Here is a 57,671-nt window from a genome sequence, read left to right as displayed (position 1 = left end):
TCAGTCAACGTGTTCATAATCCCGCCGCGACTATCCTTCGGTGAAGGAATAACGTAGCAATTGAACAAAGTCAATTCATCACTCGCATCCGCGCCTGCTGCAATCCGGCCCCCAGGTACAAGCTTCCAATCGTTCAGAATGTATCTGAATTTCTCCGTCCATTCCTGACGCTTCTCCGCTGTCTTTTCAACCGAAGCCATCGCTCCTGCCAAGCGATCCCACATTTCTTCCGGTGTTTTCTCCATATTTAACGTTAGCTTCTCAACTGCAGATTCCACGGTTTCCCCACTGCGCGTTCGAACTTTCACGGTATTTCCTTCACGACTAATAATTTCTCCAACCTCTTTAGCTGGGAATTTGGGATCATCCTTGGTCAAAACGAGGACGGTATCCCCCACTTTCGCATGACTCGTATCTGCGTTCTTAAGTGCGTAGCGATCCAAAAAGATTTTCTCACTTAATCCCGTTAACTTCTTGCTCTCATAAACATTCCCCATGCCATAAGCCTCCCAATAGACTACATATTCAGCTGCATTTAAGATAGTCGCTACAAGAGTTAGTAGCCCTTATTTCTCAATATATGGTAGTGCCAAATTATTATACTACACAACATATGGATGTACCATTGGCAAAAGAACCAAATTCACTCTAGTCACGAATTTACTAGCTTTGACGCGTCTCTCATCCTTTGTTAACCTATAAGTAGGATACCACAACAAGGCATTATTTAGAACATATGTTCCATAATTATTTTATTCCTAAGGAGCGCACCCACATGTATTTTTATAAAAACGAATTCGTACATAAACAAGACATTCAAATCTCACCTGATGATCGCGGCTATTACTTCGGTGACGGTATTTATGAAGTGTTTCGCGTCTACAATGGTCAGCTTTATGAAGGTGCTGCACATATGCAGCGGCTCGAACGAACAGCTAGTGAAGTACGCCTCTCCCTACCTCATTCAAGTGATGAAATTCTAACTATATTGAACAAGCTCATTGGGCACAACAACCTCATCGAGGGCACGGTTTATTTGCAAATTACTCGTGGAGAGGCGCCTCGCGCGCATCCATTCCCGACACAGGCTGAGCCGATTGTACTCGCCTATTGCTCTGAGGTGAAGCGTCCTTTAGCAACCATTAAGAATGGCATCAACGCCGTTACACAGCCTGATATTCGGTGGTTACGGTGCGATCTCAAGACCCTAAATTTGCTGCCAAATGTACTTGCCAAGCAAGCTGCATTAGATCATGGTGTACAAGAAGTCGTGCTTCATCGTGAAGGCACGGTAACCGAATGCAGTGCCTCGAATTTGATGATGGTGAGAGATCAGGTTCTCTACACGCACCCTGCCAATCACTTGATTCTGCATGGGATTACACGTGCTGTCGTACTCCGAATTGCGCATGCCTTACAAATACCAGTCAAAGAAGAATCTTTCACGACGGAACAACTTCTACAGGCTGATGAAGCTTTTATCACAKGTACGACGGTAGAAATTACACCAGTCCTTCAAATAGATGGACAATCTATCGGTTCAGGAGTACCTGGTCCAACAACCCAGAAACTTCAAGCCGAATTTGAAAGAACCTTTCTCAACTAAAGACACTCCCCCCATACAAGGGCAGCCCTAGTCCAAGTCATCTCATCTGGCTTCTAAGGCTGTCTTCTTTTTTTGCGTACAAACCCCATCTCTACATCCGTATGTCATGTTTCCTCCCGACAAATATTCACAAAATAATCACACATTCGGATAAAACAATTGACGGAAACCCCATGAGCCAATTAAACTATGGTTGATTATAAAACTACTTGGACACCTCGCCTCTCATGCTTTGCTGAACGAAAGCGTTAAAGTGGTGCGAGAGCAATGCGTCCAAGCAACATCTGGGAACTTAGAGAGGGGTAATTTTGTTGAAAAAGAAAGCACTCACATCCATCGTATTATCAGCAGCTATTATGTTAGTCGCAGGTTGTGGTCAAAAAGCTGAGCCAACGCCTGCAGCAGGTGGCGCAGCCTCAACTACTCCGGCAGCTACAGCAGCCGCATCCAAAACTTACAAGATTGCGATTTCACAAATTGTTGAACATCCATCGTTAGATGCAACACGCCAGGGATTCCTTGCAGCACTTAAAGATGCAGGCATCGTAGAAGGTACGAACCTGAAGGTTGRCTTCAATAATGCACAAGGCGATCAACCGAATAACTTATCCATCGCTCAAAAAATTGCATCCGCCGACAATGACCTTGTACTTGGAATTGCAACACCATCCGCACAGGCAGTGGTACAGCAAGTGAAGAAAGCACCGATTCTTTTCGCAGCGGTTACAGACCCACTTGCAGCCAAAATCGTAACCAATCTGGATAAGCCAGGCGGCAATGTATCCGGAGCTTCCGATACGAATCCAATGGCCATTGCCCAATTAATGGATTTCGTTGCAGCTAACATGCCGAAGATTAAGACAGTTGGTCTTGTCCTAAATGAAGGAGAACCAAATGCTGTCATTATGGCCAAAAATGCTGAACAATCTTTAACCAAGCATGGCATCAAGCTAATTAAAGCACCTGTTACGAACACATCAGAAGTTAAACAAGCTGCACAATCCCTTGTTGGTCGTGCAGACGCATTCTTGATTACGCTTGATAATACGGTTGTTAGTGGTGTGGATGGTATCATTCAAATCGCGAACGATAAGAAGATCCCATTCTTCTCCAGTGACCGTGATACCGTTGAAAAAGGAGCTTTCGCAACAGTTGGCTTCAAATACTATGATCACGGCTACCAAGTAGGCCAAATGGCTGTCGACATCCTCAAAAATGGTAAAAAACCAGCAGACATGAAAGTAACTGTGCCTGACAAAATGGATCTCATCCTAAACCTAAAAGCAGCTAAAGCACAAGGCATCGAAGTAACCGATGCGATGAAAGCCGCAGTAAAAGATAAAGAGAAAAATATTATTCAGTGAGTAGAAAGACACTAAAGGGGTGAACGTCACTTTCGTTCACCTCTTTTTTTCAAAGTTAGGAGGAATAATGATGATGGATTCAATGACTGGTGCCGTCGAGCTAGGACTTCTCTATGCGTTGATGGCGCTAGGTGTTTATATTACGTTTCGTATTCTTGATTTCCCCGATCTAACGGTGGATGGCAGCTTTACAACAGGCGGTGCCATTGCTGCCATTCTGATTGCCAATGGATACTCACCGCTTCTTGCTTGTTTGGCCGCTTTTGCAGGTGGACTTGTGGCTGGCGCTTGCACAGGACTGCTTCATACGAAGGGTAAAATTAACGGGCTTCTGTCCGGAATTCTCATGATGATTGCCTTGTATTCGATTAATATGCGCATCATGGGCAAACCGAACATTTCGCTTCTTGGCGTAGATACTTTGTTTTCTTCCATGTCACCAATTACCGTAGTGTTGATCATTGTGATTGTATTCAAATTGTTGCTTGATGCGTTCCTGCATACCGATCTGGGTCTTGCTCTCCGTGCAACTGGGGACAACGCACGCATGATTCGCAGCTTCGGTGCCAATACAGACCGAACAACGATTCTAGGCTTGAGCTTGTCAAATGGATTAGTAGCTTTATCCGGTGCACTTATTGCTCAGCAATCCGGCTTTGCGGACATCTCGATGGGTATCGGGATGATCGTGGTTGGACTAGCTTCCGTTATTATTGGGGAAGCGATTTTTGGGGCTCGCTCCGTTTTCCAAGCGACACTTGCTGCTGTACTCGGTTCCATCGTGTACCGGATTGTTGTTGCGTTAGCACTTCGAGTCGAGTGGCTGAAAGCATCCGACTTGAAGTTAATTACCGCGATTATCGTTATTATCGCGCTCGTTCTGCCATCGGTGCAGCGAGCCTTCAAACAAAAAGCGAATGCGAAGAAGCGCTCTGCTGAGCTCCTCGAGCTCGCGTTGCAAATGAATAAAGGAGGTGGGCGTTAATGCTGCAGCTCTCGAACGTTTCCAAGCTCTTTAATCCTGGTTCCGCCGATGAGAAAATTGCGCTCATCGGCATTAACCTAGCCCTGAAGCCCGGTGACTTCGTCACGGTCATCGGAAGTAACGGCGCCGGTAAATCGACGCTGATGAACATCATCTCCGGCGTCATGACGCCAGACGCCGGCGAAGTACGCATAGATGGTGAAGTCATACACCATCTGCCGGAGTACAAGCGCAGCCGCTGGATCGGCCGCGTCTTTCAAGACCCCATGGCGGGGACCGCTCCTCGTATGACCATCGAGGAGAATCTCGCCATGGCGTATGCCCGCGGCAAGAAGCGCGGGCTCAGCTTCGGCACCAACGCGCGGAAGCGCGCGTTGTTCCTGGAACAGCTGCAGCGCCTCGGTATCGGCTTGGAAAGCCGTCTGCGCGCGAAGGTCGGTCTGCTCTCCGGCGGCGAGCGACAAGCCCTCAGCTTGCTCATGGCGACGTTCACCGAGCCGCAGATCCTGCTGCTCGATGAGCATACAGCCGCGCTCGATCCCGCGCGGGCTGAACTGATCACACGATTGACCGAGGAAATCGTGCGCGAAATGAAGCTGACCACACTCATGGTCACGCACAATATGGAGCAAGCGATTCGTCTCGGCAATCGCCTGATCATGATGGATAAAGGTCGCATCATTCTTGATGTGAACGAAGAACGGAAGAAGAACCTCACGGTAGCACAGCTTCTCGGTGAGTTTGAACATATCAGCGGCAATAAGTTAGCAGATGACCGAGTCGTACTCGGATGAGAAAAAAGGACAGTCCCTTGAGTAGATTCATCTACCCGAGGGCTGTCCTTTATTTGGATGAAGCTAGATGAATCAACTAACTGGAAAAACTCCAGCTATTTTAGATCATTTTCGGTCAATTACTTGAATAACTGGAAAACCTACAGCTAATTCAGCGATTTCTGACCACGCGGCTAAGAATAGCTGATATTACCTGCACATAGTCCAGTTATTCCTAAAAAGTCAGCCATTTCCTCTATTTTAGCTGCATGAAATCCCTTTATTCCTCTCTACTTTGCTGAAGAAGGAGCTTGCCTTTCACAAAGTTACAGGAAAGATAACTGGAGCATTCCATCTCACTACGCACCTTAAGGAGCAATCTTCGATATCATCCACTTTCCCACTTCTGTTAACCTGCTAACGCCGTAAATTCCACTCATCCGTGCCGTATTTCTCGGCAACAAGACGCGCCGTAAGTTCAACCTCATAATCCGTCAACGACGACTCAACGAGTTCGACACCAAGGCCTAGCGCGATTTCACGCCGGAACGCTTCCTCCACTTCACCTAATGTAACTTCCGCTTTCCCTTGCGCGTGCAGCAATTCATTAATGGCCACCGCTTTCTTCAGAAAGCTTTGTTTCATACGATCTGCCACCTTCTCATTCGAGAAGCGCAGCATCCGAAATAATTGATCCGTATCCATATCCAGCAGGATCGAGCCATGCTGAAGCACGACGTTTTTCTGCCGAACCTGTGCGCTGCCTGCCACTTTACGACCTTCCACAACCAGCTCGTACCAAGACGGTGAATCGAAGCATGCCGCAGAACCAGCGGAGGCGTATTTCTCTTTTTCCTCATCGCTTGCCAACTGCACCATTTCTGCTGCTAGGCCTAGCGCACGAAAACCTTGCAATAACCCCTCACTCAACACGCGATAAGCTTCCGTCACATTGCGGGGAATGCCTGGATAATCCTCTGCTACGATGATGCTATACGTCAACTCTTTATCGTGCAGCACAGCTCTCCCGCCAGTAGGCCGTCTCACAAAGCCAATTCCCTCGTTCGCTACCGCTTCCTGATCCACTTCGGCCGCCTTTTGAAAATAACCAATAGATAACGTTGCAGGATTCCATCCGTAGAAACGCACCGTTGGCGGAACTTTGCCTTCACTGTGAGCGGTAAGTATCGCTTCATCTAACGCCATATTTTCAGCAGGAGAACGATCCCCTGTATGTATAAATCGCCAAGCTGTCATCTCATTCGACTTCCTTTCGTGTAGAACGTCACTTTTTCCCAAAAACTAACCTCTATCATAGCATATTCAAGTTCAGCGTTCGACCTCTGACAACGTCCCCMCTAGTAAAACTCTTACATGGGAAAAGTTATGAAAGATTCTTCTCTGGACATACTAACAAGTATTCGACATTTACGAGGATAAGCTTAGAATCAGAACGTAGCATATGCTTACGAGGCTAGTTTTGCTACGCAAAACGTTTAGGAGGGCACTGCCATGCGTCAACATGATCAGCAAGAGAACATTCGCCCCATTCATAAACAGCTGGATATGCATTTTGAGAGGGACTGGTTTACCGAGCTGGACAATCGTGTACGTGGAGGAGGTCCATGGGATGACTGGACCTTATATCAGCTTGCCTACGAATCGGAAGAATCGGGGCTTATTTCTACGTTTGATGATATGCAATGCCTTGCACACTTAGGGACACTAGAACCTATGGCGCATCAGATTGATACAGCGAAACGAGTACTTAACGAAATGCGTGGGCGGGCTATTTTGGCCGATGAGGTTGGACTTGGGAAGACCATTGAAGCTGGTTTAATTTTAAAAGAATACATGATCCGCGGGCTTGTCCGCAAAACGCTCATCCTTGTACCCGCTTCCCTTGTGTTGCAATGGGTTCGGGAATTGAATACCAAATTCGGCATCCCTGCCGTTGCGCATAAAAAAGCCTACATGTGGCAGCAAGCCGACATCATTGTCGCCTCGATGGATACAGCGAAAAGGGACCCGCATCGCGAGATTGTGATGGGCCTTGAATACGATATGCTCATCGTCGATGAAGCGCACAAGCTGAAGAATAAGAAAACGACTAACTACACGTTCGTCAACGAGCTGCGCAAAAAATACTGCCTGCTCCTCACAGCTACGCCTGTGCAGAACGATCTCAAAGAGCTCTACAATCTGATCACGCTGCTGAAGCCAGGTCAGCTTGGCGGGCAGAACAGCTTCAAGAGCAACTTCGTTGTAGGCAAGCGTACGCCGAAGAATGAGATTCAGCTGCAACAAGAACTTTCCAAAGTCATGATCCGCAACCGTCGGGGAGACGGGGGTGTTCACTATACGAAGCGGATTGTGCGTAATATCCCGCTCACCCTCTCCGATGATGAGCAAGCACTCTATGATGGGGTTACGAGTTTCGTACGCTCGCGCTATTCAGAAAATGGCGGAGATCTTAGCTCGATGCTGTCTATGATTACCCTACAGCGTGAGGTGTGCAGTTCGAGGGACGCTGTATTCATTACATTGGTCAATTTATTTAAGAAGACAGCCGAAGATTCACCGATGCGGCCCAAAATATGGGAGCTCGTCGAGCTTATTCGCAGCATTAAGTCCAATAGCAAAGCGGAAACCACGATGCGACTTATCCAAGACATCAATGATAAAGTCATTATATTTACGGAGTATCGGGCATCGCAGGAATATTTATTGAACTATCTCAAAGAACATAAGATTACGGCAGTCCCCTATCGCGGCGGCATGAATCGCGGCAAAAAAGACTGGATGATGGATTTGTTCCGAAATCGGGTACAAGTTCTTATAGCCACCGAGGCAGGTGGCGAGGGCATTAATCTGCAATTTTGCCACAACATGATCAACTTCGATCTGCCGTGGAACCCTATGCGCGTGGAACAACGGATCGGTCGCGTTCATCGCCTTGGGCAAACGCATGATGTGAACATTTACAACTTATCCACAAGGAATACCATTGAAGAACATATCCTCTCGCTCTTGCACGAGAAAATCAATATGTTTGAATTAGTTATTGGGCAACTGGATACGATTTTGGAAAAAATCGAGAAACGTGGCTCGCTTGAAACATCCCTGTTCCGCATGGTGATGGAAGCCGGTTCTGGCGAGGAAATCCGTCGTAAAATCGATGAACTTGGACATTCCATCAGCGAAGTAAGAGAAGAGATCGAACAAAATCCGCAATATGGCGCCAAGTTCCAAGACATCCTTGATGCTGTAGGCGGTTCCCCAGCTGTGGAGGTGGGTCCATGAATAAACGAAACATCCACTCGTTCGTGATGCGTTTTCTGGAAGCCTACGATTGTCAGATTCTAGAGAAAACACCTGCCTCCGTGACGGTCAAGCTCTCTCCCGACGCAGATCGGGAAATGACGGGCCGCCCCTATTATTGGAGCTTCATTGAGCGAACAGGTGCTGCTGCGGAAACGATGACGTATAAATTCGTGATCGATCCAGAGCAAATGAAGCTGGAAACGAAGCCGAAACCTGCGGCTGTGACCGCTGTCCAAAGCCCTCCTTCCACTGGCTACGGGCCTTCGGGTACTGGCGGTGCTGGTGGTCCTGCAGGCAGTGCGCCGGACAGCATACTTGGCCGTTACTTCGGCTTCGTTCCGACAACCATCACGGCGCGCGTTCCACAAGATGAAGTCACCTTCGGCAGCCGACGACTTGACCAGATCTTCGGGATCGTTCGCGAGCGCGGTCGGTTCGTACATGTATTCGAGGAGCCCTTCCCGACGGGGGCAACGTACCATGCTTCCCTCGTCTACAATACGTGGCTCTGTGTGAACTACAAGGTTGAGCTTCTCTGTGACCGGAAACGGACAGAAATTCATTCCCTTGCGATTCAGCTGAGTACCGGTGAAATTCGTGAGCATTTTCATAAGCAAATGCTTACAAAAAGTCTATCGCCGAAGCTTCCTGCGAATAGTCACATATTACCGGATACGATTTCCATTCCGAAGGCGATCAATGCCCTGGAGATGACGCTTGAGCGTAAAGTCAGCACCTACGACCACCGCTGGGCCGATGAAGCGAATGCCCGGCATCGCAGTGAAATCGATCGTGTGGAGGGCTACTACAACGGCCTTTTACTAGCAGCAGAACCTGACAAAAGAGACGAAATCGAAATCCAGTGTCGGAATCGCTTGGAAGAGATCGATTGGCAGCATAAGCCACGGATCGCTGTATCCGTCATCAATGGCGGACTATTTCACTTAAATGCGAGTCGAAATGCATCCAGAAACTGACGCTAGTCGCTAAAACCTCGCAAATAACCCGCAACAGGTTCTAACATTCTTTTTAAGGCATACGCATTACAATAGTCACATACACTAAGAGGTTAGCGAGAGGCAGGTGAACGAAGATGAAGTCGTGGACCACTTGGACAGCCACTTGTATTATTTTATGCAGTATTGGCTTCATGCCCTTACACACTTCAGCTGTTGACAACTTAAACGGGACAAGCCCTACGCAGGCGCAAGTGAAGGAACCTAAAGCAGCAGCTTCAACACCGGACTTGACGAGTACATCATCATTCGGTTCAACAATCAGTAATTGGCAATCGACGCTTGCGAAGGAAGATGGTTTTGCAGGTTGGCTGAACGCACGTTGGAACAGCTATCCACTTGGACCTGGCACACATGGCTGGGTCGTCATCCTCACGGATCAAGGTCAAGAAGTGGGCTACATGATTGTGCATGCCACCGAATCTGGCGGTTTCCGTTTGACCGAATATGGGACAGGCAAATCTCCTTTATTTAGTTTGGCTACGTTGTATCGCTCTTTGATGCAACAAGAACTCATCCCTTCAGGAACCTTATACGACGATTTTGTGCAAAATAAAACGATCATTGAAGAACGCTTATATATGGATACCCTTACTTCTGTTTGGAAAATCGTGCTGGATGACGAGACCTATTATCTCGACGCCAAATCAGGGGAATTGCTTCCGCTGACGGAGGATCCAAAACCACGCATGGCGTATGATCTGAGAGTCTCATCCGATCTATCGCATGGTACTGCTCAGAGCCTGATTCGTCCTCCATTTGATCCTTATGAACGGATGCCATGGATTAAAGGCACACCGCTGCAAGTGTCAACCTTGTCAGAGCTCAAGATTGCTCTTGAGCAGCAAGGTGATCTAACCTACGTCACGGAGTTGTATGATAATCAGGTGACGATGCCGTTAACTGTGTTAGGTTATCAACAATGGATATATGGGGATAACTATCTGATACTCGATCACGATGGCCCGCGTTATGTGGGATTGGATGCTTCGCTAGCGCTTGGGAAGATCTATCCGTAGTCAGAGGGAACTAGGATACGCTATTTTGTAGCTTTGTGCCAAAAATGTTCCGAAGGGGAACGTCAGTGTCTTATCTAGCCGAAAATCGCAGGAAACTGGCAAATTCGGATAAATAGAGCACTCTCGTTCCCCTTCTCACTAAAATGATTCGATTTTATGTAAATAACGCACCTACGATCCCCTCATCTTTTATGATTCGCATAACGTGTGATCCCTGATGGGATACTTGACATCACTTAACCAAACTGTTATCTGTTTCACAACAAAAAGTGGCTGATCACATGTAGAAGATTCTACAAGTGACAGCCACTTTTTGCACATTTCACCATGCTCATTTTCTCGGCTTCGTCCGCCCAAACAACATCCGCGTCGCCAATGGCAGCATCCCAAACCACCGTGTCTGCCAACCCTCACGTTGTTCCTTCATCGACGCTTTGGCTTGTTGGCGAACTTCCTTCGGTGTGTCGATATAGGTAACGACTTGTTGGGTTATGTACTTCACAAGATCATCGCTTTTTGCCATACGCCCACCTGCCTTTTACCCTTATTGTAACCAGAGCAACAAGGCTTTAAACTACACGAAGACAGGTGGCAGGCCGCTACTTATTGCCACTCACCCTGGTCTTCCGCCGCTCTCTGCAATAATTTTATCAGCAAAGGATTTAATCGTGCCACAGCCTAATAGCATTGGCTTATTATCGCACTGTAACAGCAAGGTTTGAGCATTCGTATCCCAGGCATATTGGAAGCCAACATTCATGCTGACGACTGAGATCGTAAATTTGCCTGATGCTGTGTTAGGAATAGAGAACCCCTGCCTCCTACCTACTTGCTGCAGTGCTCTGAATACGGAAGGCGAAATCCCTTTATACATCCATGTGCTACAAGTTGCCATAGGTTTTCTCACCTCTTTCAATTAGGATCATTAAATTGTATGAGGCAAGAGATGAAATCGTGCATATTTCAATAAAAAGCCTATCGCCCGATCGTTGCATTTGCTTCTAATCCCGTCCAACAAACATAAGCTAGAGTAACTAGAGAGAGAAAGAGGTGTTGGTTTGAATGTGGGAACTAATGCTTGCAACCGAGCAGCTTGACATTTATATGGATGAAGTCAATCTTAAACTCGAGATCCGAATTAAGTCAGAACGGGATTTAGTTCCTTTAACAATTCGTATGAACCATACAGATTTGACCCAGTTAATCTATACCCTGCTGGAAATCAATCGAAGTTTTCGAGGAGACATTCCTTTTTTTCATACGAAAAAGCTGCCAGGCAAAGCTTAGCCTTACAGCAAAAAAAGCACGATGCACTCCCCCACATGCGTGGTTCGGAGCCATCGTGCTTTTTATCATCGTGTGCTGATCCGATGTTTTAGTTTCTATTGATTCCCGCAATGGAAGCGATGAACCGCAAAATATATAGGAACAAGTTAATAAAATCTAGATAAATATTCAATGCAGCAAGTGGCACGGCTTCCGCTGCAACACCGTTACGATACTGTGCCACATCATAGAGCACCCAGCCGCTGAAGATTAGAATCCCCACCATGGACCATACCAAATTCATCATGGATCCAAAATGTAAGAACATCCCAAGCACACTCATGAGCACAAGTCCTATTGTTCCAGCAAACAAGAACCCGCCCAAGAAACTGAAATCACGCTGGGAACGGTGAGCATAAAAGGCCAATGAGCCGAAAATCGCTGCCGTTGCAAAAAATGCACCCGATACCACGCTAGCCCCAAGCTGACCGCCGTAAGCCATGATGACCGGATATAGCGTCACGCCCGAAATAGCTGTAAATGCGTAGAGAAAGCCGTAACCAATATTTTTGCCGCGAATGCGAATCACGATAGCGGCTACCAGCATCGCAACCTCTGCAATGACGAAAAGCATAACCATGGATGGCGGTACAACCATCGCGCCAATCAATGTTCCAAGAAATGAAACCAATAGGGAAATGGCAAACGTTTGAAGCACATGTGCAAAGCTGCCGGATTGTGTGATCGTTACTGTTCTATCCATGCAATTCAGCTCCTTTTAGATATAAAGAAATGTACAATCTATCCTATGTATTATACCTGTAATTCATGAAAACCGCTACAGGGGGACGGTTGGACAAGAAAACACCCTTTCCTGAGAAACCAGAAAAGGGTGTTTCGAGCGATGCGATCAAGAGGACTCGAACCTCCACGGGGGTAAGCCCACACGGACCTGAACCGTGCGCGTCTGCCAATTCCGCCATGATCGCGTTTACAAAATTAATATACCATATGACGCAAAAGCTCGTCAATGAAACTTTTGTCACTAGGTATAATTCGGTGACCACTTCCTAAACCTAATCCMAAAGGAGGTATGACCTATGAATGAAGAAGAAATCAAAGCACTAGAGCCGAAATATACGGGCAATCAGCGTCATTTGACCGAGGGTGAAGCAGAKGGGATCGTTCACGATCCGAATTTCAAAAACGAGAATGAAGATGACGATATCTCTGACATGGATGCATTAGCCGTCGGTCTCTCATATGGCATGTTTCGTAAAACGTAAGCCGAATACTTAACCAACCGAGGGGGGCCCAAGAGCCAGCTATGTGGCGGGGCCCTCCTCGTTGGCATTTTGAAGACTTACATTGATGAAACACGCCGTTTCTCCCGCGCAACTCGATTTTCGGCTTACACCGCTGGAAGCGCCTTTCTTACGTGCATTACCCCTGTGAATTCAACCAATCACGCTTGCTCATTTCAAGCTTATATAACTGGCCAGAAGCTAGGATAGCTTCATGGACAGTTCTTCCAATCAAGTACCCCAGCGTCGTTGCTGTACCCGCATAGCGAAATGTTGTTCCTCTGCCTGTTGCAGCAATCAACACGGCATCTGTCGTTGTTCCTGTTGCGATTTGACCATTCACGGTAATATTCAATGACTGCAAAGCTGCAGCTTTGGCTTCCGTCGCGGTAATAACCGCATTTACCATGGCCGCATCCGTCAAACTACCTTCGATGACAACGATTGTATTAATCGTGCCTGGATAGAGCGAAGCGGCTGGCAAAATGGCCCCTGCTCGCGCTTTATTTCCCAGACCGACGGTCACCCAAGCGCCAATACGAAGTGATTCGTCCACATTAACCGCGTCTACCGACTGGACACCATGTTCTTCCGCAAGTGGCCAGGCCAATTCGCTAAATCCAACATCATTCACCCACGCCGCGGTAAGCATACCAGCCGTATCTTGAGGCTTCAGCCCTTCTCGAACAATGAAAGCTTCCATCTCTACCAACGGGTCGGTTTCGTTATACGACTTGTCCACTTGTCGATTCATCAACACCCGATGGTGACCAAAACCACCACCCCACGGAGAGGAATTCAATGTTCGCAGCGGATTGTCACTAGTAATCTGCATATATCGCCCGTGTGGCGATACCACTTGCTTCATCCCAACACCAGCGATTAAACTTCTAGTGGAAGTTTCCTCTCCCTCACTCTGCATCATCGGACAAATCATCCGGCGCTATCGTTTCCTGAGGCAACATGAACGCTGGCGGCCTTTCATTCTCATAAGGCTGATACACGTATCCGCGGGCAAGCTTGACGACTCTCCGGTTTTTTTTGCGAATAAGAACCGTCTCATCATCCCAAGCTACAACAATGCCACGCACATCGTTCGCTGGACTGACATCTCGAATGACACGCAGCAGTGTGCTATCTACGCGATATTGATCCAATTGTTCTTCTGTAATCATCTATGTAGCACCTCCATTATAGGCATAATTAAAATCATCTATTCTTCCTAAGCATACACCAATTCGCGATTCGGTGAAACTTTACATAAATCCATTCATCTTCGGTTAACTTAACGAGGACGAAGCACGCGATAAGGCAAAGGCTAACTCATGCCTACCGTAAGGGGGATATTACAATGGAGAAGAGAACGTACTACATCAATGTAGGCACGGGAGAAGTACTCGAAGACAGCACAGCACTTGATTATGAATTCGAAATATCCGCAACGGAAGATGATATCGCCAAACTGCAGGAGCTTTTTGAGGAAACCGATAATTCGTCTCAAGGCAGCTACGCGACTTCCTGGCTCCCCTGGAAAGTGTACTACTCCAACGAAACGAATCAGGAATATGATTACTATTTAACCGAAGTGTATCGTACGCTGCACCGACTTGGTTCTGAACAAACGAAGCGGCATATCGAAACGATGAACGTTTTAGAGAATGGCATCTAACGGTAGCCGACCATTTGCAAAACAGTAAAAAGGCCAAGAATCCTTATGGAATTCATTGGCCTTTTGTCATATATGGGTTATTTAACTTACATGCTCTTTCGAATCGTTCGTTTCAAACCAGAAATCAAGGACTTTGCTTGACATCACACGTTTCTTAATATAATCCGATTGTGCAACAGAGAACTGCTGCTCCCACTCGATTGTCAGCTCCGTACAAAGCTTCACGATTGTTAACAACTCGGACCAGGCTACATAGCGCTTATACCAGAAAAATTGAGGGTGTTCAATCATATACGGATACAGGTCATCAAACTCTGTATGTTTACAATCAAGCGCACGTTCAAAGTGAGTCTTTGCTTCCCCTAGCTTTGTCATAAAATAGTCAATGGAACCATTTTCGATACCCATAGATGTCAGCCTCCTCTCCTACCTTGTAATCATTATAAAGGATAAATCGGTTTCAGGGAAGTCATTCTCGTCATGTAAAATCAGTCAAAAGTGATCTGACCGTTCGCAAGTGAAGCAATTCGAGCGAGTGACTCTACGCGGATACCGCGTTCACGAATGGATTTACCGCCATTTTGAAAGGATTTCTCAACAACAATTCCGACACCGACAAGCTCTGCTTCTGCTTTTTCCACAATGCGAATTAAGCCGCGTGCAGCATCCCCGTTGGCGATAAAGTCATCAATCAGTAAGATACGCTCACCTTGTCCCAGCAAATGCGAGGACACCATAATATCAGTAACAATTCCTTTAGTAAAAGAAGGAACACGCTCACTATACGTATCTTGATCCATCGTCAACGTCTTCTTGCGGCGAGCAAAAACCATGGGAACGCCAAGTTGCAAGGCCGTCGTATACGCAATAGGAATACCGGAAGATTCCACAGTCAATACTTTGTCTGGCTTGGTTTCTCTAAACAATCTTGCAAATTCTTTTCCCATCTCCATGATGAGAACAGGATCTACTTGGTGATTCAAAATAGCATCAAGTTTAAGTACTTGATCAGAAGCAACGATTCCGACCTCTAAGATCCGCTGTTTTAATAACTCCATGAAATCGGCCCCCTATAGCGTTCTATTATGAGTAAGTTACCATATTGCTCCTGCCTCTTTCAAGTCCAATTAGAAAATAACAAAAAACACTGAAACTTTTTGGGCTTTCGAGGTGTCTATATATATATGAGGTTCTAACACAATTGGAATTCGTTCTAGAATTGCTCACATTTGGGCACGAAGATGCATTGAAAACCTTCGATAAAACAGTATCATTAATCTTACTACTATTTTCACAACAACTACTCTTCGGAGGAAAGGATAGATGGCAATGAACAACCTAATTAGACCCATCCTTATAGGCTGTATGCCTGTTGCAATTGCATCATTCTTGGTGACTGGATGCCAAGAATCATCTGCTCCTGCTCCAAAGGCTACCATAGACGTAACAACAACGTATGTACCTTCACAGGTAAACCAGGAAACCACGCCTCCGATTACGGTCGTAACCCCGACGGCTACACCTGCGGTAGACGAAAGCATGAAGCATGAAGCACAGGTAGCTGGTATTACCAAAGTCGATCAAGGTGATGTCCCGTCGCAAATTATCACAAGTCCAAAGCCCACCGCTAAGCCGAAGATTAAAGCTGAGGATGCTTATCAGCAAGAAAAGCCTACCTTAATGGGATTAAAGCTTGGCACCCCGAAATCTTCCGTCTTGGAGCGTTTTGGTAAAGTGAAGAAGCAATTCGTCATGGAAGAAGACAATATAGAGGTTTATGATTTCAACGACTTTTCAGTTGGTTTCAATAGTAAAGGAACGCTTGAATTCGTAGATGTGCACTCGATTGACATTGACCCAGGACTGCATGGCTTACGTTTAGGGCAAAGTCAGCAGGATGCAATCGCCATCCTAGGCAAGCCTGATACGAACTCCACCTATGTGCTTTCTTATAAAGCACAAGGCACTTTGCTTAAGATCGATATCGACCCGCATGACAATACGATCCAATCCATTAAGCTTTTTGCAAACTCGTAGTTCCTTCTTCAATAAAACAGAAGACCATGAATTCAGCCTTATAGGTTGAAATTCATGGTCTTTTTTTCGGTTTACGTTTCAGTATAACAATGTGATGTTTGCGAAAGCGAAGGTAGATCAGTACGCCAATAGCAGCTAGTATGACCAATATGAATAATGAAATTCCCATATAGGTATGAAACAAATGTAAAAAACTTTCAAAATTATTGCCGATAAATCTCCCCAGCGTCACAAAGGTTGTACACCAAAGCAGCGCTCCGGTTCCCGCATACAAAATATACTTATAAAACTTCACACCGCTAACGCCAGACAAATAACAAGTAAAATGTCGTACGCCAGGTACGAAATAACCGAAGAAAACCGTCCACAGACCGTATTTCTTAAACCAGCCTTCCGCTCTCTCGATTCGTTCCGGCGTTAGTTTGACCCATTTGCCATACCGATTGAGAAACGGTTTACCTACACGATGACCAATCAAATAACTAACCGTCATGCCCGTCATGGTCCCTGCATAAATAACGGCTAATGTAGGACCGAAGTCAAAAGGACCTCCCCAAGCGGTCAAAGAACCGATAAAGACCATCAAGGTCTCATCAGGAATTGGAACGCCAAGCATCCCGGCGGACAACAAAAGATATAAGGCAACATAGCCATATTGGCTAATAAAATCAAACAGGAATTCCTTCACAACCTACACTCTCCMGAGTTTAACTTCAACTGCCTCTTCGCTGCGTAATGGGACTTAAAGAATGCTCGACCTAAGTTACAGTCATGCAAGCTTATGTACAAACATACCTTGTACTATATCAAACGAAAGAAAGCGAGGCAATATATGCGAAATCATGCACAGATTATCCGTGTTGCCTTCACCTACATCGGGACCGTCGTTGGGGCTGGGTTTGCTTCCGGGCAAGAAATTCTTCAATTCTTCACTCGCTATGGCTCGCTCGCTACATTAACGATCGCTTTATCAACCGTGTTGTTCATTTGGATTGGCATACAACTTATGCTTATGGCACATGACTTGAAAGCAGAATCCTATGAGGATTTAAATAAAGTACTTTTTGGCGAAAAAATCGGAAAATGGATTAGCTTGTTTATGATGGTTGTTCTTTTTGGCATCACAACCGTCATGTTAGCAGGTGCAGGCACAGTTTTTGAGGAACAGCTCCACCTCTCATACACCACAGGACTACTGATCACGCTCGTACTTTCTTATGTCATTCTAACGCGTGGGATCAAAGCCATCATGACCGTAAACTCGATTGTTGTTCCCATTATGTTGCTCTTCAGCGTCGTCATTGTCGTGTACACCTGGCATTCACCAACGTCTGGCAACTGGCTGCGTATCTCAAGCGAAGATTCTCTTGTACGCGTTTGGTTTGCACCATTTCTTTACACAGCCTTTAATTTGGCCATGGCACAAGCTGTACTCGTTCCAATGGGAGGCGCGATTCGCGATCGGTCTGTGCTCTATTGGGGTGGCTTGCTTGGAGGTGCAGGCATTGGGTTACTTCTACTAGCGGCACATTATGCCCTATCGGCACAAATGCCGGGCATCGCACAATTTGAAATTCCGATGGGAAATATTATGACCAAACTAGGTTATTTACCGCAAGTCGCCTATTTACTCGTTATTTACGGCGAAATATTCACGACCTTTATCGGGGATGCCTATGGCTTATCCATGCAGCTCCAGCAACGTATCAAGATACCTCCCAAATTGTTGCTCATCGCCATTTTACTTCTTAGCTATGCCATCAGTCACATCGGTTTTAAAACGCTGTTAACCGCTTTATATCCGCTATTTGGCGTGGTGAGTGTCGTTTGGCTCGTGCTGATGATCTGGCGTAACCGTCGAAGTACGTTGTAGGGCGTTCCCAGGCGGGAAGCTGAGCACGATAACCAACCGTATGAACATTAGCAGCATCCCCATCGCCGAAAGGATAATTCCAGTAAGCAAATACGCCCAGTGGAAATCCGCGATTTCTGTATGATCTCTCCCAACAGCCACTAGCATGGCAATCATGAGTAGAAGTCCTATGATAAATAAACCAACGACGGAGTAATCAATGATCGTCCATCGGGAGAAATAGGTAACCGCAATCTGGGCTTGGCCGACGGCTCTTGGCGAGGCAGCTTGCTGCCTCCATAGCTGGTGCACCGTCCACGCGGTATAGATGCCAGCACCCGTCACAAACAGACCGACCACCGCTCCTAGAATGGCTAAAAATAAATTCATTCATAACTCCTCCTTTCATCTGACCTTAAGCTAGTGTTGACGCAAGCCGTAGATGAGCAATAATGTGCAGCCAAAGCTTATGACTGGGAGCGCATAAAGCAAGGGCAGGATCATCACGTGAGGAAGCTTCATTGCTGGAAACCACAGCAGCTGCAGACTTTTCTTTTCGATCTCCTCGTCCTCTTGATTGCCCTTTTGAACTCGGAGCGCATCAGTCGCTCCCTCATTCCACTGAATCTTGCCTTTTTTCCATCCGACTTGATAGGAAATTTCTCGGTGATCTTTCCTCTTATCGTTTCCTTCCACGTTCGAGGCCTCCCATCCCTTGTTTCTATCATTGTGTGTTGAAAAAGTCCGTTTCGGACAATCACTATAATTGAATATACAAGTGATCAGGAATTACATTTGCTGCCGCATCGCGCACATGTCCATGACAGGTAAATAGCAGCACCTGATGACGCTTACTCAAATCAGCGAGGACTCGCAAACAACTCTCCATCCGTTCCTCATCGAAATTCACGAGAATATCGTCCAAAACCAGCGGTAAGATGGCTTTGCCGCCATATTCTTCTACAAGCGCAAAACGCATGGATAAATACAATTGCTCGGCTGTCCCGCGACTAAGTTGATTCGTGTCCACTTGTTGTCCATTTGCTCTTACTGCTAGTAATCTTTGCTCGCCAAATGGTGCCTTTACAGCTTCGAATGCCCCGTTCGTCATCATTGCGAAATACGCAGAAGCCCGCAAAAGCACGCCTGGTTGACGATCTTTTTCGTACATATCACGCGCCTTTTTCAATAAAAGTGCGGCAAACGAAGACACCGCATATTGATTTACTTGCTGTGATAACGTCGTTCGAATCCCTTCCGCCTGCAGTCGCAGATTCGCCGCTTCCTGCCCTTGCTCCAGCTTCTCAAGCTGACCCGAAAGTTTGCCAATAATCTCTCTGTGCTCATTCGCTTGCGAGATCGTTTCCGACAGCTTCTCTTGCAGCGAAACAGCTAGAAGAGCCAGATCTTCTTCTCCCTGTGATTCCATTAGCTCCGTAAAGCTCACCATTAATGACTGGCTTACTAACGACTCCAAGGAGGCTTCAAGAACACGGCTTTCATCTTCAAGCTTCTTGCGTTCCTGCTGTTCCCGTTCCAAAATTCGCAGGTGCTCACCGTCTTGCGCCGTGGCTTCCTGTATGAGCTGCTGAAGACGCGCCTGTGTCCGATCCATATGTTGCTGAGCTAGCAGAAGCGCTTGTTCCGTCTCTTCGATCAGCTGTTCAGTTTGCCTGTGTTCCGCCATACGTGCGTGCTGGCGCTGCTCATCTTCTTTCCATCGCTTCAAAGCAAACAAATAATCTTGGTTGGAAGGAGGCAATTCAAGCAGTTTTCGAACCGTTTCTTCATAGGTATGAACGTTTTCGGTTAACATGTCTAACTTGGAAGTCATTTTGTGAAGTTGTCGCAGCCCGTCTTGTGCTAACTCGATGACCTGAATCGTTTCTAGCAAGGCATCCGTTGACAAATGTGAGCCTACCCCTAGACTTTGCATCCATTCCTCCCAGGCCGTGTGTAACTGAAGCGTGTCTTTTTTGACTTCATTCGCATAGTGGATACGTTGCTCAACTTGCTGCTGAAGCAGCTGTAAATGTTCCCGTGCATCCCTTAGTTTCTCTAGCTTACGAAGCTGCTCACTATGGACATGCTTACTTTGATCTACCTCACGGAACCAAGCATCCAGATGTGGCTGCAGGTCTTGAATCGACACACTAGCATTTCGATAGGATCCTTGCTTGTTAAATTCTGTAGCAGCGGCCGCTTCTTGAAGGTTAGATTGCTGATAGTGTACTTGTTCAAAATGGCGCAGTTGCTCCTGAATACGGCGTTCCAGCTGCACGAGTTCCTGCTCCAAACGATGATCTTGGACAATGGTGGAGGGCATGGCACGAGAAGCTCTACTCCCTTCCACTTGACGACCCATAAGCCAAATATAACAAGTTACTCCTGCAAAAATAAGGAAAACGATTGCAGCTGCAAGCCAATTTCCCTGCCATCCAATAAGTAACGGCGTAACAAGTGCTAGAATGCCTGCTGCGATCATCATACGTTGACGAAATGCACGCGTCGCATCTCTACCGGCTTTCGTTGCATCTTCGAGACTTTGCAGGTATAGATTTTGTTCAGCCTGACGATCTTGTTGATTTGTAAATTGACTAGTTACTAGCTGCCAACGCGCATAATCCGAAGCCAATTTCTGTAATAAAATGAATGGATCAGCGTCCATCGTCTCCGCGCTTGCTTGTAATCCTTTGAAAGCTGCTTCAAGTTGACCGACCTGCTCTTGTCCGCGAGCAACCTGCGCATGCAAGCTCTCCAACTCTGCTCCAATGCGGAGTTCAAGTTCTGATCGATTGCGGAATTGTTCTTTATACGTACGCAATTGTTCACGAAGTGAAATCGTCACAGCGAATGAAGCGACATCGGTCTCATCCCATTGCACATCCAAATTGGCTAGCAATCTGTCCACTTGAGCACGCTGGTGTGCAACCTCAACCCCAAGCTGCTCAATCTGGCGCTTATGCTCCTCATAGCTAGCCACTTGCTCCAGCAAGTGGTTCAGCTGGATCCCATGCGCGAGTACCTTCGGCTCCAGCACGAGCGCAGCCAGCTCTCCGCGCAAGCTCTGCACACGCAGCTTCAGCTTGTCGCGCTCCGCTTGGAGGCGCTCCTGCTCGGCCTCGAGCGCCTCCAGCCTTGCCGTGGCCTGCTCCGGGAAGCCCGGCCGCGCCGGCAGGCCCTCCAGCTCGCGGCCGATCTGCCGCAAGCGGAGCCAGCCGCTGCGCGCCTTGCCGGCCAGGCCGAGCTTGTGCAGCTCCGCGCGCAGCGCCTCCTGCTGCCCCTCCAGGGCAGCAGCGCGCGCCTCCGCTTTGCTTCGCTCTTCTTGCAGCCGATCGTAATCGGCTGCGCCATCACGGCTGCGGCGCAGCGACTGCTCCAGACCCTCGAGCTCCTTCAGGAGACGGTTCATCTCCTGATTGCGTCCGCGAGGTCTGTACAGGCTGTCGGCCTGCGCCGTCAGCTTGCGCTCGGCCTCCATGATGGCCGAGCCGCTTACACCAAGCCCAGCGCTATACAGATAGCCGCTGAGCTCGTCCATCTGCAGGGAGCGAAGCTCCTGCAGCTCGGTTAAACCAAAAGCGAACAAGCTGCGATAGAGGTCGGCCGAGAGGCCGCCCAGCAGCGTGTTCAGCAGCTCTTCGCCGCCGGTGGTACCATCGGCAAGCGTGACCTTAACGAGCCCCGCAGAGGCTCGTTTGCCGCCTGTGGCGGGCGCGTCGTAGCGCTCAACGCGGATGCGCTGACCCTGCTCATCGAGCAGGGTTAGGGCGCCACCGTGGGCGCCGCCGCCAAGCGGCTCGTAACGCTCCGACCGATTCGTTCGCGTCGGAAAGCCGAACAACACCGCGCGGACGAAGCCCATGAGCGTGCTCTTGCCCGCTTCGTTGGCGCCGTAGAAAACGGCCAAATTACTGTCCGTATGCAGCAGGCGATCACGCAAGCTGCCAAATCCATCGACTTGGATGGCGATAATTCTCATCCAGGTCCCCCTCCATCCGTGATTAGTAGATCAGCAACAAGCACTTCTGCGGAACGCAGCCATTCGTTCAGCTGTTCAGGCGTTGCCGCAGCTGGATTCCCCGCGAATGGAGGCATTCCCTGCAGCGCAGCAAGAGCTTCTTCTGTGAAGCTCTCCAAGGCGGATTCGTCCCTTTGCAGCGCTGCCGCATACCTTAACAAATCGCCAAGGAAGCTCTTCTCTTCCAGAACGGCTGCCAGATCAAGCTCACTGGCCGTTCGATCTTCGATCGATTCGATCCACACGAAGCTGCTCCGCTCCACTTCATCTTCTCTTAACTCATCCATTAATTCTTGTAAGGCTCGGCCTTTACGCAGTCGCTCATGGATTTCACTACGGCCTTCCAATACGATGCGCACAATCCCATCTCGGCCGTTAGCGTCTTGACGAAGCCGATCTACTAAATCGCCCAAGCGATCTTTCAATATTTGCTCCGACGGAATTGAGCTCACAGATAGTGTTTCTTGAAACCACCGCACCGTGTCCAATGCGTGAAAAATAAGCTCCGCTCGTCCACTATCATCGATGTCTACGAGATAACAGCCGCGAGGCCCGGTTTCCCGAATACTTCGGCCCTGGATGTTGCCTGGATACACAATCGCTGGCTGGTAGTTCATAACCTGTCTTGTATGTACATGTCCAAGTGCCCAGTAATGCATGCCAGCATCGATTAAATCCTGCTTGCTGCAAGGGGCATAATTATCATGATGCGGATCTCCATCGACATTCGTATGCAAGAGTCCAATCTGACACACGCCTGCTTGACCCCTTTTAAATTTCAACGCGAGATTCTCTGTTACTGCCGAGCTCCCATAGGAAATCCCATGAATTTCGGCGATGATGCCGCGATCTTGTTTCACAACCTGTAAGGTCTCCACATGCTCAGACGCAAAAAAATGAACGTCTGCCGGCCAAACCAACTTTGCGGCACGTCCATCCTCGGGGTCATGATTACCATGTATGATATAAGCAGGAATGCCTTCAGCCGCCAAATGCTCCATTGCTTTTTGAAAACGAATCTGTGCCCGCAATGAACGATCCGATACATCATAGACATCCCCACTAATCAGTACAAAATCCACTCTTTCTTGTATCGCAAGCGCCACAAGCTCCTTCAACGCTTCGAACGTCGATTCTCGAACTCGCTCTCGAACCCGTTCAGGAAGCGCCGACATGCCTTTAAATGGGCTATCTAAGTGCAAATCGGCAGCATGTATAAACCGCAGTCGTTTCATGGCTCTAACGCCTTCCTTTATGAACTTATTCCTGTTGACCTGCTTCTGCTTGACCTGCTTGCTCCGTTACTTGATAGCGTTCATACACGCTTTTCAATTGACGAAGTACACGATTCAATGAATAGGTTTTTTTCGCCTTTTCCCAAGCAGCTCGTGCTAAATTGTAGCGGAAGCTAGGATCTATGACGACTTTCTCCAAAGCATGGCTTAATGCCATTGCATCCCCTACAGGTACAAGCAATCCATTGTGACCATGTTCAATTTGCTCAGCGATCCCACCTACATTTGTACCAATCAAAGCTAACCAGCACAGCGCTGCTTCTGCGAATACAGACCCGAAGGCCTCCGCACGAGATGGCAGAACAAACACATCAAAGAATGGCATGAATTCTTCCGGATGGAGCATATATCCATAAAAAATCGTATCTTCATAGATATTATGCTCGATGGCTAATTTCTCAAGTTCCTCACGACTGGGACCATCGCCAATAATATGTAGAACAAATGGATGTCCGCGTTTCTTCAGCTCGCCACATGCAATCAGCAATGTATCCAAGCCCTTCGCAGGAACTAAACGACAAACCGTAATAAATTGCGTGACTTGATTTTCATGTGAGATCGGACGGAATCGCTTCTCATCAAAGCCATTTGGAATGACGCCAATGCGTTCACTGTCTTGCACATATTCAGCCATGTACTGCTTAAACGAATTTGATACCGTAATAATTTGATCTACCTTCGCTTCTAACTCCCCATAGATCTGGGTTAGAAATTGATGCTCCATACCATTTTCAGCAATACGCCCGTTTAAAATAAGCTCTCGCTCAAAACTGGAGTGAATGGTCAAAATGACAGGTGTATCTGGATAAATTTGTTTCATAACCAGTGCAGCAATCGGATGATGGGCATGTATAATATCAAATTTCTTAGAAATTCTGAGCTTTGTCCACCATACATAATCTTTATAGGTTTGAATGTATTTATCGATAATTGGGTTTCCGGCATACTTCCGCCAATCAAACGTAGCGAATGACACGTCCTCGGTTCCCTTGCCGCGAATACGCTTAGGCAGCGAAAACAGTTCCATTTCCCAACCTTTTTTATTAAATCGTTCCAAAATATAGGGAACCATGGATGATACCCCACCCGGTTGTTCCGGGGGGAAAAATAATGCTTGCAATATGTTCATTGCATGAGCCCCTCTCCCAAATCCTAGAGCTTACCAATTCCTATTGTAACTTGTGTCGGACGAATAGAAAAGAGAACACAACCTCAACAGCACAAATGTTCTATCCCTGCACCGCTTTTTCCTTTATAATAGAGTCTGCTTCTGTGGAAAAATAGACCTGCTTGGAGGAACTCATGGACATCATGGATTTACTTTTCGGTGAATTAGCTTCGTTTCTATCCCATGCCATGATCGTTGTCATGGTTGCACTCATGTTCGTGATTTCACTGCGTTTGTTTCTAGATCGACGCAAAAAAGCGTATATGTCCATGACGATATCGCTCATCTTCGTAGGGATCCATTTTTTGCTTCAACTATATTTCATGTTTAGCAGTATCCACACGAGCCTGGCTGATTACTCGCAGATCATGCTCAAAATTATTTCATTTGTACTTATAAATATGGGAATTTATCAATTATATAATCGCACGAACCGTAAACAATATACATTTTTCTACGGTTTAATCGTCATGGGATTTGTCGTCTCTACACTTCATTTCATTGTTCCTAATATATACAGCGGGACAGATCATCAGGTTCGTCTTCTGCAAAATATTGGACTTGAGTTATATGTATTCGTACTCATTTTTCTCTGCTTCTATATGATTCCACCTTACATCGGTCAGCAAATGAAATATCAGCTTGCTTTGACGATTTACTTTTTATTTCAGACGTCTCAACTTCTAAATACATATGTGTATGATAATGCACAGCCTGTGCTTATCCTGGCTGTCAATATACTGCCCGTCATCTATTACTTTCTCTTATTTATGATTCTCTTTGAACGTGTCGTTGAGCTCATGCAAGCCATCTACAATTCATCGATTAYGGACGGCTTGACGCGACTCTATAATCGCAGATTTTTCTACAACCGTGTTACACAGCACGTTCAGCGCCACTTGCCAGTTTACATTTTGTTCAGTGATATCGATAATTTCAAAAAGTTAAACGATACGCAAGGACATCAGATGGGTGATAATGTGCTCAAGCAGGTTGCGCAAATTATGAAGGACGAAGCTGAAGAATGCGGGATTGCGGGCCGCTATGGCGGTGAAGAAATGGTGATCTTGGTGTCCGATCCCAGCGTGAAAATGGACGCATTCGCTGAGCGAATCCGCAGCCGCATTGAGAAAGAAACGATCGTAACCGCGAGTATCGGGTACAGCAAATACAAGACTGGCTTAAGTGCGGAAGAACTCATCAAACAAGCGGATGAAGCCATGTATCGTGCCAAGACAACAGGAAAAAACAAAGTTGTGAAGTTTGCCTAATACACTGAGTTGTTAAGTACCGCACCTGGAGGTAAGTAACTCACTTGCTTTTCAGTTCTTATGTCTTCTCGTTCCATGCTTTATAATAGATCATGTACAGACAATCCCGTACAAATTCCATGTTAGAGCAGGAGGCAATACAAGATGCAATATCGGAAACTTGGTAATAGTGGTCTCAAAGTTAGTGAAATCAGTCTAGGCAGTTGGCTTACTTATGGCGGGTATGTTGGGGAAGACCCTGCAGTACGTTCCATTGAGCAAGCATACGATCTGGGAGTTAACTTTTTCGATACAGCTAATGTGTATGAACGCGGTGAAGCCGAGCAGGTTATGGGTAAAGTCCTATCCGCATATCCTCGGGAATCCTACGTTCTAGCGACGAAAGTTTTTGGTAAAATGGGCGAAGGCCCTAACGACCGTGGACTCTCCCGTAAACATATTAGAGAACAAGCCGAAGCTAGCCTACGACGATTGAATGCGGACTACATTGACATTTATTATTGTCACCGTTTTGACACTGAAACACCGCTGGAAGAAACGTTACGTGCGCTTGACGATTTAGTCACTCAAGGCAAGGTGCTTTATATCGGCGTAAGTGAGTGGACTCCAGCTCAAATTGTGGAGGCTTATGCGCTTGCTGATAAGTTATTGCTCGATAAGCTAATCGTGAATCAGCCCGTATACAATATGTTCAATCGCTATATTGAAAAAGATATCATTCCGCTCGGCGAAACGAAGGGCTTCGGCCAGGTCGTGTTCTCTCCACTTGCACAAGGCCTCCTGACTGGCAAATACCGTGCAGGGCAGCCAATCGCCGCCGATAGCCGGGCCAGCAGCAAAAACTGGGATGAAAAGCAGCTGAACGAAGTTTCTCTACATAAAGTAGCCCAGTTATCCAGTATTGCGGATGAACTTGGCATTAAGGTATCCCAGCTGGCGATCGCTTGGATCCTTCGTCAAAACAACGTATCCAGTGCTCTCGTTGGTGCGAGCCGCCCGGAACAAGTCATTGAGAATTGCAATGCAAGCGGCATTCATTTGACAGATGATGTGCTTAGCAGCATTGAGACCATTCTGCAAGGATAAGCGAAACTCCAGCTACTTTTGAGATATGCGTATCATGAAAAACCTGCCGTTGTGCAGGTTTTTTTGCGTGTTTGGCTAGATTGGGTTTGTGGGGTTGGTGGGTGGGGGGGGGGGGTGGGGGGTTATCACACGAATTAAATGGAAAATGTACATCTAATTTAGTCAAATAACCCTAAAAAATTGATTTAAATGGAAAAAATGTAGTTAATTTCACCAAATAAGCTCATATCGATAAAAACTCCTGAAATTAACTACAGAAAATCCATCTAATCGGAAAATGATGCGGAATCCAACAGAATTAACTGTAGAAAATACAGCTATTCATTTAGAGTACTTAACTAGTTAACATCTGACCCTTTCAATGCTCTCGTAGCAGTTAGTAGACGGTCTGTAGTCTGCGGGTTACGGGTTACGGGTTACGGGTTACGGGTTACGGGTTACGGGTTACGGGTTACGGGTTACGGGTTACGGGTTACGGGTTACGGGTTACGGGTTACGGGTTACGGGTTACGGGTTACAGTCTGTGGTCGGCGATTGGTGGTTTGTAGTTGTGCGTTGTGGCTTGTGGGTTGTAGTTGGGTGGTGATTGGTGGTTTGCCGTATATGGTTGTGAATGTGGTTATGGTTATGGTTATGGTTATGGTTATGGTTATGGTTATGGTTATGGTTATGGTTATGGTTATGGTTATGGTTAGCGGTCTAATGTCTTTAGTCTTTAGTCTTTAGTCTTTAGTCTTTAGTCTCTAGTCTTTAGTCTTTAGTCTTTAGTCTTTAGTCTTTAGTCTGTAGTTTTTGATTGTCTGGTACTGGCACAGTTATTGATCGCTGGTGGTGCTAGTGGTATTCACGGTGGCCAGTAGTAAGTAGACAAAAAAAGAAGAGCAACATCGCTCCTCCTTATTCATTCCCTTCCGAGTAATGCTCTTTACAAAACGCTTCCACGACTGCGACTTCATCGTCCTCTAGGTCGAAATCCAGATAAAGCTCGGTCGTTTTTTCGTACAACTCGTATTTCATAAGTGCTGATGTTTCTTCGGTCACATTGTAGATTGCTCGGATATATAGGCCGCTCTCGGAATATAGCTCATCATCTTCCTCGACTTCGATATCGATGATAAATTCATAGCGTTGCCCCGTCAAAATCCCAAAAGGATCTCTAACCAATTCTACTGTGTAGGTCGTAATCGTAAACATTGTACCGCCCCTTTCTCTTCTGCACCTGTTAGTATAACCGAAATACGTGCAAAAGAAAAAAGGCATCTCCATGTTGCTTCAAAAAGAAAATCCCCCTACGGTATTCTACAAGTTATTTCCGTGCCTTTACTCCACACCTAAAGCAGCCAAATTACGTCCAATTTGCAGCAAATGCGTTTGCACATGACGAATAAAGCCTTGGAACAAATCAGCAACGGAGGTTTCTTTGCCGTTATTATTCCCCTTGCGTTCCCACTGTTCCTCTGTCAAACGCCCATAGAACAGCGCATTGTAGGCAAGTATGGCATCGAACGCAAGCAAAATGTCACTGAGCTCCGTCTGGTTCGCTCGCGAGCTCGCAACCCATGCATCCTGATTATACAGAAGAAACTCTTTACCATTTTCTGCAACAATTTTACGAATGCGGATAGCGTGCACGAAGCTGGCATCCACGAGATGAGCTACGACTTCTTTGATGCTCCATTTCTCGGGTGCAGGCTTCCATTCCAACTGTTCCCGTGAAAGCTGGCTAACGCGTTGTTTAATTAATTCCGAAGACGCGAGGTAAATATCAATATGAACCCTTGTTGTCTCACTCACGATCTAAACACCCCATTCTTGGAAAATTTCTTCTGTGTGCTCACCCTTGAGCGGCGGCTTGCGATAAATCTGGAACTCGTAATCCGTTAGCTTAACAGGATAGCCTACAGTCGTAGTTTGCGTTTGATTCGGCAGCGCTAGCTCGTGAATCAAGCCACTTTCCTTCACCGCAGGATCATGCAAAATATCCTCAAACGTATTGATCGGCGCACACGGCACACCTCGTCCATCAAATATTCCGAGCCATTCTGCAGCAGTTTTCAGGCTGAATGTTTCCTGCAGAAGCAATGCAAGCTCCTTCTGATGCTTCGCGCGCAGCGTTTGATTCAGAAAACGTGGATCGTCTGCTAGCGCCGGCAACTCCACGGCATCCACTACTTCACGCCACAGCTTTTCGTTGCCAGCTGCAATCACGAATGGCTTATCACTGCCGTGATAACCTTGGTACGGCGCATTGCGTGGATGAGCGCTGCCCAAACGCTTCGGCGCCACACCATTGCCGTAATACTCACTAGTCTGCAAAGCGGATATACCCAGCGCACTGGCTAACATAGAGCAATCAATATAACTGCCTTTCCCGCTTCGAGAAGCTTGATGAATCGCCGCAACGACCGAATAGGCACCATAAAGTCCAGCAACGAAATCAGCCACAGGCACTCCGCATTTGACAGGTGCGCCATCCTCTTCGCCCGTCACACTCATCAATCCGCTAATCGCTTGAATGGTCACATCGAAAGCGCCTTTTTGTGCGTAAGCACCCTTTTGCCCGAAACCAGAAATGGAACAATACACAAGCTTCGGATTCTCTTCCACTAATCGCTCATAGCTAAGCCCGAATTTCGCCAATATGCCAGGTCGATAATTTTCCACTATGACATCGGCCTGCGCACATAACTCACGCAATCGTTCAAGATCCGCAGCTGCTTTAAAATCAATCACTATGCTGCGTTTATTCCGATTTAACGAACTGAAATTGGAGCTATAGCTCTCACCTTCTTCGTTCGTAATAAATGGCGGCCAGTCTCGCATACTGTCCCCCACATCAGGCCGTTCCACCTTGACCACATCCGCGCCCAGATCAGCGAACAACATACCCGCGAAGGGACCTGCCGCTATTTGACCAAATTCAATGACTTTGATGCCTGCAAGAGGGCCGTGATTGTTCTTGCTCATATGCGCTCCACTCCTCTTTGTTTGGTAGTAAGAGATAATTCCAAGCCGTTAGTTAAAAATGGGACTTAAATTATCATGCTTCGTAATGACATCTCGTGCGTTCCCAGAGGCCACATCATGAATATGCCTAGGCTGTTTCCCGATATCGGTCCCATAAATATGAATCGTAATGGCGACCTCATCAAATGGATTCGCAACGCCATGGATATCATAATCCGGCGGATAGACAAAGGAGATATCACCTTGCGCAGCTGTAACCTCCGATACCTCACGAATTGTGTAGCGTGGCTCAGCAGATTCTCCGTGATCTTCACGACGATAACGTTTTTCCACAATTGACCCGCGGTAAACGCCGACTAACCCCCAAACCAAATGATCGTGAACCGGGGCAACTTGACCCGCTCCCCAGACGAATGCGATGACAGCGAAGGACTCGTTCTCCGGCCTATACAGCAAATACTGCGCATATTTATTCGGCAGCGGCACTTGTAAGTCCTCAGGAAGCAACTGCTCATTGGTCAGCAATTCCTGCAAATGCGGCTGCACTTGATCAATAATTGTTCGGTAATCCTGTTGATTAKCTAAGATACCTGTTATGTTCGCTTCCAACTGATGAAACGCTTTGTTCGCGCTCATGGCCATCCCTCTTTCTATGATTGAACTACTGCACTTTTCAAATAAGTACCGAAGTGTTGCTTCGCAAACAATGGATATATGCGTCTCAATTCATGACTTACCTCATAACGAAGTGTCGCTAACTCGATAGATGAAGGGGGTTCGAGGCTTGGAATCGATGTGTCATCGTCGTTGTTCAAACCTAGATCAAAACCTGTTCTCCCCTGTATCTCAGCTGGCTTCACGCCTGGAACGGTCGCTGCTAGCTTTAATCTGCCCTCGGGCCCGATCGGTTTCATTACCCCCAGCGGTGTATACACGTCAACTAATCCGTTTTGATGATAAATGCCTTTCCCCGAAGAAGGTACCGACGTAACGAAATCGAGCGTTTCAGGGAATCCTTTGAGACCATGGTCTGTTTTAAATAGGAAAATGCGTTTGCATGTAAAATAAACAACCCCTGAGCCTGCTCCTCCAGGGAGTCTTACCTTCGGCTTTCCATAATCGCCGATCGTATGCAAATTGATGCGACCGTAGCTGTCGATTTGAGCTCCGCTTAGAAAGAACACATCCATTTCGCCCCGCTGCATGAGATCAAAGAACTCTTTCGTTCCTTGAAACGGCCAATCACATTGCCCGAGAATATAAACGGAGGCTTGCTTCGCATGTCTCGCTTTGGCAAGTAATGCAGCCGCAGCAGGGATTGGTGAGTTATTACCGACACCGATAACTTCGTGATTACGCAGCTCTCTAGCCAAGTAACAGATCATGGCTTCCTCCGTGGAATACGAAGACAACTTCGCCTGCTCCATACGAGTCATATGATACCTTACCTCCCGTCATTACGTGTTAGATAAGCCGTTCACATACTCCTCAAAAGAAGCTTCCGCACTAGAAGCTTCCATATAAATGGAAATCGCCTCATCATCTACCTCATAGTAGCCTGGACAAGCCGTAGGCAAAGCGCCACCAGGTGCATGAATGATACCGCTGAGGAACAGCGATGGGATGAACGCTACACCATGGTTAGCTTCACGCAGCAGCTCTTCAGGGGACACAATCTCTTCCACTGAAGCAAAAGCCTTGAATGAAGCTTGCGCGAGCACTCGATTGTTCTGCGCTGGGTGAGCAATCACATTGCCGAGCGTATCTGCCTTATAGCCGTGAAAAATTGCTACGTCTGGTCGAATTGCCGGCACAATGGCAATACTCTCCTCCGCATTGTATGGATTTTTGATCTCATGAAAATCCGGTCTAATAAGCATGTAATCCGTCCCTAGCAACCCTCGCACTGGCGTGAAGGGGATACCCGATGCACCTGCCCCAATTGCTGCAGTCAGCGTTGGACAAGCATGCTCCAATCCAACTATCGCGCCTTGCTCGAATTTACGCCGGAAGTTCAGCCCAAACCCATACTCTCCCATCGAAATCTGTGAGAATTCCACACTCGATACCACACCTGCTCCGATCAGGAGATCAGCATTCACTGCCGCAGCCCCCGCACAAACAAGATATAACTCACGCCTCTTGGCCCGGATGATTTCATGAATGAGGGCCATCGGAGACATCTCCATATTGCCGCTTACGGCAAGCTTCGTACCATCCGGAATCTGTGCAACCGCTTCTTGGATGGAAATTATTTTGGATGGCACATGCCTCACTCCCTCTTTCAAGAAAACTTCCATTCTTACAATGGATAATGACAAGCCGCATAATGACCTGGTGCAATCGGCGCTAATTCAGGAACAACTTCTCGGCACAGAGCCGTCGCCGCCGGGCAGCGTGTATGAAAGCGGCAGCCGGATGGCGGCCTCGCAGGTGATGGCATTTCGCCTTCCAAGGGCACGAAGCTGCGCTTACGTTTGGGATCTGGCACTGGAATAGCGGACAGAAGCGCCTTCGTATAGTGATGGGCAGGATGCGTAAACAATTCATCGGTTGGTGCAATTTCAACTAGCTTTCCTAAGTACATGACGCCAATACGATCCGAAATGTAGCGAACAATATTAAGGCCATGTGCTATGAACAAATACGTCAAATTCATGCGTTGCTGAATATCTTGCATCAGATTGACGATCTGTGATTGAACAGAAACATCTAAGGCGGACACAGCTTCATCAGCTAAAATGAACTTCGGATTCAGTGCAATCGCACGAGCAATCCCAATTCGTTGACGCTGCCCGCCTGAGAATTCATGCGGCAACCGATCATACCAAGACGGATTCAATCCCACTAGCTCCATAACGGACTCTACTTTGGCTCTTTTGGCAGATCCACGTAAAGACTCGTGCACCCAGAAGGGTTCACCGATGATATCTCCCACTTTCCAGCGTGGATTAATGGAGCCATAAGGATCCTGAAACACAATTTGCATGTCCCGTCGCGTTTCCTTCCACCCCTGGGAGCCTGATTGAATGAGATCTCGGCCTTCAAAATGAATACTGCCCGCTGTCGCTTTCTCCAGCTGAAGTAGTACACGGCCTAGCGTGGATTTCCCGCAACCGGATTCTCCGACGAGTCCGAAGGTTTCCCCTTTACGAATGTCAAAAGACACATCATCAACCGCCTTAATGGAAGTGCGGCCTCGCCCAAACCATCCTTGACGGATCGGGAAATATTTCTTCACGTTCTTCACTTGAAGCAACGGAGGTTCCGAGCTCAGCGCCCAGGCATCAACACGTAGCCCTTCATTAACATGAAGCTCGACAGAATCGGTCGTTACGGCATCCCCGAAAAACTCGGCCGCCAAATGATCAATCCGCTCCGCATTCCAACAAGCGACCTCACGGCCGTGAAGCTCCTGTAGAGGTGGATCTTCACTTAAGCAGCGATCCGTTGCATAAGGGCAACGGGGATGGAAACGGCAGCCAGTCGGCAATTGAGACAAGCTGGGAATTGTCCCCTTGATCGTATACAGCTTCAAGCCACGCACATTATCCAGTGTGACAATGGAGTGTAGAAGCCCTTGGGTATAGGGATGGGCTGGATTTTCGAACAATTGATGCACCGGTGATTGCTCGACAACCTTCCCCGCGTACATGACCACGACACGGTCCGCCATTTCAGCGGCAATACCGAGATCATGAGTAATCAGTAGAATCGACATCTGGAATTCATCTTTCAGCTCCCGAAGCAAGCTCAAGATTTGCGCTTGGATTGTAACATCCAACGCTGTCGTAGGTTCATCCGCAATGAGCAGTTCGGGTCCGCAAGCTAGTGCCATGGCGATCATCGCCCTTTGGCGCATGCCACCGGAAAGCTCATACGGATATTGCCTCATTCGAATTTCTGGTTCTGGAATGCCCACTCTGCGCAGTAAGGATATCGCCTTTTCCTTCGCTCCCAGCTTCGAAATTGGCTCATGACKGACAATGACTTCGATGATTTGGCTGCCAATTGTGAAGATTGGATCTAACGCCGTCATCGGTTCTTGGAAAATCATTGCGATTTTCTTACCTCGGAGATCACTGATTTCCTTCTGTGACAGTCCTACTAAACTTTGCCCATCGAGCTTGATATCCCCATGTGAAATATAGCCGCCATCATAGTTAATCAGACGCATAATGGACAAAGAGGTAATCGTTTTTCCACTCCCTGATTCCCCAACCAAGCACACAATTTCGCCAGTTCCGATGTGTAAACTAATCTTATTTATCGCATTCAGCGAGCCACCCGCTGTTTGAAAATCAACCGACAAGTTATCTATTTCGAGTAAAGGTTTCATACGCTATGCCCTCGATTTCTTTGGATCCATGCGATCACGAATTTCGTCTCCAATGAGATTAACCACAATCACCAGCAAGGTGATAGCCAGCCCCGGGAACGTAGCCACCCACCATGCTACCGTCATATAGCTGCGTCCTTGGGACAGCATATAGCCCCAATCTGGGATTTCCTTCACCACGCCAAGTCCAAGGAAGCTTAGACCTGTACCTACTAGAATGGAGCTCCCTACACCGATCGTCATCATGACAAGCAACGGAGAGAAGCAATTCGGCAAAATATGACGCAGCATGATTTCAAGATGTGAGGTCCCCACAGCGCGCGCAGCATCAATGAAAGGCCGATTGCGAATCGAGATCACTTGGCTGCGAACGACCCTTGCTTTTCCAGGTATCGTAGCCACACTAATAGCCAATATCACGTTAAAAAAACTAGGTCCGAGGGCAACCGAGATTGCTATCGCCAACAGAATCCCCGGAATCGTCATCAAAATATCATTGAAACGCATGAACAAGGAATCGACAGTTCCGCCCCAATACCCCGCAATAAGTCCGAATAATGTCCCAATACAGCCGCCAATCACGACGGAAACGACCCCCATAACAAGCGACTGCCTGCTGCCATAGATGACGAGTGTCCACACATCACGACCGAATTGATCGGTACCAAGCGGATGTGAAAAGCTAGGCGATTTCAAGAGTTGATCCGTCAGCATTTCCGTTGGCGAGTAAGGAGCAATCCAGGAGGGAACGATGGCACACAAGATCAGAAATGCCAAAATAAATAGCGACAGGCTTAGCAATGCCTTGGATAAGTTAAGCTTTTTCAGCCGAAATCGGAAGCTTAGAAGCTCCTGCCTTTTCCTTAGCAGCCTTTCTGTTGTTACCGTGTTGAACAGCATAAGCGCCAACTCCTTTCATCATTATCCTGACTTACGGACACGCGGATCCACAAAGGAATAGGACACATCCACCATCAAGTTGACCCCAATATTAAAAAGTCCTGTAATCAGAATTGCCGCCTGAATCACCGGAATATCTTTCTGATTGATCGCGTCTACCACTAATTTCCCTAAGCCTTGCCTGGAAAAGACAGTCTCCGTCACAACAGCTCCCGAGAGCATCTCCCCAACTAACAAACCAAGAATCGTAACCGCAGGCAGCAAAGCATTCCGTAACACGTGCTTATAGAGCACGATTTTTTCGGATAGCCCTTTCGCCCGCAGTGTCAAGACAAAAGGTTCATGAATGACCTCCAGTACGCTGTTTCTCACCATACGAGTTAACATCCCAGCACCTGTCACCCCTAAAGCGAACGACGGCAGAATCAGCTGTTTGAAGCTGCCATTCCCTATCGCGGGCAAGAGCTGTAAATGCACCGAAAAGACGAGGATAAGCAGGATACCGAGCCAAAACTTGGGCATGGAGACGCCTAACAAGCTAATGACGCGCACGACATAGTCCAATACACGATTTTGATACACGGCTGATAACACACCAAGAATGAATCCAACGATAATGGCAAAAATAGTGCTCAACAAAGCCAGAGAAAGCGTTGCGGGCAGCTGAGCCAGCAGTCGATCTATAACCGGCTGGCTGTTAGCGAAGGAATGCCCGAAATCTCCCCGAATACTTTTCCACAAATACACGGCATATTGCTGCCAAAGCGGCTGATCTAAGCCAAATTGCGTTCTTAAATAGGCGATGCGCTCAGGTGAGGCGTCCTCACCTGCAATCATCTGGGCCGGATCACCGGGAAGCCAGTGAATGATTAAGAAAACAAGCGTCAACGAACCTAGAATGACTGGAATGGAGACGATGAGCCTGTTCAAGATATACTTCACCATCCGTGACTCCCCCTCGTGATCTTATTTTTGAATCCATGCATCGTAGAACACTGGCCATGCCGGCGAATCGAACGTAATCCCCTTCACTTCTTTCGTGGAAGCAACGGAATAGTTAAACACATAAGTTGGAATCCCATAGACGTTATCAATAATGTACTCTTGTGCGTTTTGATAAATCGTTTTCCGTTTCGCAGGATCCGTTTCCAAGTAGCCCTGCTCCAAAAATTCATCTAATTTAGGATCATTCGTTTTGGCAATATTATTTGCCTTAGAAGGACCTTTGGTCGAGTAAAGTTGTCTGAGTACATCTGGATCACCTGAGAATTGGCTGCCCGCGATCAGGTCATAATCCCCTTTATTGCGACGATCTGTGTATGTCCCCGTAGGCAAGGAAATCACTTTCAACTCGATCCCTACTTGTTTCAGCTGCTGGGTGAATATCGCGATCAAATCAAGTCGCTTCTCGCGGTTTCCTTGTGTATCAATGACTTCGACCGTGAGTCGTTTACCGTCCTTGGAACGGTAGCCATCCGTACCCTTAATCCAACCCGCTTCTTCCAGCGTTTGATTCGACTTGGCTGCATCTACCTTGTAGGCATTCTCCCTAGTCGATGAGTATCCAAACTGCTGAGGAGATAGCGGCGACCAGCCTTGCTTCGAGGTGCCTAAGTAAATCGTCTTCACAGCCGAGTCGATATCCAAGGCCGAGCGGAATGCTTGTCGTATTTTCAGATCATTCCAAGGTGCCTTCTGAATATTTAAATAAAGTGTAAAGTTGGCCTGCAAAAGCTCTGTTTCTTGCACGTTAAAATTACGATCCGCCTTCAAAGCCACGAGATTCTGCGGAGGAATAATGTCCGCCACTTGGACTTGTTTGCTTTGCAGAACGCTTACGCGCGTTGCTTCTTCTTCCACGTATTTCACCGTTAATTTATCTAAGTACGCAGGACCTTGATGCTTCGCATTGGAGGGGCCCCAGTTGTAGTCCTGATTTTTCTCAAGTTCAACTTGTGAGCTAGGTGTGATTTTCTTCAGTTTAAAAGGTCCCGTTCCCACTGGGTTTTGCGGGAAAGCATCGCCATACTTTTTCACAGCTGTTGGAGAAACGAAGCCTAAATCGACCTTGGCAGCATTGCTCAGGAACGGCGCGAAGGTCGTTTTAAAATTTACCTTCACGGTAAATTCATCGATGACTTCCGTTGATTGATACGAGCCAAGCTCGTTCAATGCAATGGACGCTTTGGTCGCTGGATCGATAATCCGATCCCAATTAAATTTCACAGCTTCTGCATTAAACGGCGTGCCATCATGGAATTTCACATCCTTGCGCAGATGGAACGTATAACTCTTTTTATCGGAGGAAAGCTCCCAATCTGTCGCTAACCACGGCTTAATAGTGTGATCAGGAAGCTCCACAACTAAGCTGTCATAAATAGAGCGCATGACTCTAGTCGTTGGGGCGAAGCCCGCTTTGTGCGCGTCCAAGCTGTCCGATGTCACCGTACCTGCAAGCGCCCACACAAGCTCACCGCCTGGCGTCACCGTACCTGTTTCTGGCGATGCACTTTCCTTGCCGGCTTTCGAGGCTTCCCCACAGCCTGTTACGATGAAAGCCGTAATGAATAAACCGCTGACGATAAATCCAATTCTCTTTTTCATATCTTTCTCTCCCTCTAAGCTTAAGCTTGAGCTATTCTCTCTTTTGTATAGCGGTTTACTGGGATTTCAAGCCCTAAATTTCCTCGTAACGTATCACTTTCATACTCTTCCCGATAAATACCGAGCTCCTGCAGGATGGGAACAACGAGTTCCACGAAATCCTTAAGCACACTAGGTATACCCGTGTGAATAATAAAACCGTCGGCTGCGCCTTCTTCAAACCATTGTTGTACCGTATCTGCGATCTGCTCAGGTGTACCGACGAAGGAGCTTCTTGGCGTTGCAAATCGTAGTGCCGTTTGACGCAGCGTCAAATTCTCTTCCTTGGCAATCCGCTTAATTCGATCTGTTGAGCTGCGGTAGCTATTGCTGCCGAGATCGCCGAGATCCGGGAAAGGCTCATCTAACGGATACTGTTTGAAATCGTGGTAGGTAAATGGACGACCCAGCTGATCAAGCGCATCCTCCAACGTCACTAACCCAGCAATTGCCTGATATTTGCTCTCTGCTTCTTCCACCGTCCGTCCAATGATTGGACTAATGCCTGGGAACACGAGAATTTCTTCGCTCGCCCTGCCATAAGCAGCTGCACGTGCTTTAATATCTTGATAAAAAGCTTTCGCTTCCTTGATCGATTCGTGTCCTGTAAATATCGCATTCGCACTTTTCGCCGCTAAATTGCGACCATCTTCTGACCCTCCTGCTTGGAAAATCACAGGCTGACCTTGCTGCGATCGAGATATGTTCAAAGGCCCTTGCACGGAAAAATGCTTACCTTTATGATTCAACGCATGCAGCTTGCTCGGATCGAAGAACTGACCCGTTGATTTATCTCGCGTGAATGCGTCATCTTCCCAAGAGTCCCAGAGACCGCGTACAACCTCCAAATGCTCTTCTGCGATCCGATAGCGCTCATCATGAGCATAGTGCTCATCCCTGCTGTAATTGCGAGCAGCGCCTTCAAGCCCCGTCGTCACAACGTTCCATCCTGCACGCCCACTACTAATATGGTCTAGCGAAGCAAACTGCCTCGCCACAGTGAACGGTTGTGTGAAAGACGCGGTTAGCGTCCCTACCAGACCAATCTTCGAAGTGACGGCACCGAGTGCCGATAAAACCGTTAGCGGCTCCAGCCTGTTTAAATAATGCGGCGCAGATTTTTCCGTAATATACGTGCTATCGACGATAAAAACAAAATCAAATTTGCCTTCCTCTGCTTGCAATGCCTGCCCGGCATAATAATCAAAATCAACACTGGCATCCCCCGGTATTTCTGGATTTCGCCATGTATATTTGGAAGTACCTACACCTGTAATGGTGGCACCGAGTTTAAGTTTTCTTTGATTGGACATGTGTTTCTCCCCCTTATGCGTTTAGCACTTTGGCTTTGCTATTGCGATTAACCGGTACTTCCAGACCGAGATGACCACGCAGTGTGTCATGTTCATATTCCGTTCGATATAAGCCACGCTCTTGTAAAATCGGAACGACCAACTCCACGAAATCCTGCAGCGCTCCCGGTATCCCCACACCAATAATGAACCCGTCAGACGCTCCTTCTTCAACCMATTGCTGAATCGTATCCGCGATCTTCTCCGGTGTGCCCACGAAATTCCCTTTCGGTGTTGCAAAACGTAGTGCAACTTGGCGAAGTGTTAGATTGTGTTCTTTCGCCAATCGCTTGATCTTCTCTGAACCGCCTTGCTGGCTGTTAGCGCCCAGGTCTCCAAGGTCCGGGAAAGGTTCATCCAACGGATATACGCTAAAATCAAAATCATTGAATGGCCGACCTAACGCGATAATCGCTTTGTCGATCGAGACGAGGTTGACCGTTTCTAGGTACTTCCGCTCCGCTTCTTCTTCTGTACGACCAATGATGGGTCGAATACCGGGGAGGATCGAGACATCGTCGGCGCTACGACCGAAGGAAACCGCTCTGCGTTTAATATCCGCATAATACACTTTGGCTTCCTCGATATTCTCGTGTCCAACGAAGATGGCATCTGCATTCTTGGAAGCAAAGTTGCGACCATCCTCTGAGGTACCTGCTTGGAAAATGACTGGCTGCCCTTGCTTCGAACGGGCAATGTTCAGTGGACCCTGTACGGAGAAGAACTCACCTTTGTGATTCAAGGTATGCAGCTTCGCCGGGTCAAAAAACTGACCTGTCTCTTTATTCCGCGTGAACGCATCATCCTCCCAGGAATCCCACAAGCCTTTCACCACATCCACATGCTCTTGCGCAATGCGGTAACGCTTCTCATGCGGAGGATGCTCATCCTTACTGTAATTGTTCGCGCTGCCCGATAGCCACGAAGTGACTACGTTCCAGCCAGCGCGCCCTTTGCTGATCAAATCCAGTGAAGCGAATTGCCTAGCCACTGTGAAAGGCTCGCTATAACTAACGGTCACTGTCGCAACAAGGCCGATTCGTTTCGTAACGGCTGCAAGTGCTGATAAAATCGTCAGCGGCTCGAAGCGATTCAAGTAATGAGGGCTTGATTTTTCTGTGATATGAACACTATCTGCAATGAACGCAAAATCAAATTTCCCAGCTTCCGCTGTTTGTGCTTGATGTTTATAAAATTTAAAATTCGTGCTCGCATCCGTGATCGCTTCAGGATGCTTCCAATCTTCCCAACCTCCGCCTACACCATGAATCATTGCACCTAGTTTAATTTGCTTACCCTTCGCCATTCGAATCAGCCTCCGTTTGTTTATATTTGATTATTCCGATGCACTTAATGGTATTTATCATAAAACAGGATCTTTCTCTTGTACAATTCAAAAAGCTGAACGCTTGATTCATATTTTATGAATATACAAGTAAAACACTTGGATTAATAAGAATTCATGTTATGATAGTTGTAAGAGTTTGTAAAATTGGAAATTCCGATCGTATACTTCACAAATCATGAACCAAAACTTAGGAGAGGACGGGGTTCCTATGGATATTCGTAATATCAAAACCTTTCAAACCATTATCAGGCTCGGCAGCTTTCAGCGTGCAGCTGAAGAACTGCAATACGGCCAATCGACCGTAACGATGCATATACAGAAGCTCGAAAGTGATCTGGGGGTTAAACTTTTAGAACGCGGGAAAAAGCTTACGCTAACGGAGGCTGGCAGACTGTTTCATCAGAATGCTGATCTGTTGCTGAAGGATTATGATTTTCTGCAAGCTTCTATGGATGAACTCGTCAAAGGGGATGCGGGGATCATTCGTCTCGGCGTCATGGAACCCACAGCCAGCTATCGACTGCCACAGCTGCTTGGCCCTTTCCTGCGTCAGCATCCCAAAGTGAAGATCAGCATTCACATTGGCAACACGACAGTGCTTGGCCAGATGCTCCATGAGGGGAGCATTGATATGGCTATTTGCTCGACGCCCAATACGGGATTGGACCATTCCTTCGAGCCTTTTTTCATGGAAAGACTCGCACTGCTCGTCCCAGAAACCCATGCATTAGCCTCGAAACCGTCTATTCGTTTACGGGATTTGCAGAATGAGCATTTACTTATCACAAACTCGCAATGCCCTTATCGTCAAAAGCTAGAGAATGCCTTGCTCGAAAATGGCGGCAGTCCCTACTCCGGCATGGAGATCGGCAATATGGCTGCGCTCAAATACTATGTTCAAGCGGATTTCGGCATCGCGGTTGTTCCTGTCATTTCGGCAACGCCTTGCCCGCAAGGCACTGTTCTTAAAGCCATTGATGATCTAGATTCCGGTTTAGTCACAGGCCTGCTGCGCAAAATGAATGCCAGCACCTTCAGCTTAGCGACCGAGAGCCTCGTCGAGATTTTCCGTAAGGAGCTGAAAAGCGCGGTATCGTCGGCCTCTTGAGGATCTACATAAAAAAGCAGTATTCCTGAGTTAGGAATACTGCTTTTTTATACGTCGTCTTGTTTGATGGATACCTGATCTGGATTGTTTTGAACGTTCTTCCGTTTCCAGTTTTTCGGATTGAGGTAGCTTCTATATTTCTTGGCAACCTCTTTACCTAATAAAATGCCGCCTGTCCAGAAGGTAACCTCGCTGAAAATAAGCAGCCCCGCAATCCACTTGGCCATACCGCCTCCGGTATGTACGAAAAATGGAATGGTAAAAGCACTTATAAAAGCGATTGTCGATAGTATTAACAAGGTGATGCCTAGTTTCTTAGCCATGTCATGTCCCCCTTATGTTTCAAAATAAACCTGATCCTACAGGTCGATGTCTCCTCCTATCATAAGCCCAAGACCTACATAATCTATCGTAACCTCACACATGGCAAAAAGCCACCTATTCCCCAATGGAAAAGGTGGCTTTTCTTTTCAGTTAATTGACATCCGCGGCACATCGAAACCCAATGTTGCCGGTTGAGCTGTCTGGCGTATTTTTGCTTCGTGCAGCCACACGATAGCGATTGCAGTAGGAACGTTGACACAAGTACGAGCCGCCTCGAAGTACTCGCGTGTCTCCGGATGGAGGACCGACAGGGTTGTCCCGTTTGCCCTTCACATGATAGTTCGGGCTGAACCAATCGGAGCACCACTCCCACACATTGCCTGCCACGTTATACAAACCGTAGGCATTCGGCTCGAACGCTTTGACAGGCGCAGTGCCTGCGTAGCCGTCACTTTGATTGTTTTTGTCAGGAAACTTCCCTTGCCAAATGTTACACATATGCTTTCCGCCTGGCTTAAGCTCGTCACCCCACGGATATCGCTTCTGGGCTAGTCCGCCGCGAGCGGCATATTCCCATTCAGCTTCTGTTGGTAGACGTTTGCCTGCCCATTTGCAATAGGCCATCGCGTCGCTCCATGAAACATGGATAACCGGGTGATCCCAGCGATCTTCAACATGGGAGTCGGGTCCCTCGGGATGCAACCAATCTGCTCCCTCAACCACCCACCACCATGGGGTTTGTTGCACTTTATTCTGCACGCGTGCTGCCGTCGCTTCGGACACAAATAAATGAAAAACAAATGACCAGCCAAAGGACTCGGCCTCTGTTTTGTAATTCGTAGCATCAACAAATTGCTTGAAATCAGCATTCGTTACCGCACAAGTGTCTATGTAGAAGGACTTAACGTTAATCTCACGTACGGGTCCTTCGCCATCCGCTGGGAAACCTTCACGGTCGTCCGTACCCATTAAAAATTTTCCACTTGGAATGAGTACCATACCTTCTTTACCAATTGGACCAGCTGCCTCTGGTATCTCAACAGAAATTAAAGCTTCCGGATGTGCCGATGGTTGATCCGATGACGCACGGCTGGCTGAACAGCAAGTTGGTTTATTCGTTTCCATAACGGTCGTCCTCTCAATTTCGTTCTATCAGTTGCATGCTATTAACTAAATATAGCAATTCCGACGAGTGCCGACAATACAATGGTTGCGAGTGGATGCCATTTGTATTTATATACAACGATAAACACACCCGCCGCGATTAAAAGAGTGAATAATACCTGCCACGAAAATAGTTGTTGCGTACGATCTGAGAAGCCAAAGTGAATCGCCGCATAGACGATTAATCCTGTAACAATCGGTCTTAACCCATAAAAAGTAGTGTGCACCGCTTTACTTTGAACTATTTTATAAAAGAAAGAAGAAATGATGAGGACAATAACCAACGACGGCAATACGATGCCAATCGTAGAAATCATAGCACCAAGAATGCCATCTGCTTGATAGCCAATTATTGTGGCTGTGTTCGTTGCAATCGGCCCAGGCGCCATCCCTGCAGTAGCCACACTCTGAGCAAAATGCTCTGTAGTCATCCATTCATGCTGCTCGACCTCATGTTGAATGATCGGAATCATCGCATAGCCGCCGCCGAATGACATGAATCCTATTTTCAAAAAGGTAATAAACAGCTCCCATAACACCATCTACATCGCCACCTTTCTTATATCCCATCCGCGATATAATAATCGTAGTAGGTGTAGCCATTGTAGGAAGTGTGTACAGGTTCTTTGCCTTTTTCCAAACTAACTTTGAAGCCAAACGTTTCTTTCACTTTGACGAAAATAAATCCAATAAACAAACCAATGAGAATCATGAAGAGCGGATTGATGGGAAGCAGCAACAGAATCGCTACCGTGCTAATTGCCGTAATTAACGTAGTTTTATCAAAAATAGCCGAACGTGCCATATTGTAAGCCGCCAACACGATGAGTCCAATGATTGCTCCATGAATGCCTTTGAACGCGGCCACGACTTTCGGATCTGCCTGCATGAATAGTAAGAAAAAGCTAAGTACTAATGCGATTAAAAAGGTTGGCAAAGCAATGCCGATGACGGCTGCTACAGCACCTGGAATTCGCGCCAAGCGGTAGCCAATAAATGCCGATGCATTTACGCCAATCCCGCCAGGCGCTGAGCCTGCAACCGCTATGATATTGGATATCTCGTCTTCCGCGATCCAAGCCTTTTTATCAACCACTTCCCGCTCAATGACGGGAATCATGGCATATCCCCCGCCAAACGTGGAAGGTCCGATCTTAAGAAATGTCCAGAATATATCCAAACAAAGGTGTAATTGTTGTTTCTGCATATGGATTCCCCCTCTAGCCCATTTGTATGGTAACTCAATTATACTCCACTTAACTCCAAAATGGAATAAACAATTTGTTCGGATGGAGATTTTTGAAATTGACCGGCGGTTTCAATGCGGAATTAATTCCTATAATCCGATAKATTCACTTAGTTTAACTCAATGTGATTTTAAGTTTTTGTAAGGGATAGCGCTAGATGGGCTCGCGTAAGTCGATTTTTTCGACTTACAGCCTACGGGCGGCGCTTTCGAGCTCGCGCTACACCCAGTAGTCCGATTTTATCGAACTAATCACACATTCCGCGTTACAGAACCTTAATTGGTCCGAAAAAGCCCAACTAAATTGCCTCAAACAACCCTGACGTGGGGAAAGTAGCTTATTAGTTTGCTAGAATCGGACTAATGGCATTTTCTTACTCGTAGTCACCAATTTAGTTCGGAAATATCGGACTAATGCCCTGCGAAAGCATAAATAGCCAAGAGATGGACATCCATCTCTTGGCTTCTCCTGTACTTGTCAACAATCTGATTACCTGCCTGCCAGCACCTTTTACCTCTTACCTGCCACGCTAGTACTCAACTCACTCACTAGAATCTAGTATATTCTCTCTTCACTACATTCTACTATATCCTCTCTTCACTACATTCTACTCACATACCACCCAAATTGAATCCCACTACTTTTCACCCTCAGCACAGAACCATGCCTGGCCCCCTTGGGCACATTCACTTGTTCCGTAACATCATCCCACGAGTTCAGATCCTTCGAGCGGAAGGCACCGTAATAATGCTCCTGGAATCCATCTACAAGTAGAATCCATTCTTTGCTTTCATCACGATCCACAGAGTAAAGCGTCGGTCCTTCGGTAAGCGCTGGTGTGATCAACTCGGATATACCAGTAATTGTCGGAGTATCACTCAACTCCTTAGCTACTATACAGGAACGGATGGCTTTGTTCGCAGTTCCTTGCTCATTCTGCCCGCGCTCGTCTTTGAACAGCATGACATAACGATCAACAAGATCCATAACTGTCGCGTCGATGACGTTATAGCCTGGATCGAAGAACAGCTGTGCTTCCGAGAAATCCTGGAAATCCGTCGTTGTCACCGACCAGATGCGATGATTTCGCGGTCCTGTTCCCACCGTTGAGGACCATACGATCCGGTACGCCTTCTTGACAGTATCGTAGAAAGCTTCCGGTGCCCAAGCATTTTGCGTCTCAGGCAGGTGCTCCATCACAGGAATCAACTTAGCATCGTGCCATTGCATAAGATCGTGTGACCAAGCGCAACCTAAGCTATTGCTCTGCCAGCCGTCTGTCCAGAGAAGATGAAACTTACCTTCATCATCTTCGATAAGGAACGGATCACGCAGCTGCCCTGTGCCGATCGGCGACTCCCAGATACGACCTCCGCCGTTCATTTCGCGCCACTGGTAACCATCTTCACTCGCAGCCAGAAACAGCTTTTCTTCTTTTTCCGTAAAATAACTGAATACGTACACGTAGACTCATACTCCTTATTTACATAACATCTCTTCTTCCCTAAGCCACTTGTTTATGAAAGACGAAGTTAGAGGCTTCCATGCTTTCAACGATATCCAGTGCACATATTTGCTCATAGGCCGAAATCAGCTTCTCATGCTTTGGACATCGCAAGCTAAAAACCAAATGCATGACCGGGATTTCCCCACCATTTCTTTTCTCGACTAACGGAGAAATAGAACTCTCTGGCATCATTTTGAGATGAATCACCTGTATGCCCTGTTCCCCGAAACGAGCGGTTAATGAGCTGAGGAAACCAGGATGCTCGTTAATCCTTGATGGTCGCCGAGCCCAAGCAAACTAGAATATGCGTTCAAAAGCCTGCCGCATGATTGTTCCATTCCCTTTCAAGACCAATTAAGCCGCCTAGAATGACTGCTAACACCATGCGAATAATTAAGTCTAAATGACTAATTTGCCACACATTATTGGCGGCAGTTATCATTGCGCAACCTCAAGCGGCTCTGCCAACCATTGGTTCAACTTCACAACTTCCGAGCCAGCAAGCATCATAATGCCAACGCCATGATTGTCATTTTTGACGGTGAGCAAATCCTTCTTATAATAGTCAGCCGTAAACGCATATCTCGATCCGCTGCATACACCGTGCACATTCCCTTGCGAATCAATCGCAATGCGAGTAAGACCATCCCACGCCTTCAATGCCGCTACAATGAACCGCTGCGGCTCTTGGAGCCAACCAAAGCGAACACCACGAGCAAATGAATAAGCGAACATTGCTGTACAAGAAGCTTCCTCATAAGCATCTGTATCATTTAAAACCTGATGCCATAGACCGCTTTCCGCTTGAAGATCCGCATATCCACCACACAGCTCATTGAAGAAATCCACAAGCGCTGGTCGTGCTTCATGTGAATCTGGCAATGCTTCCAACACCTCTGTTAGCGAAAAAAGTGTCCATCCATTGCCACGTCCCCATGGGATCCCAGTCGCCATACCATATTTAAAATCAAAGACGTGCGACATTATGCGTTCTTCCGGCATGTATAAGTACTTGCGGAACAGCAAGAATTGCTTCGCAGCTTCATCAAGCGCTTCCGATACGCTAGTAATCCGAGCATAACGGCACAGAAACGGTGTGCTCATGTAGAGATCATCTGCCCACATCGTATTTTCCGAGTATTCGTCCTGACAGATCCGATAAAAGGCGCCGTCTTCCTTGCGTTCCAACCCGTGGAAGATGAAATTTGCGATACGATTCGCAATAGCCATGAAGTTCTGATCCTCCCATTCCTGATACGCCTCCAACATCGCGGAGCCAAAGGAACCGCAGTTGTCGAGCATTTTCATCATAACCAATTGTTGATTAATCGCGGGGAACCCATACTGCTCACGATCCCATAGAGAATACGCGAACATGTCTGTACAACTTTGAACATGGTCCAGTGCGTACTGTGTAATATCTGAGCGCTCTAATAAGCGGCCTGTTTGCAACAGCCCATAAATCGTAACACCAAGCGGATAATCCCAACGTGCATAATTCGTCACATTGCCAACTGTCCATTTATTGCTCAGCATGGCATTCTCATAGTAAGGGCGAATCCATGTGTCAGGACGATCCAAGCGCCAATAGGTTTTCTCTTCGGAATTCACGTCGATTGTATACACGCGATCTGTCTGTACCAAATCCTCGTATGATAAGGAAACGTTCGCAGACAGAGGGCCTAGGTACAACCAAGGGTCTGCAGCGCCATGAACTTGCTTCGGTAAACTGAGCGGGACAATCTCTTCACCGATAGAAGTCTCCATCGTGAAGCCCCAAGCGTGATTACCACAATCACTCCGAATGAGTAGATGATGTTGACCATAAGAAAGCGGCACCTCGACATGAAAGTTGCCTGGCTCCGTAAGCTCCAGCACTAGTTTGCCTTCCAGCCAAACCGTTAGCTCTCCAGTTGCACTGCCCTCGATTACGCAGGTTTCTCTGCCCGGTCTGACATTGTTCAGCTTCGTCCAAGCAAAAGCCTGTTTACCAGGCTGTCTCCCAAACAATCGCTCGCAGACAGGCAGTAAGAGCTCATTCTCATCCCATTCACGATTAGGCAGCCAACGTAGGCCATTATTCTTCTCTGAGGACATCGCATCTGGCAAGGAACGCCCCTCGAAAATATCGTTGTCAATGGGCGAGGAAAATACCCATCCCGCTTGCCCTTTACGTTCTGCGAACGGAGCTAGCACGTTCAGAATGCGTACCTTCGCCTCATCAGAACCGAATAAACAGCCGAAACCAGCAGCCGTATGCTTCGCTTTGATAAAGAGACGATTCCAACCTTTGACGAAGTCCAGATTTAACTTCACAGTCGCATCCGGCTTAATCTCGTCAATGACCGTTGAGCGATACGTCAGCTCATCATTGAAGTAAAACTGGATCGGCCCCAAACAGCCCAATAAAACATCCAGATTACGTTCACCATCACTCCAAACTAAGGCATAGGCATAAGAGAATTGACCGGGCTTTGCTTCAGGAAATCTGCGGCCCAAATCGAGATCAAACATCCCTTTTTCATTTTGCAAAACGCCCCCTCGGCTGAATGCTCGAAATGCGAAGGGGACAGGTGGATTCGCACCAATGTAGCGATCTGCAAGCACTTTCAATGTTTGTTTATTGTCATTCCCTAAACGGGTTTGTATACTCTCTTGTTCATTGAAATAGGTCGTCATAACGAACTCCCTTTCTACAGTAGACGGATCTTGAACGTCCGATCATAAGGTGTAACCAAGTTGATATGGACATATTGGCATCCTGGTGGATGTTGATCTTCACGAACGATAGGCAGGATATGTTCATAGGCACCTGAAGAAATTTCAATAACATCTCCCTCTGCTTCGTACGTCATCGAACCGCTTCGCGGGAAGTACTTGCCTTCTTCCCCTGCCAGCAAATCATCGCCACTCACCGCACCTTCATTTCCGAAAATGAAGGTCACTTGCGCGAAAACGTCCTCCCGCTCATCAGACGATACGTGGATCGTCCATTCGGAGTCTCCTGTGTTCACTATTTCCGCTTGCAGTTCAAGCTTCTGCAAATGAGTCATCGGCCGATGCTGATGCGGTAGCAAATACCACGGACTGATGGTTGAACCCTCCGTCCCTGCAGGCAGCAAATGACGCGGAATCGGACCGTTATAGCCTTTTTCCAACACCGTATCCAGCTTATATCCACCTTCGCTCGCTGTCAGATTCGTGAACTTCACAATGCCTGGTGAGAACGAAGTAGACAATTTGACACCGAGTAACCTTGCTTTCCCATGGCGCAACGAGAAGAAGGATGGCGTCTGCGACATGATCGTTACACTTTGATCCAGTTCACGAATCCGAACCAACGGAGCTCCGAAAGTGAGATGCATGCTGCTATGCTGGATGTGCATATGATGGCCAACCGCATCGATTTGCTGCAAATGTTCCTTCATAGGATGCTCGGCATTTATCATTTTCACATATCGATCAAGCAGCGGTGCTCGTTCAATGTGAGATATATCCGCTTCGGGATAAACGAGAATACTCATCAGCGGATGGTTGTTCACGCCTTCGTAGAAGCCTGTGATGTAGGATCCCGCATAATCGGCCATGGCCGCAAAGATGGGATCCTGATCATGCGCCGCCATTAAGCGATAAATCGGAAAGTAGTTCGCCATCGTAGCAGTCTGACCGAAATCCTGACGTCCTGAGTAGTCCGTTACCACTTCACCAGACGGGTGAATTAAGTACATCATCATACGAAGATTACTTCGCACACATGCGATCAGTTCAGGACGGTTCATCAAACGACCCGTATGATAAAGGGCAATATTGCTAACTGCGTTATAGATCCCGTTGCTGCGCTCTGTCCATTCCCCATCTTCGGTAATATCTAATCCTTCAGCTAACCAGTCTTCCGCTCGTGCGATCAACTCGTGCTGTGGGAAAATTTCAAATAATAGACATAGTGCAGCGGTAAGCACCCATCGATGATTCGGCGTGTGACAACCACCAGTCAGCATGGCTGGTATCGTGCGCTCTAAGAAGAGCTTCAGCTTAACTGTCACTGGCTCAAGTTCAGCCCAGTCGTGTTTGTTAAGCAGTTGGTACATTTGTGTCACACCACCGACTACGAACGCGGTATCGGGGGGAGAATTATAATTCGTAGAACCCAGTGAAACCGTACCATCCGCATGTTGTCTGTTCAGCATGAACGCCACCGCTTTATCCAATGCGTTCAATAGCAAGCTATCCTGATAATAGCGAGAATCCGGGTTCACCAAAGCAGACGCCCAGCCAGCTATCATTCGCGGTGTACTCATGTGATTCGCCCGGGCAATGCCCGTTTCATCCATAATACCACCGTAATATTTGGATTGCGGATCAAGAATCTGCCCCAGAAGCGTAGCTTCCGTTAATTCATCATTCAAGCTAACTAAGCGATTATAAATAGGATCCACGTAGGTCACCTTACCCTTTCCTAGCTGCGATTTTACTTGTGATGAGGTTGTGACTCTCATGAATTTCATTCGGCTCGCATAGCGCTTTTAATTCATATACTTTCACTTTGGCATAATCGATGGCTTCTAGGAAATGGTCGAAATAGTGTAGGTCCTTGCTRTGAACATAAGGACACCAATGATCGGCAAGTTCCAGCGTTTCATGGATGTGTACACCATAAATATATTTCTTCACTTCTTGCAGTTCTTTGAGATTATCGTATAAGCCCATTCGGTCCATCATCATCGCATGGCCGATATCGTACCATAAATATACAGGACTGCCTGCCAAGTTTTCGCAGATCGTCTTCGCTTCCATCAAAGAAGGCATCTGATACGATCTAGAGCGAGTTTCAATGCCGATTGCGACATTCCAGCCTTTTCGAGCCGCATGCTCGCTTACAATCTCCAAACTTTCTTGAATTCTTTGCGTATACAATGGACTCAAACGATCTCGTCTTTCGATCATGACGCTCCACAGTTTCTGGTACTCCGGTGAATCCTTGCCGTGATCTCGATAAAGCCTTTTCAAATCCACATCAATGTTATAGTCAAAAGGTACTTCACCTGGGTGCACGACCACAGCTTTGGCCCCATATCGGTTGGCATATTCCATAGAACGGATTAGTAACTCCACGGAACGCTTACGCTTCGCTTCATCATCGAACCCCAGCATGACGGAATCTGTATCATAATCCTTATCATTGATGAATGGGAAAACGTTGTGCACACTGGATACACCAATCTCACCCTTCTCAATCATCGGCTCAATCGTTGTCATCATTTCTTCCGTAACGTTATAGTTAAGCTCAACATTGCGAAAGCCCAGTTCTTTAATTTCCTCAATCATGCCACGTCCTACCGTGTGCTTCTTGATGTTCCAACAGGTTGAAAAGGAATATTCCCCTTTATCGATCATGTCTCTTCCTCCTAAAAATTTTTCTATATTGAAAGAAAGGTCAGAATTCCCTTACTGCTCTGAAGGGGATGCTCTGGCCTTTCCTTGGGATACGGTTTTATTCTGAAAGGTCACTCAACTTCATCACAGCACCATAACGTGCGGATAAAGTCGATGCTTCCATTAAACGGGTCAAATCAAAAGCAAGTTCAATATTCTCTGTCGCCATCGTTCCTTGCTGTATATGGGATACCCATTGTTCGAAGGCAGAAGGCAGCTTTGGTAAATCGGTCACCTCTTGCCACCCTGCAGCTGCTTCACCTGACATTTTGGAGCTGCGGATGCGTAATTTATCGTCCGTTCGGGCATACATAAGGTTACCTTCTGTTCCTTGAATCTCCATATCAAATTGCGAATAGCTGTTAACAAATCCAGCTTCCACAATGCCCAGTGCACCGCTTGGATAACGTAATGTGACTACCGCACTATCTTCAACTTCGCGATCGGTGATGTAGCCGAAGCTTGCACTAACGCTTTCTGGTAATCCTAGAAACAAACGAGCTAAGTACATCGGATGACACCCCAGGTCCATCAGCGCTCCCCCACCGCATTGCTCCAAGTTGAAGAAATGAGATGGAAGTGCTCCGTTTGGATGTTTGTCTGTTCGCAGCGCACCATTATGTGCAAGTCGAATCCGTACAGTGGTAATCGTGCCTAGGAGACCTTCACGGATACACGTTAACGCCGCTTGTACGAATCCCATGTAAAGACGCGGTAAGGACACGGATAGCTTGACCCCGGTTTCCTCTACTACGGCAAGTATTTCTTTGCATTCTTTGGTGGTTGTAGCTACCACTTTTTCCGTGAATATGTGCTTACCTGCTCTGGCAGCTGCGATAATGACCTCATGATGTCGATTCGTTGGCGTACCCACAATAACAGCATCGATCTCAGGATTTCTCAACAGCTCATCCAAGTTTCTGTAAAAGGGAACACCGAGTTCCTCGGCCTTCACTCGACCTCGCTCCCCAATTTCATCCCAAACAGCAACAATTTCGGTATCCGCATGTTCGGCAGCTAGACGTGCATAATCTTTGGCATGGACGTGCCAGAAGCTCAACATCGCTACTTTCATCATAGTTCGACTGCGCCTCTTTTCTAATGTTTTAGTCAAAATAGACAGCTTTACCCGTGCGATTCGATTCATAGATCGCTTCAAGAATCTCAGAAACGACACAGGATTGTTCTGGTGTCACGACCGGCTCTGTATCATTGATGATGGCATTAATCCATAAACGGATTTCTTTATCCTGCATCGTTTCTTTCTTACCTTCATAGAAATCTGCGCCTTTCGCTTCGAATTGCATGTGGTTCACATAGAGGCGGCTATGCTTTTCGCCATTAATACGTAAGCCATCCTGCATATCGGCACCGCCTTCGGTACCGCAAAGCGTACATTTCGCTTCCTTCGTATCGAGTGTATTGAGCGCCCAGCTTGCTTCCACCATAATGGTCGCACCATTTTTCATCACGATCATAGCAAAAGCTGAATCCTCAACTTTGAACTTCTCTGGATCCCAGGGACCCCAAGAATTTGCCGCATTTTCCTTACGCGAAAGTTTATGATAAGCGGTGCCAAGCACCACCTTAGGTTCATAGTTATTCATTAACCAAAGCGTTAAATCGAGCGCATGCGTTCCAATATCAATCAGCGGCCCGCCGCCTTGTTTCTCTTCATCCAAGAATACCCCCCAAGTGGGAACACCACGTCTGCGAACAGCATGTGCTTTTGCAAAATAAATGTCACCTAAATCGCCATCTTCAATAACTCGTTTCAAATGTTGACTGTCTGCACGGAACCGATTGTTATACCCAATTGTTAATTTTTTACCCGTACGTTTCGCAGCTTCCACCATGCGGCGACCATCTGCGGCTGTTTTGGCCATCGGTTTCTCACACATCACATGCTTGCCTGCTTCCAATGCCGCAATTGAGATTTCGGCATGTGTATCATTCGGTGTACAGATGTGAACCACATCAATCGTTGGGTCTGCGAGTAATTCGCGGTAATCATCATAGACTCTGGCTCCAGGTGCGCCAAATTTCTCAGCTGCCTTATGTGCACTTGCCGGAAAAATATCAAAAAAACCGATAATTTCGACTTGCTCAATTTTGCTTAAGCTGGGTAAATGTTTCCCCGTTGCAATGCCGCCACAACCGATGATGGCTACTTTCACTTTGTTCACTGTTAGTTCCTCCCATGATGTATTGCTGATATCTCCCTATTAAAGAAGATGCTGGACATCGAGAAGCTGCCTGACATGCAGGCAGTCCTAATCGATATCCAGCTTCTCTAAGGTACGATTACTTCACAAACTCCATTTGTTGTTTTACAATTTCCTTCGCATCTTTAGCAAGGAAAGCTGTATCTTTGTTCTCTGAATACCATTTGTTCATGAAATCCTCAAGCTGTTTGCCGCCTGCTTTATCCCAAGCTGCTTTTGAATCGTTAATCGCTTGTTCTGGTGAGTATTTAGCACCGCTAAGAATAGCCTTAACGAAGAAATCGTTTTTCTCTTTAAGAATGGTTGTATTAATAACATTAAGATCGGCAGGAAACACAGGCATATGATCCCCTAGTGTAATCCCTGGATACTCTCTTGCTGGATCGAAGTAGATCTTCTGAGCAGCTTGAAACAATTGCAAGTAGGCTTTTTGTTCAGGCAACAAATCAGGATTAGATAGACCGCTCAAGACATAATTACATTTATCCACACCAGATGAGAAGAACATGGCGTAATCTAAAGCATAAGCAACCTCATTTTTCGACTTATCTGGATCTATAACTTGCGGACAGCCGTTTGCTGCTTTTTTCCAGTGAGTTCCTTCGTCGCCGAAGATCATTTTACGAGCATTTTCCGGCTTCATCATGAAGTCAAGATAGCGTCCTACCGCTTCTGGGTCCTTCGCCTTCGCATTCACAACTGTTGTCATTTGAACTGGATTATCGAAGGCACCCGTGAATGTTCCCATTGGGGATTTCGGATAGCCTAATGGCGCCACTTCCCCAGTAGGGTTGTTCTTTTTGAAAGTAGCTAAGTCAAGATCCTGGGAAAACTTGACGAAGATCCCCATTTTTCCATTCAGGAAGTCCTGCTTGGCCTTATTACCGTCTTTATCATTAATATAATCTTTGTCTACAATGCCAGCATCATAGAGACTCTTCTTAAAAGTAAGGGAAGCCTGTTCTTTGTCCCATGCACGGACAACTTTACCATCCTTAATATCCCAAGCAAGCAATGTTGCTGAAGAACTCTCGCCGAATATCTCATTGATGGCCTGCTCGGAATACGTGCTCATGTTCATGCCGTACGTATCTTTCTTGCCATTGCCATCTGGATCTTGCTCAACAAACGCCTTCGCCACCGTATATAATTCTTCCGTTGTTGTCGGCATACTTAGATTCAGCTTTTTCAACCAGTCTGTACGAATGTAAAGTACATGCGCAGCTACCGCTTCTTTTACCTTACCAATCTCGTAAAGCTTGCCATCTGGCTTAGTCCCTGCTTTTTTCAACTGTGGATATTGGGTAAGTAATTTCTGGTATTCGGGCATGTATTGCAAGATATTGTCGATAGGCATTAGTTGTTTTTGGTCATACAAACTGCCTCTGAATGGTGTATTATACTCGTTGATGATATCCGGAGCAGAACCGGAAGCAAACAGAACATTCAATTTTTTCGTAGAATCACTACGTAGGATTGGGACTTGCTTTACATTGGCAGGTCCATTTTGGTTAATGAACTTGGTCCAGCGATTCTCTTCATAGGTGCCCTCCGATGCTGGGACACCTCCCCGATCATAAATGGTGACCGAAACATCTCCGCGCTTAGCTGGTGTTGCTGCGGCTGGCTTACTTGAAGTGTTTGGCGCAGTTGATGCTTCTTCTTTTTTGTCGCTGCTGCAACCAACTAATGTTGCCCCTAATGCGACTACCCCTACTGACATTCCAAGCCATAGTTTCTTGTTTTCCATGTGCATTTTCCCCCTAGAATGTTTTATATTAACGCTTAAAAAAACKGGAACACCTGTTTTTAACCTTTAACAGATCCTAGCATAACTCCCTTGACAAAATACTTTTGCAAGAAAGGATATACGACCAGCATTGGTACAACCATGACAACAACACCGACTGCTTTCACCATCTCCGTTGCAACGGTTGCTTGTTCCTCTAAATTAAGCGAAGGAGAGTTCAACAAATCATTCTTCTGCAACATCCCTTGGACAACTACGGTTAAGTTCATCATCTCACTTTGATTGATGTACATGAGCACATTCATAAATGAATTCCAGAACCCAATTCCATAGAACAACGCAAGCGTAGCCAGCATAGKAAGAGAGAGCGGCAAGATGATCCGAATAAGTAAGGAAGTATCGTTACACCCATCAATTCGTGCAGCTTCCTGCACTTCATATGGAATATTCTCGAAATAACTTTTCATAAGAAGCATGTTGTAGGTACTGATGAATCCGGAGAGCCATAAAGCCCAATAGGAGTCAATAAGGTGCATGTTCTTAATCACCAGATAGGTGGGAATCAACCCCCCCGAGAACAGCATAGTGAACACCATACCCAGAACCAGATAGCGTCGACCCATTAAATATGATCTAGACAACGGATAGGCTGCTAAAATCGTACCCAACAAACTCAATACCACACCAATCACCGTGATGATGATACTATTTTTAAAAGCACTCCAAGCAGGGCTGGCGATGAAGAATATTTTATAGGCTGTTAACTCTAAGCCCACTGGCCAGAAGAAGACATGACCTGATTCAACAGCTGACCGTTCGCTTAGCGATAKGGCTATAATATGAATAAATGGCAGAATGCACGTTAAGGCGATTAATCCGAGTACGAAATAATTGATTGCATAAAATATTTTTTCTCCGTTTGTCGCTTTCATATAAATCCTCCTTCCACGGATGTTAAACTTGATACCTACATGATTCTAGAAGAGTGCCTGATCGAATTTCTTCGCGATCCGATTAGCTATTAACACGAGACTGCAACTAATAATGGATTCAAAGAATCCCATTGCTGTTGTTAAACTAAACTGTGCATTGCCCAAGCCAATTTTATAAATATACGTACTTATGACTTCCGATACATCCGCTACCCCAGCGTTCTGTAGGTTATATACTTGGTCAAAACCTACTTCCATAATCTTCCCCATCGCTAAGATGAGCAATAAGATAATCGTGTGACGAATGCCTGGAATTGTGACGTGCCACATTTGCCGCCACTTCGCAGCCCCATCCATTGCAGCTGATTCATAAAGTGAAGGATCAATCGTCGTTAGTGCAGCTAAGTAGATGATGGTACTGAAGCCCATTTCTTTCCAAATGCCTGATCCCACAAAAATGGCTAACCATGAATTGGATTCATAGAGGAAGTTAATCGGTTCCATACCGAACAAGGCAAGCACCTTATTAATCGAACCATAATCTGTTGCGAATAGAGACAACACGATGCCGGAAACAATAACCCATGAGAAGAAATGCGGTAGATAGACAATCGTTTGTACCCATCGTTTGAACCAAGATTTTCTTACCTCATTCAGCAAAATAGCAAGGAATATCGGCATTGGGAACCCGAACACCAAACTCAGAAAACTCAACCAAAACGTATTCCACATAATTTGGAGCGTATTTGAGCTAGAGAAGAGAATGTGGAAATTCTTCAATCCCACCCAAGGGCTGTTTAAAATTCCGTCAGCGAAGTTGTAGTTTTTGAAAGCGATAACAAGTCCGCCCATTGGCCAATATTTGAATAAAATATAGTAAGCAATTACAGGGACCAGCATGATAAACAAAGGAATATTCTGCTTCAGCCTTCTTCGGCGTTTTAGTCGCAAGGCATCTAATTCACTTTGTGTCATCTGGATTTTAGGAGTTTTAATAATATTCCCATTCATGTTTGCTTCACTCCTTTACATCAATCTTATAAACTTATCATATAAGTTTTCATAGGAAAAACCCTTAAAAAATTATAGAAGAAACTATAAATTCATTGGGTCATTTCTAGTGGATTTTTCCACATAAATAATGAAATATCTATAGATATTTGTGCTTGGGATCAACTTTTCGCGCTGAGGGACTAGCTCACCCTGCGAATGGAAATTAAATGGAAAAATGGACCTCTGTCAAGAAAGTAGACACCTGCTAAGAGAATTAACCAACACTTTTATAGTAGTTTTCTTCGAATCGAACGGGTGAAAGGTAACCCAAAGAACCATGGATCCTTTTACGATTATAAAAAAGTTCAATGTATTCGAACATA

At 46.7% G+C, this 57,671-nt stretch carries 57 protein-coding genes, 1 tRNA gene and 1 pseudogene (1 of these 59 running past the window's edge); 15 read left to right on the top strand and 44 right to left on the bottom strand.

The genetic code is table 11. The features are described 5' to 3' along the window. Positions 1 to 497, bottom strand: the beginning of a protein-coding gene (locus AB4114_RS17060) for an adenosylcobalamin-dependent ribonucleoside-diphosphate reductase (RefSeq protein WP_441989528.1). Its footprint begins 2,143 nt before the window's first position; the window shows 497 of its 2,640 coding nt (coding positions 1-497); it begins with the start codon at positions 495 to 497; its stop codon lies beyond the left edge, outside the window. Between the two features lie 278 nt (positions 498 to 775). On the opposite strand from AB4114_RS17060, the gene dat reads away from it, so the two are divergent. From dat to AB4114_RS17040, 4 genes are all read left to right on the top strand, one after another. Next, entirely contained in the window at positions 776 to 1,606 is an 831-nt protein-coding gene (dat, locus tag AB4114_RS17055; RefSeq protein ID WP_441989527.1) for a D-amino-acid transaminase, read from the top strand. Between the two features lie 311 nt (positions 1,607 to 1,917). Then, positions 1,918 to 2,970, top strand: a complete 1,053-nt coding sequence (locus AB4114_RS17050; protein ID WP_441989526.1) for an ABC transporter substrate-binding protein — start codon at positions 1,918 to 1,920, stop codon at positions 2,968 to 2,970. A 70-nt stretch (positions 2,971 to 3,040) separates the two neighbouring features. Next, entirely contained in the window at positions 3,041 to 3,955 is a 915-nt protein-coding gene (locus AB4114_RS17045) for an ABC transporter permease (RefSeq protein ID WP_441989621.1), read from the top strand. Then, positions 3,955 to 4,749 carry an ABC transporter ATP-binding protein gene (locus AB4114_RS17040; RefSeq protein ID WP_441989525.1) on the top strand — a complete coding sequence of 265 codons (795 nt, stop codon included), beginning with the start codon at positions 3,955 to 3,957 and terminating at the stop codon, positions 4,747 to 4,749. Before AB4114_RS17045 ends, AB4114_RS17040 begins: the two co-directional genes overlap by 1 nt. Before the next feature lie 396 nt (positions 4,750 to 5,145). Here AB4114_RS17040 and AB4114_RS17035 read toward each other — a convergent pair whose 3' ends face one another. Then, on the bottom strand, positions 5,146 to 5,985 hold the full coding sequence (locus tag AB4114_RS17035; RefSeq protein ID WP_441989524.1) for a lipoate--protein ligase family protein: 840 nt from the start codon (positions 5,983 to 5,985) through the stop codon (positions 5,146 to 5,148). 255 nt (positions 5,986 to 6,240) lie between these two features. Here AB4114_RS17035 and AB4114_RS17030 point away from each other — a divergent pair, with 255 nt between their 5' ends. The 3 genes from AB4114_RS17030 to AB4114_RS17020 all read left to right on the top strand — a co-directional run bounded on the left by AB4114_RS17030 (position 6,241) and on the right by AB4114_RS17020 (position 10,087). After that, a complete protein-coding gene (locus AB4114_RS17030) occupies positions 6,241 to 8,031 on the top strand; it encodes a DEAD/DEAH box helicase (protein ID WP_441989523.1) in 1,791 nt (596 codons plus the stop codon). Further along, positions 8,028 to 9,029 carry a YqhG family protein gene (locus AB4114_RS17025; RefSeq protein ID WP_441989522.1) on the top strand — a complete coding sequence of 334 codons (1,002 nt, stop codon included), beginning with the start codon at positions 8,028 to 8,030 and terminating at the stop codon, positions 9,027 to 9,029. Before AB4114_RS17030 ends, AB4114_RS17025 begins: the two co-directional genes overlap by 4 nt. Positions 9,030 to 9,145: 116 nt before the next feature. After that, entirely contained in the window at positions 9,146 to 10,087 is a 942-nt protein-coding gene (locus AB4114_RS17020; protein WP_441989521.1) for a hypothetical protein, read from the top strand. Between the two features lie 331 nt (positions 10,088 to 10,418). Here AB4114_RS17020 and AB4114_RS17015 read toward each other — a convergent pair whose 3' ends face one another. Together AB4114_RS17015 and AB4114_RS17010 are read right to left on the bottom strand one after the other, a co-directional pair. Then, the gene (locus AB4114_RS17015) at positions 10,419 to 10,610 is read right to left on the bottom strand and encodes a YqzE family protein (RefSeq protein ID WP_441989520.1); all 192 of its coding nucleotides are present in this window, start codon (positions 10,608 to 10,610) and stop codon (positions 10,419 to 10,421) included. A gap of 90 nt (positions 10,611 to 10,700) precedes the next feature. Further along, positions 10,701 to 10,982 carry a hypothetical protein gene (locus tag AB4114_RS17010; protein WP_171634221.1) on the bottom strand — a complete coding sequence of 94 codons (282 nt, stop codon included), beginning with the start codon at positions 10,980 to 10,982 and terminating at the stop codon, positions 10,701 to 10,703. Between the two features lie 167 nt (positions 10,983 to 11,149). On the opposite strand from AB4114_RS17010, the gene AB4114_RS17005 reads away from it, so the two are divergent. After that, complete coding sequence (locus AB4114_RS17005) at positions 11,150 to 11,374, top strand: hypothetical protein (RefSeq protein ID WP_441989519.1); 225 nt, start codon at positions 11,150 to 11,152, stop codon at positions 11,372 to 11,374. A gap of 88 nt (positions 11,375 to 11,462) precedes the next feature. Here the strand turns inward: AB4114_RS17005 and AB4114_RS17000 are convergent, their stop codons facing one another. Both AB4114_RS17000 and AB4114_RS16995 read right to left on the bottom strand, forming a co-directional pair. Then, positions 11,463 to 12,116 carry a Bax inhibitor-1/YccA family protein gene (locus AB4114_RS17000; protein ID WP_056615922.1) on the bottom strand — a complete coding sequence of 218 codons (654 nt, stop codon included), beginning with the start codon at positions 12,114 to 12,116 and terminating at the stop codon, positions 11,463 to 11,465. Between the two features lie 142 nt (positions 12,117 to 12,258). Then, positions 12,259 to 12,342: transfer RNA gene (locus AB4114_RS16995), tRNA-Leu, on the bottom strand. 111 nt (positions 12,343 to 12,453) lie between these two features. On the opposite strand from AB4114_RS16995, the gene AB4114_RS16990 reads away from it, so the two are divergent. Then, a complete protein-coding gene (locus tag AB4114_RS16990) occupies positions 12,454 to 12,639 on the top strand; it encodes a hypothetical protein (RefSeq protein ID WP_441989518.1) in 186 nt (61 codons plus the stop codon). A 157-nt stretch (positions 12,640 to 12,796) separates the two neighbouring features. On the opposite strand, the gene AB4114_RS16985 is transcribed toward AB4114_RS16990, so the two are convergent. Both AB4114_RS16985 and AB4114_RS16980 read right to left on the bottom strand, forming a co-directional pair. After that, positions 12,797 to 13,582 carry an adenosylcobinamide amidohydrolase gene (locus AB4114_RS16985; protein ID WP_441989517.1) on the bottom strand — a complete coding sequence of 262 codons (786 nt, stop codon included), beginning with the start codon at positions 13,580 to 13,582 and terminating at the stop codon, positions 12,797 to 12,799. Continuing rightward, positions 13,569 to 13,832, bottom strand: coding sequence for a hypothetical protein (locus tag AB4114_RS16980; RefSeq protein WP_056615932.1), 264 nt, complete (start codon positions 13,830 to 13,832; stop codon positions 13,569 to 13,571). Before AB4114_RS16980 ends, AB4114_RS16985 begins: the two co-directional genes overlap by 14 nt. A 176-nt stretch (positions 13,833 to 14,008) precedes the next feature. Between AB4114_RS16980 and AB4114_RS16975 the strand changes: the two genes are divergently transcribed. Continuing rightward, positions 14,009 to 14,326, top strand: a complete 318-nt coding sequence (locus AB4114_RS16975) for a hypothetical protein (protein ID WP_057309825.1) — start codon at positions 14,009 to 14,011, stop codon at positions 14,324 to 14,326. 81 nt (positions 14,327 to 14,407) lie between these two features. On the opposite strand, the gene AB4114_RS16970 is transcribed toward AB4114_RS16975, so the two are convergent. Then, positions 14,408 to 14,734 carry a hypothetical protein gene (locus AB4114_RS16970; RefSeq protein WP_056615938.1) on the bottom strand — a complete coding sequence of 109 codons (327 nt, stop codon included), beginning with the start codon at positions 14,732 to 14,734 and terminating at the stop codon, positions 14,408 to 14,410. Between the two features lie 80 nt (positions 14,735 to 14,814). Then, a complete protein-coding gene (locus AB4114_RS16965; protein WP_441989516.1) occupies positions 14,815 to 15,384 on the bottom strand; it encodes a xanthine phosphoribosyltransferase in 570 nt (189 codons plus the stop codon). 265 nt (positions 15,385 to 15,649) lie between these two features. On the opposite strand from AB4114_RS16965, the gene AB4114_RS16960 reads away from it, so the two are divergent. Continuing rightward, on the top strand, positions 15,650 to 16,363 hold the full coding sequence (locus AB4114_RS16960; protein ID WP_441989515.1) for a DUF4309 domain-containing protein: 714 nt from the start codon (positions 15,650 to 15,652) through the stop codon (positions 16,361 to 16,363). A gap of 52 nt (positions 16,364 to 16,415) precedes the next feature. On the opposite strand, the gene AB4114_RS16955 is transcribed toward AB4114_RS16960, so the two are convergent. After that, on the bottom strand, positions 16,416 to 17,051 hold the full coding sequence (locus AB4114_RS16955; protein WP_441989514.1) for a DedA family protein: 636 nt from the start codon (positions 17,049 to 17,051) through the stop codon (positions 16,416 to 16,418). A gap of 144 nt (positions 17,052 to 17,195) precedes the next feature. Between AB4114_RS16955 and AB4114_RS16950 the strand changes: the two genes are divergently transcribed. After that, positions 17,196 to 18,236: a YkvI family membrane protein gene (locus tag AB4114_RS16950; protein ID WP_441989513.1), complete on the top strand. Its 1,041-nt coding sequence runs from the start codon at positions 17,196 to 17,198 to the stop codon at positions 18,234 to 18,236. Here the strand turns inward: AB4114_RS16950 and AB4114_RS16945 are convergent. The 5 genes from AB4114_RS16945 to AB4114_RS16925 form a co-directional block, all read right to left on the bottom strand. Continuing rightward, entirely contained in the window at positions 18,168 to 18,605 is a 438-nt protein-coding gene (locus AB4114_RS16945; RefSeq protein ID WP_441989512.1) for a hypothetical protein, read from the bottom strand. The two genes, AB4114_RS16950 and AB4114_RS16945, sit on opposite strands and share 69 nt — an antisense overlap. A 30-nt stretch (positions 18,606 to 18,635) precedes the next feature. Beyond that, positions 18,636 to 18,911 (bottom strand): hypothetical protein, encoded by a 276-nt coding sequence (locus AB4114_RS16940; protein ID WP_441989511.1) that lies wholly within the window; start codon positions 18,909 to 18,911, stop codon positions 18,636 to 18,638. Between the two features lie 64 nt (positions 18,912 to 18,975). Next, a complete protein-coding gene (locus AB4114_RS16935; protein ID WP_441989510.1) occupies positions 18,976 to 22,197 on the bottom strand; it encodes an AAA family ATPase in 3,222 nt (1,073 codons plus the stop codon). Further along, on the bottom strand, positions 22,194 to 23,471 hold the full coding sequence (locus AB4114_RS16930) for a metallophosphoesterase family protein (RefSeq protein WP_441989509.1): 1,278 nt from the start codon (positions 23,469 to 23,471) through the stop codon (positions 22,194 to 22,196). The genes AB4114_RS16935 and AB4114_RS16930 overlap by 4 nt, the downstream gene beginning before the upstream one ends. 25 nt (positions 23,472 to 23,496) lie before the next feature. Further along, positions 23,497 to 24,660 (bottom strand): glycosyltransferase family 4 protein, encoded by a 1,164-nt coding sequence (locus tag AB4114_RS16925; RefSeq protein ID WP_441989508.1) that lies wholly within the window; start codon positions 24,658 to 24,660, stop codon positions 23,497 to 23,499. 173 nt (positions 24,661 to 24,833) lie between these two features. On the opposite strand from AB4114_RS16925, the gene AB4114_RS16920 reads away from it, so the two are divergent. Then, positions 24,834 to 25,970 (top strand): GGDEF domain-containing protein, encoded by a 1,137-nt coding sequence (locus AB4114_RS16920; protein ID WP_441989507.1) that lies wholly within the window; start codon positions 24,834 to 24,836, stop codon positions 25,968 to 25,970. Positions 25,971 to 26,114: 144 nt separating this feature from the next. Then, positions 26,115 to 27,056, top strand: a complete 942-nt coding sequence (locus AB4114_RS16915; protein WP_441989506.1) for an aldo/keto reductase family protein — start codon at positions 26,115 to 26,117, stop codon at positions 27,054 to 27,056. A gap of 897 nt (positions 27,057 to 27,953) precedes the next feature. Here AB4114_RS16915 and AB4114_RS16910 read toward each other — a convergent pair. The 12 genes from AB4114_RS16910 to AB4114_RS16855 form a co-directional block, all read right to left on the bottom strand. After that, positions 27,954 to 28,250 carry a DUF6509 family protein gene (locus tag AB4114_RS16910; protein WP_171634199.1) on the bottom strand — a complete coding sequence of 99 codons (297 nt, stop codon included), beginning with the start codon at positions 28,248 to 28,250 and terminating at the stop codon, positions 27,954 to 27,956. Positions 28,251 to 28,376: 126 nt separating this feature from the next. Then, positions 28,377 to 28,850, bottom strand: coding sequence for a DinB family protein (locus AB4114_RS16905; RefSeq protein ID WP_441989505.1), 474 nt, complete (start codon positions 28,848 to 28,850; stop codon positions 28,377 to 28,379). 3 nt (positions 28,851 to 28,853) lie between these two features. Beyond that, positions 28,854 to 30,023 (bottom strand): CaiB/BaiF CoA transferase family protein, encoded by a 1,170-nt coding sequence (locus tag AB4114_RS16900; RefSeq protein WP_441989504.1) that lies wholly within the window; start codon positions 30,021 to 30,023, stop codon positions 28,854 to 28,856. A gap of 48 nt (positions 30,024 to 30,071) precedes the next feature. Next, positions 30,072 to 30,659 carry a hypothetical protein gene (locus AB4114_RS16895; RefSeq protein WP_441989503.1) on the bottom strand — a complete coding sequence of 196 codons (588 nt, stop codon included), beginning with the start codon at positions 30,657 to 30,659 and terminating at the stop codon, positions 30,072 to 30,074. Positions 30,660 to 30,673: 14 nt separating this feature from the next. Continuing rightward, positions 30,674 to 31,459 (bottom strand): CoA-transferase, encoded by a 786-nt coding sequence (locus tag AB4114_RS16890; protein WP_441989502.1) that lies wholly within the window; start codon positions 31,457 to 31,459, stop codon positions 30,674 to 30,676. A 21-nt stretch (positions 31,460 to 31,480) separates the two neighbouring features. Further along, positions 31,481 to 32,290: a CoA transferase subunit A gene (locus tag AB4114_RS16885; protein ID WP_441989501.1), complete on the bottom strand. Its 810-nt coding sequence runs from the start codon at positions 32,288 to 32,290 to the stop codon at positions 31,481 to 31,483. A 35-nt stretch (positions 32,291 to 32,325) separates the two neighbouring features. Continuing rightward, the gene (locus AB4114_RS16880; protein ID WP_441989500.1) at positions 32,326 to 34,362 is read right to left on the bottom strand and encodes an ABC transporter ATP-binding protein; all 2,037 of its coding nucleotides are present in this window, start codon (positions 34,360 to 34,362) and stop codon (positions 32,326 to 32,328) included. A 3-nt stretch (positions 34,363 to 34,365) separates the two neighbouring features. Beyond that, positions 34,366 to 35,262: an ABC transporter permease gene (locus tag AB4114_RS16875; RefSeq protein ID WP_056615993.1), complete on the bottom strand. Its 897-nt coding sequence runs from the start codon at positions 35,260 to 35,262 to the stop codon at positions 34,366 to 34,368. A gap of 21 nt (positions 35,263 to 35,283) precedes the next feature. Next, the gene (locus AB4114_RS16870) at positions 35,284 to 36,207 is read right to left on the bottom strand and encodes an ABC transporter permease (protein WP_441989499.1); all 924 of its coding nucleotides are present in this window, start codon (positions 36,205 to 36,207) and stop codon (positions 35,284 to 35,286) included. Between the two features lie 21 nt (positions 36,208 to 36,228). Continuing rightward, positions 36,229 to 37,866, bottom strand: a complete 1,638-nt coding sequence (locus AB4114_RS16865; RefSeq protein ID WP_441989498.1) for an ABC transporter substrate-binding protein — start codon at positions 37,864 to 37,866, stop codon at positions 36,229 to 36,231. 20 nt (positions 37,867 to 37,886) lie between these two features. Then, complete coding sequence (locus AB4114_RS16860; protein ID WP_441989497.1) at positions 37,887 to 39,218, bottom strand: LLM class flavin-dependent oxidoreductase; 1,332 nt, start codon at positions 39,216 to 39,218, stop codon at positions 37,887 to 37,889. 13 nt (positions 39,219 to 39,231) lie between these two features. Then, entirely contained in the window at positions 39,232 to 40,563 is a 1,332-nt protein-coding gene (locus AB4114_RS16855) for an LLM class flavin-dependent oxidoreductase (protein ID WP_441989496.1), read from the bottom strand. A gap of 250 nt (positions 40,564 to 40,813) precedes the next feature. Here AB4114_RS16855 and AB4114_RS16850 point away from each other — a divergent pair, with 250 nt between their 5' ends. Then, positions 40,814 to 41,713: a LysR family transcriptional regulator gene (locus AB4114_RS16850; RefSeq protein ID WP_441989495.1), complete on the top strand. Its 900-nt coding sequence runs from the start codon at positions 40,814 to 40,816 to the stop codon at positions 41,711 to 41,713. Between the two features lie 47 nt (positions 41,714 to 41,760). On the opposite strand, the gene AB4114_RS16845 is transcribed toward AB4114_RS16850, so the two are convergent. The 16 genes and pseudogenes from AB4114_RS16845 to AB4114_RS16770 all read right to left on the bottom strand — a co-directional run. Further along, positions 41,761 to 42,036, bottom strand: a complete 276-nt coding sequence (locus AB4114_RS16845) for a transporter suffix domain-containing protein (RefSeq protein WP_441989494.1) — start codon at positions 42,034 to 42,036, stop codon at positions 41,761 to 41,763. Positions 42,037 to 42,187: 151 nt separating this feature from the next. Next, on the bottom strand, positions 42,188 to 43,162 hold the full coding sequence (locus AB4114_RS16840; protein WP_441989493.1) for a formylglycine-generating enzyme family protein: 975 nt from the start codon (positions 43,160 to 43,162) through the stop codon (positions 42,188 to 42,190). Positions 43,163 to 43,203: 41 nt separating this feature from the next. Beyond that, a complete protein-coding gene (locus tag AB4114_RS16835; RefSeq protein ID WP_441989492.1) occupies positions 43,204 to 43,743 on the bottom strand; it encodes a chromate transporter in 540 nt (179 codons plus the stop codon). Between the two features lie 17 nt (positions 43,744 to 43,760). Beyond that, positions 43,761 to 44,408 carry a chromate transporter gene (locus tag AB4114_RS16830; protein WP_441989491.1) on the bottom strand — a complete coding sequence of 216 codons (648 nt, stop codon included), beginning with the start codon at positions 44,406 to 44,408 and terminating at the stop codon, positions 43,761 to 43,763. A gap of 640 nt (positions 44,409 to 45,048) precedes the next feature. After that, on the bottom strand, positions 45,049 to 45,912 hold the full coding sequence (locus AB4114_RS16825; protein WP_441989490.1) for a glycoside hydrolase family 43 protein: 864 nt from the start codon (positions 45,910 to 45,912) through the stop codon (positions 45,049 to 45,051). Between the two features lie 40 nt (positions 45,913 to 45,952). Then, positions 45,953 to 46,147, bottom strand: coding sequence for a hypothetical protein (locus tag AB4114_RS16820; RefSeq protein WP_441989489.1), 195 nt, complete (start codon positions 46,145 to 46,147; stop codon positions 45,953 to 45,955). A 121-nt stretch (positions 46,148 to 46,268) separates the two neighbouring features. Beyond that, positions 46,269 to 46,397 (bottom strand): annotated as a pseudogene (locus AB4114_RS16815) (MgtC/SapB family protein); the annotation flags it as partial. After that, on the bottom strand, positions 46,394 to 48,634 hold the full coding sequence (locus AB4114_RS16810; RefSeq protein ID WP_441989488.1) for a glycoside hydrolase family 88/105 protein: 2,241 nt from the start codon (positions 48,632 to 48,634) through the stop codon (positions 46,394 to 46,396). The pseudogene AB4114_RS16815 and the gene AB4114_RS16810, both read right to left, overlap by 4 nt. Before the next feature lie 14 nt (positions 48,635 to 48,648). After that, a complete protein-coding gene (locus AB4114_RS16805) occupies positions 48,649 to 50,400 on the bottom strand; it encodes a hypothetical protein (RefSeq protein WP_441989487.1) in 1,752 nt (583 codons plus the stop codon). Between the two features lies 1 nt (position 50,401). Next, complete coding sequence (locus AB4114_RS16800; RefSeq protein WP_441989486.1) at positions 50,402 to 51,349, bottom strand: sugar phosphate isomerase/epimerase family protein; 948 nt, start codon at positions 51,347 to 51,349, stop codon at positions 50,402 to 50,404. Positions 51,350 to 51,446: 97 nt separating this feature from the next. After that, positions 51,447 to 52,466 carry a Gfo/Idh/MocA family protein gene (locus tag AB4114_RS16795; RefSeq protein WP_441989485.1) on the bottom strand — a complete coding sequence of 340 codons (1,020 nt, stop codon included), beginning with the start codon at positions 52,464 to 52,466 and terminating at the stop codon, positions 51,447 to 51,449. A gap of 28 nt (positions 52,467 to 52,494) precedes the next feature. Continuing rightward, positions 52,495 to 53,574, bottom strand: coding sequence for a Gfo/Idh/MocA family protein (locus AB4114_RS16790; protein ID WP_441989484.1), 1,080 nt, complete (start codon positions 53,572 to 53,574; stop codon positions 52,495 to 52,497). A gap of 118 nt (positions 53,575 to 53,692) precedes the next feature. Next, positions 53,693 to 55,363 carry an extracellular solute-binding protein gene (locus AB4114_RS16785; RefSeq protein ID WP_441989483.1) on the bottom strand — a complete coding sequence of 557 codons (1,671 nt, stop codon included), beginning with the start codon at positions 55,361 to 55,363 and terminating at the stop codon, positions 53,693 to 53,695. A 59-nt stretch (positions 55,364 to 55,422) separates the two neighbouring features. Continuing rightward, on the bottom strand, positions 55,423 to 56,295 hold the full coding sequence (locus AB4114_RS16780) for a carbohydrate ABC transporter permease (RefSeq protein WP_441989482.1): 873 nt from the start codon (positions 56,293 to 56,295) through the stop codon (positions 55,423 to 55,425). Positions 56,296 to 56,340: 45 nt separating this feature from the next. Beyond that, positions 56,341 to 57,306 carry an ABC transporter permease gene (locus AB4114_RS16775; RefSeq protein WP_441989481.1) on the bottom strand — a complete coding sequence of 322 codons (966 nt, stop codon included), beginning with the start codon at positions 57,304 to 57,306 and terminating at the stop codon, positions 56,341 to 56,343. A 256-nt stretch (positions 57,307 to 57,562) separates the two neighbouring features. Continuing rightward, the coding region (locus AB4114_RS16770; RefSeq protein ID WP_441989620.1) for an IS3 family transposase at positions 57,563 to 57,671 on the bottom strand (109 nt) is incomplete at its 5' end.

It is taken from the genome of Paenibacillus sp. 2RAB27, assembly GCF_052115445.1.
Lineage (GTDB): Bacteria > Bacillota > Bacilli > Paenibacillales > NBRC-103111 > Paenibacillus_E.
The sequence above is the reverse complement of the archived record's forward strand: the minus strand, read 5'-3'. Positions and strand labels throughout refer to the sequence as shown.

What these genes read in the sequence shown, in the direction of transcription:
- AB4114_RS16935 (WP_441989510.1), bottom strand. Translation starts at nt 22,197, where the DNA reads ATGAGAATTATCGCCATCCAAGTCGATGGATTTGGCAGCTTGCGTGAT.
- AB4114_RS16795 (WP_441989485.1), bottom strand. Translation starts at nt 52,466, where the DNA reads ATGATGAAAGTAGCGATGTTGAGCTTCTGGCACGTCCATGCCAAAGAT.
- AB4114_RS16875 (WP_056615993.1), bottom strand. Translation starts at nt 35,262, where the DNA reads ATGCTGTTCAACACGGTAACAACAGAAAGGCTGCTAAGGAAAAGGCAG.
- AB4114_RS16965 (WP_441989516.1), bottom strand. Translation starts at nt 15,384, where the DNA reads ATGGAGTTATTAAAACAGCGGATCTTAGAGGTCGGAATCGTTGCTTCT.
- AB4114_RS16850 (WP_441989495.1), top strand. Translation starts at nt 40,814, where the DNA reads ATGGATATTCGTAATATCAAAACCTTTCAAACCATTATCAGGCTCGGC.
- AB4114_RS17010 (WP_171634221.1), bottom strand. Translation starts at nt 10,982, where the DNA reads ATGGCAACTTGTAGCACATGGATGTATAAAGGGATTTCGCCTTCCGTA.
- AB4114_RS16845 (WP_441989494.1), bottom strand. Translation starts at nt 42,036, where the DNA reads ATGGCTAAGAAACTAGGCATCACCTTGTTAATACTATCGACAATCGCT.
- AB4114_RS16820 (WP_441989489.1), bottom strand. Translation starts at nt 46,147, where the DNA reads ATGATGCCAGAGAGTTCTATTTCTCCGTTAGTCGAGAAAAGAAATGGT.
- AB4114_RS17015 (WP_441989520.1), bottom strand. Translation starts at nt 10,610, where the DNA reads ATGGCAAAAAGCGATGATCTTGTGAAGTACATAACCCAACAAGTCGTT.
- AB4114_RS17040 (WP_441989525.1), top strand. Translation starts at nt 3,955, where the DNA reads ATGCTGCAGCTCTCGAACGTTTCCAAGCTCTTTAATCCTGGTTCCGCC.
- AB4114_RS17020 (WP_441989521.1), top strand. Translation starts at nt 9,146, where the DNA reads ATGAAGTCGTGGACCACTTGGACAGCCACTTGTATTATTTTATGCAGT.
- AB4114_RS16785 (WP_441989483.1), bottom strand. Translation starts at nt 55,363, where the DNA reads ATGGAAAACAAGAAACTATGGCTTGGAATGTCAGTAGGGGTAGTCGCA.
- AB4114_RS16830 (WP_441989491.1), bottom strand. Translation starts at nt 44,408, where the DNA reads ATGCAGAAACAACAATTACACCTTTGTTTGGATATATTCTGGACATTT.
- AB4114_RS16810 (WP_441989488.1), bottom strand. Translation starts at nt 48,634, where the DNA reads ATGACGACCTATTTCAATGAACAAGAGAGTATACAAACCCGTTTAGGG.
- AB4114_RS16925 (WP_441989508.1), bottom strand. Translation starts at nt 24,660, where the DNA reads ATGAACATATTGCAAGCATTATTTTTCCCCCCGGAACAACCGGGTGGG.
- AB4114_RS16835 (WP_441989492.1), bottom strand. Translation starts at nt 43,743, where the DNA reads ATGGTGTTATGGGAGCTGTTTATTACCTTTTTGAAAATAGGATTCATG.
- AB4114_RS17025 (WP_441989522.1), top strand. Translation starts at nt 8,028, where the DNA reads ATGAATAAACGAAACATCCACTCGTTCGTGATGCGTTTTCTGGAAGCC.
- AB4114_RS16860 (WP_441989497.1), bottom strand. Translation starts at nt 39,218, where the DNA reads ATGTCCAATCAAAGAAAACTTAAACTCGGTGCCACCATTACAGGTGTA.
- AB4114_RS16930 (WP_441989509.1), bottom strand. Translation starts at nt 23,471, where the DNA reads ATGAAACGACTGCGGTTTATACATGCTGCCGATTTGCACTTAGATAGC.
- AB4114_RS17030 (WP_441989523.1), top strand. Translation starts at nt 6,241, where the DNA reads ATGCGTCAACATGATCAGCAAGAGAACATTCGCCCCATTCATAAACAG.
- AB4114_RS16870 (WP_441989499.1), bottom strand. Translation starts at nt 36,207, where the DNA reads ATGGTGAAGTATATCTTGAACAGGCTCATCGTCTCCATTCCAGTCATT.
- AB4114_RS16985 (WP_441989517.1), bottom strand. Translation starts at nt 13,582, where the DNA reads ATGATGCAGAGTGAGGGAGAGGAAACTTCCACTAGAAGTTTAATCGCT.
- AB4114_RS16900 (WP_441989504.1), bottom strand. Translation starts at nt 30,023, where the DNA reads ATGAGCAAGAACAATCACGGCCCTCTTGCAGGCATCAAAGTCATTGAA.
- AB4114_RS16945 (WP_441989512.1), bottom strand. Translation starts at nt 18,605, where the DNA reads ATGAATTTATTTTTAGCCATTCTAGGAGCGGTGGTCGGTCTGTTTGTG.
- AB4114_RS16840 (WP_441989493.1), bottom strand. Translation starts at nt 43,162, where the DNA reads ATGGAAACGAATAAACCAACTTGCTGTTCAGCCAGCCGTGCGTCATCG.
- AB4114_RS17045 (WP_441989621.1), top strand. Translation starts at nt 3,041, where the DNA reads ATGATGGATTCAATGACTGGTGCCGTCGAGCTAGGACTTCTCTATGCG.
- AB4114_RS17035 (WP_441989524.1), bottom strand. Translation starts at nt 5,985, where the DNA reads ATGACAGCTTGGCGATTTATACATACAGGGGATCGTTCTCCTGCTGAA.
- AB4114_RS16910 (WP_171634199.1), bottom strand. Translation starts at nt 28,250, where the DNA reads ATGTTTACGATTACGACCTACACAGTAGAATTGGTTAGAGATCCTTTT.
- AB4114_RS17005 (WP_441989519.1), top strand. Translation starts at nt 11,150, where the DNA reads ATGTGGGAACTAATGCTTGCAACCGAGCAGCTTGACATTTATATGGAT.
- AB4114_RS16980 (WP_056615932.1), bottom strand. Translation starts at nt 13,832, where the DNA reads ATGATTACAGAAGAACAATTGGATCAATATCGCGTAGATAGCACACTG.
- AB4114_RS16865 (WP_441989498.1), bottom strand. Translation starts at nt 37,866, where the DNA reads ATGAAAAAGAGAATTGGATTTATCGTCAGCGGTTTATTCATTACGGCT.
- AB4114_RS16975 (WP_057309825.1), top strand. Translation starts at nt 14,009, where the DNA reads ATGGAGAAGAGAACGTACTACATCAATGTAGGCACGGGAGAAGTACTC.
- AB4114_RS16890 (WP_441989502.1), bottom strand. Translation starts at nt 31,459, where the DNA reads ATGACTCGTATGGAGCAGGCGAAGTTGTCTTCGTATTCCACGGAGGAA.
- AB4114_RS16960 (WP_441989515.1), top strand. Translation starts at nt 15,650, where the DNA reads ATGGCAATGAACAACCTAATTAGACCCATCCTTATAGGCTGTATGCCT.
- AB4114_RS16970 (WP_056615938.1), bottom strand. Translation starts at nt 14,734, where the DNA reads ATGGGTATCGAAAATGGTTCCATTGACTATTTTATGACAAAGCTAGGG.
- AB4114_RS16915 (WP_441989506.1), top strand. Translation starts at nt 26,115, where the DNA reads ATGCAATATCGGAAACTTGGTAATAGTGGTCTCAAAGTTAGTGAAATC.
- AB4114_RS16950 (WP_441989513.1), top strand. Translation starts at nt 17,196, where the DNA reads ATGCGAAATCATGCACAGATTATCCGTGTTGCCTTCACCTACATCGGG.
- AB4114_RS16775 (WP_441989481.1), bottom strand. Translation starts at nt 57,306, where the DNA reads ATGAATGGGAATATTATTAAAACTCCTAAAATCCAGATGACACAAAGT.
- AB4114_RS17000 (WP_056615922.1), bottom strand. Translation starts at nt 12,116, where the DNA reads ATGGATAGAACAGTAACGATCACACAATCCGGCAGCTTTGCACATGTG.